This window comes from Micromonospora sp. 050-3 (genome assembly GCF_046549335.1).
In the GTDB taxonomy this organism is placed as follows: domain Bacteria; phylum Actinomycetota; class Actinomycetes; order Mycobacteriales; family Micromonosporaceae; genus Micromonospora; species Micromonospora trifolii.
In genome coordinates, this window is the sequence record NZ_JAJPVX010000001.1 from 1 (window position 1) to 56,670 (window position 56,670).

The following is a 56,670-nucleotide window of genomic DNA, read 5'->3' on the forward strand; positions in this document are numbered from 1 at the left end:
GAGTTACGGCGGTCATGGCGGAGGGGAAACGCCCGGTTACATTCCGAACCCGGAAGCTAAGCCCTCCAGCGCCGATGGTACTGCACTCGTGAGGGTGTGGGAGAGTAGGACGCCGCCGGACAATCTTTCAGATAAGGCCACCCCCATTCGGGGGTGGCCTTATCTGCGTTTCCCTATGAAGCCGGCAATGTCGTGCTCAATCCTGGTGTAGTGGTCTGTCCGAGGGGTTGAGACCACTACAACCAGGATGTTGCGGGGTCAGTCTCGGGTCTGCATGCCGTTGCGAAGGTTGCGCAGCAGGCCGCCGGCGTCGGTGACGGACCGGCCGGGGAACATCGCCATCACCACGCTGCCGTGGTCGGCCCAGCCGCACACCGCGAAGTCGCCGCCCTCACCGCTGGTGCTGCCACACTTCAGCACCCCTCCGAGATCGCCCGCGGGGAGCTCCCGGAGGCCGTTCACCGCACCGGTCTCGTCCGACATCAGGCGGAAGAGGCTGTCCAGGTCCCGTTCCGGCTGCCAGAGCAGGGTGGTGCCCCCGAAGATGAGCACCGAGCGCTTGTCGTCGGCCGGGTCGCGGTAGACCGTGCCGAAACTGCGGTCCAGTTCGATGTTCGCCGCCAGGCCGCTGCGCAGATAGTCGGCAGTGCTCTTCGCCCGCTCGCTGTCGTCGCGAGTCAGACCCGCCACCCGATCGGGTGAGGCCAGTTGGGTGTCCTTCTGCTGCGCCACCCGCCACCCACCGACACCGAGGACCCCGGCGCCGGCGAGACCGACCACCAGCGCGACCGTCCAACCGATCTTGCGGCGGCGGGACCAGCCGCTGGACCGCTCGTCGGGGTCGCCTCCGGAATCGCGGGTGCTCAGCTGGATCGGCTCTTCGGTCAGCTCGACCGGCTCGCGGCCGCCGTCGCGCGACCGCTCGGTGAGATGTGCGTCGGACATAGCCGACACCGTACGCGAACGGTAGGTGGCGCACGCCGGGTCTGCGAAAGCCCTCCGTAGACTTGTCCGGTGACCGAGAGACTGGATGCCCGACGCCCCGACGCCCCGACCCTTGCCGGCCAGTACCAGCCCGGTGAGGTAGAGCAGCGACGGTACGAGCAGTGGGTGGCCGGCGGGCACTTCCGGGCCTCCGCCGACAGCGACAAGCCCCCCTTCACCATCGTCATCCCGCCGCCGAACGTCACCGGCTCGCTGCACATGGGCCACGCGTTCGAGCACACGCTGATGGACGCGTTGACCCGGCGCAAGCGGATGCAGGGCTTCGAGGCGCTGTGGCTGCCGGGCATGGACCATGCCGGCATCGCCACCCAGAACCTGGTCGAGCGTCAGCTCGCCGCCGAGGGGCTTTCCCGGCACGATCTCGGCCGGGAGAAGTTCGTCGAGCGGGTCTGGCAGTGGAAGGCCGAGTCCGGTGGCGCCATCCTCGGCCAAATGCGCCGCCTCGGCGACTCCGTCGACTGGGACCGCGAGCGCTTCACCATGGACGCGGGGCTGACCCGCGCCGTCCAGACGATCTTCAAGAAGCTCTTCGACGACGGCCTGATCTACCGGGCCAACCGGATCATCAACTGGTGTCCGCGCTGCCTCACGGCGCTCTCCGACATCGAGGTCGAGCACACCGACGACGACGGCGAGCTGATCTCGATCCGCTACAGCGACGAGGTCGTGGTGGCCACCACCCGGGCCGAGACGATGCTCGGCGACACCGCCGTGGCGGTGCACCCCGACGACGAGCGCTACCAGCACCTGATCGGCACCGAGGTCGAGCTGCCGCTGACCGGCCGCCGGATCCCGATCGTCGCCGACGCGCACGTCGACCCGTCCTTCGGCACCGGCATGGTCAAGGTGACGCCGGCCCACGACCCGAACGACTTCGAGATCGGCCAGCGGCACGACCTGCCCGCGCTGACCGTGATGGACGAGCGCGGCGTGATCACCGTGCCCGGCCCGTTCGAGGGGTTGGACCGGTTCGAGGCGCGGCCCGCGATCGTGGCTGCGCTGCGGGAGCAGGGCCGGATCGTCGCCGAGAAGCGCCCGTACGTGCACGCGGTCGGGCACTGCTCGCGGTGCAAGACCACCGTCGAGCCGCGGCTGTCGTTGCAGTGGTTCGTCAACACCGCCCCGCTGGCCCACGCCGCGGGTGACGCGGTGCGCGACGGCCGGGTCCGCATCGAGCCGGCCGAGCTGGCCAAGCGCTACTTCGCCTGGGTCGACAACATGCACGACTGGTGCATCTCCCGCCAGCTGTGGTGGGGGCACCGCATCCCGGTCTGGTACGGCCCGGCGGGCGAGATCGTCTGCGTCGGCCCCGACGAGGCGCCGCCGACCGGCGAGGGCTGGCACCAGGACGAGGACGTCCTGGACACCTGGTTCTCCAGCGGCCTGTGGCCGTTCTCCACCCTGGGCTGGCCCGAGCAGACCCCGGACCTGGCGAAGTTCTACCCGACCAGCGTGCTGGTCACCGGGTACGACATCCTGTTCTTCTGGGTCGCCCGGATGATGATGTTCGGCCTCTACGCGATGGACGGCCGGCCGCCCTTCGACGTGGTCGCGCTGCACGGCATGGTGCGCGACCAGTTCGGCAAGAAGATGTCGAAGTCGTTCGGCAACGTGGTCGACCCGTTGGACTGGATCGACCGGTACGGCGCCGACGCCACCCGGTTCACCCTGGCGCGGGGCGCGAACCCCGGCCAGGACGTCCCGGTCAGCGAGGAGTGGTGCCAGGGCTCCCGCAACTTCTGCAACAAGCTCTGGAACGCCACCCGGTTCGCCCTGATGAACGGCGCGCACACCACGGGTGACCTGCCCCCCACCGAGCAGCTCTCCACCGTCGACCGGTGGATCCTGTCCCGGTTGGCGCACGTCACCGCCGAGGTCGACGAGCAGTTCGAGGCGTACGAGTTCGCCAAGGTGTGCGACCTGCTCTACCACTTCGCCTGGGACGACGTCTGTGACTGGTACGTCGAGCTGAGCAAGCCGGTGCTCGCCGAGGGCGGTGAGCGCGCCGAGGCCAGCCGCCGGGTGCTCGGGCACGTGCTCGACCAGCTGCTGCGGCTGCTGCACCCGGTCATCCCGTTCGTCACCGAGGAGCTGTGGCTCGCGCTGACCGGCGGCGAGACGGTGCAGGCCGCCGCCTGGCCGGTGGCCGACCGGACGCTGGTCGACGACGCCGCCGAGGCCGAGCTGGTCGGCGTGCAGCGGGTGGTCACCGAGATCCGCCGGTTCCGTTCCGACCAGGGGCTGCGCCCCACGCAGCGGGTGGCTGCCCGCTTGGACGGGCTGTCCGGCGCGGGTATCGCCGCCCACGAGCCGCTGATCCGTTCGCTGGTCCGGTTGGATCCGGCCGGTGACGACTTCCAGGCCAGCGCCACGCTGGCCATGCCCGGCGCGGTCGGTGTCGCGTTGGACACCCGGGGGTCGATCGACGTGGCCGCCGAGCGGGCCCGGCTGACGAAGGACCGCGCGGCAGCCGAGAAGGAGGTCGCGCAGGCCCGGGCGAAGCTCGACAACCCGGCCTTCATCGGCAAGGCCCCCGAGCCGGTGGTCGCGAAGATCCGCGACCGGCTCGCCACCGCCGAGGCCGACCTGGTCCGGATCAACGCTGCTCTGGAGACACTGCCCTCGTGACCGACCGTAACGAATTTGCCGCCGTCGAGGCCGAGCTGAACGCCCGCGGCTTCACCCGCATGGTCTTCGAGCTGGACCGGATCGAGTCGCTGCTCGACCTGCTCGGCAGCCCGCAGCGGGCGTACCCGGCGATCCACCTGACCGGCACCAACGGCAAGACCTCCACCGCGCGGATGATCGACTCGCTGTTGCGGGCGCACGGGCTGCACACCGGGCGGTACACCAGCCCGCACCTGGAGACCGTCCGGGAGCGGATCAGCCTGGACGGGGAGCCGGTCAGCGAGGAACGGTTCGCGTCGGTGTACCGGGAGATCAAGCCACTGGCCGAGCTGGTCGACGCGCGATCCGACGAGCCGCTGACGTACTTCGACATGACCACAGCGCTGGCGTTCGCCACGTTCGCCGACGCGCCGGTCGACATCGCTGTGGTCGAGGTTGGCCTCGGCGGCGCCGAGGACGCCACGAACGTCCTCCAGGCGGGGGTCTGCGTGATCACCCCGATCGGCCTGGACCACACCGAGTGGCTCGGTGACACGCTCCAGGACATCGCGCTGGCCAAGGCCGGCATCATCCACCCGGGGGCCACAGTGATCTCGGCGGCCCAGGAGGAGGAGGCCGCTGGTCCCCTCCTCGAACGCTGCGCCGAGGTCGGGGCCACGCTCGCCCGGGAGGGCGGCGAGTTCGGCGTGCTGGGTCGGGCGGTCGCGGTCGGCGGTCAGGTGCTCACCCTTCAAGGCCTGGGTGGCGTGTACGACGACGTGTTCATTCCGCTGCACGGTGCTCACCAGGCGCAGAACGCGGCGGTGGCGCTCGCCGCCGTCGAGGCGTTCCTGGGTGCGGGGGCTCGACGTCAGCTGGACATCGAGGCGGTCCGGGAGGGCTTCGCCTCGACCAGCTCCCCGGGTCGGTTGGAGCGGGTCCGTAACGCCCCGACCATCCTGCTGGACGGCGCGCACAACCCGCACGGCATGAAGGCCACCGTCACCGCGCTCCAGGAGGAGTTTGCGTTCAGCAAGCTGGTGGCCGTGATCGGCGTACTGGCCGACAAGGACGCGGACGCGCTGCTGGAGTTGCTGGAGCCGGTGGTCGACCAGGTGGTGGTCACCCGTAACAGCTCGCCACGGGCGATGCCGACGGAGGAACTCACCGCGCTGGCCGCCGAGATCTTCGGCGAGGAGCGGGTGGCCTCGGCCGAGGACATGCCGGATGCGATCGAGCTGGCGGTGGCGATGGCCGAGGAGGACGTCCCCGGTGAGCTGAGCGGGGTCGGGGTGTTGGTCACCGGTTCGGTGGTGACGGTCGCCGACGCCCGTCGGCTGCTGAAGCGATGACCAGCCCGGAGCGGGACCCGCACCCCACCGAGGACCCGACCGGCCCGCCGGTCGAGCAGCCGGCGGGGGAGGAGCCCACGGCCGGGCAACCGCGACGCTCCGGGTTACGCAACCCGGAGCGGGCGGTGCGCGGTCTCGGCGCTGGCACGCTCAGCCTGGAGGCGCTGGTGCTCCTGCTGGCGATCCAGCCGATCCGGGTGGTCGGCGGTGACCTCGGCGGCGCCGCGATCGGCGCGGTCGTGGCACTCGCGGTGGCCGCCGTGGTGCTCGCCGGCATGATGCGTCGCCAGTGGGCCTGGAACGCCGGCACGGTGCTCCAGGGCCTGCTGTTGCTGGGCGGACTGCTGCACTGGTCGCTGCTCGGGCTGGGCGTCATCTTCGCCCTTGTCTGGGCGTACGCGTTGCACGTTCGCCGCGTCATTCTCGGCTGACGCCGGACCCGGCCGGCGCCGTTCGAAGGCGGGCCGGGTCAGGCGTCGGCGCGTTCGCGCCACTGGGTGAGCGCGACGCCGTGGCCGTCCGGGTCGCGGAAGGCCGCCGCCCACCCCTCCAGCTTGGTGCCGCGGTTGACCACCCGGGGCGCGTACGTGAAGCGGACGCCCGACTCGCGCAACCGCTCGTACGCCGCCTCGATGTCGTTCACCTCGAGGTTGACGTGTACGAGTCGGCGGCTGATGGGCGCCGCCCCCGTCACCTCGCGCAGGACGATGCGGGTCGTCCCGGAGGCGAGGACGGCGTTGTGGGCACCCTGGTCGACCTCGCTGAAGCCGAGCACGTCACGGTAGAAGCCGAGTGACCGGGGCAGGTCGGTGACGAGCAGGGTGAGGCCCACCCCGCTGATCGGCCCGGTCGGGTCCGCGGCCGAGTCGGCGTCGAACCCGAAGATCGCCTGGTCCAGTTCCTCGTCGGTCACTGTCGCGCGTGCGGCCCCGGCCGGGGAGGGATCGTCCAGTGGAAGATCGAGTGGGTCCAGCGGGTCGAACGCACCCGGGCCGGACCGCTGGGCGGGTGGAGGGTCGAAGCGCTGCGCGCTGGGCTGCTCGAAGCGCTGCGCTCTGGGCTGGTCGGCGGGGTCCTCGGCGGGTGGGGCGGTCGTGCCGCCCGCCTCCGACGCGTCGAACCGGTCGGCCGCGGGCTCGTCGAAGCGCTCCTCGGCGGGTGGGCGCGGCGCGGGAGTAGTTGCCCGTCGGGGCAGCCCACCGGCCTGCGGCTCGACGACGACGCCCTCCAACACCACGGGGCCACCCGGGCTCTGGTGCATCACCACGGGCTCGCGCTCCTCGGGCATGACGCCCGGGTCGTCGCGCCGGCTGTCGTCACGCCGCAGGTCGTCGCGCCGAGGGTCGTCGCGCCGGGGGTCGGTGCGCAGCGGGTCACCGAGCGGGTCCCGGAACGGGTCGCCGACCGGATCGCGGAAGTCGTCGCGGAAGTCGTCATCGGGTGCCCGGTCGGCCCACGGCGGCGCGTCCTGCTGGATCAGCAGGTCGTCCATCGCCTCCGCTTCGGCGAACTCCGGCGGGAGATCGGCGACGGCGGCGGCGGTCTCGGCGTGGGTGGGCACCTCGTCCCAGAGGACCTTGACGTGCCGCTGGTCGTCCAACGCGACCCGGATCGGCAGGGTCTGGCCCAGCGACGGCCACTTGGAAACCGGCACCCTCGGCTCGATGATCTTCTTGGACCGCGGTGGCAGACCAGGGGCGTCGATCACCAGTTGCAGTTCGCAGCGGCCGAACGCGTACTGGGTTGGTGGTTCGGAGGCGCTGTGCACGTGGCCGACGCCGACGACCCAGGTGCGACCGCCGCCGCGTACGGTCGCCAGCGCGATCGCCAGCACCAGCAGGGCGACCCCGAGAGCCACGATGGCCCAACTGGTCATGCCCAGCCCGAACAGGACGACGAACGTGGCCACGGTGCCCAGCACCGTGCCGATCAGCTTGCGTACCGGCGCGATGGGTCGGTTCCCGCCATTCGCCACAGTGGACCTCCCGGGGGTCAGGGCCAGGCTAGGCCGGATCGGCCACCGGGGGAAAGACCGGCCGCCGCGCCGGCGCCGGGACCGGGTCGCTAGGCTGACCGTACCGACCCCAAGCGTTCAGCGCGTACAGGAGGAACCCAGCGTGTCCAGCAACAGCCCGGATGAGCGCAGCCTCGTTCTGATCAAGCCCGACGCGGTCCGCCGCGGCCTGGTCGGCGAGGTCCTCTCCCGCTTCGAGCGCAAGGGGCTGCGGATCGACGCGATGGCGCACCGGACGATGGACGCCGCGCTCGCCGACGAGCACTACGCCGAGCACGTCGACAAGGCGTTCTACCCGCCGCTGAAGGACTTCATGACCGGCGGTCCGCTGGTCGCCCTGGTGCTCTCCGGCGACCAGGTCATCGACGTGGTCCGCGGGTTGGTCGGCGCCACCGACGGGCGCAAGGCCGTCGCCGGCACCATCCGGGGTGACCTGTCTCTGTCCAACCGGGAGAACCTGGTGCACGCCTCCGACTCGACGGACAGCGCCAAGCGCGAGATCGCGCTCTGGTTCCCCGACCTGGGCTGACGCCCACCGGCCCGGGCCGACCGACGACGACGCCCGGGTTCAGCCGACCGCCGGCACCTTCGCCGGGTTGCCGACCACGTAGATCCCGGTTATCCGTCCGTCGGCCGCGGCGATTGTCAGCGTGTAGCGACTGCCGTCCGCACGGGTGATCAGCATGGCCGGCTCTCCGTTGAGCTCCACCGGATCCATTGTCACTCGGTGACGCGGGCCGTAGACCCCGGCGTAGAACCGGGCGATCCGGTCCGCGCCGGTGACCGGGTTGAGGGCGGCCCGCACCCGACCGCCACCGTCGTTCCACGCGGTGGCGTCGGCGGCCACCAGGTCGGTGAGCCTCGCCAGGTCGCCGTCGCGGGCGGCGGCGAGGAACGCGTCCAGCAGCCGCTCCCGCTCCGGGCGGCTGGCGGTGAACCGACGCTGCTCCTGCCGTACCCGCGCGGTCGCCCGGTGGTACAGCTGCCGGCAGTCGGCGACGGACCGGTCCAGGATCTCGGCGATCTCCGCGTACGGCAGGTCGAAGGCCGTGTGCAGGACGTACACCGCCCGCTCCGGCGGGGTGAGCCGCTCCAGGACGTGCAGCAACGCCGTGGAGAGCGAATCGCGCAGCTCCACCCGGTCCAACGGCCCGAACGGCGAGGGCGCGGTCGGCACCGGCTCGGGCAGCCACGTCCCGACGTACGTCTCGCGGGCCGCCTGCCGGGCGCGCAGCCGGTCCAGGGCAAGCCGGGTGACCACCCGGGACAGGTACCGGCGCGGCTCCTCCACCCGGGCCCGGTCCACACCCAGCCAGCGCAGGTACGCCTCCTGGAGCACGTCCTCCGCGTCGTGCCGGCTGCCGAGCAGGCGGTACGCGAGCCCAAGCAGCATCGGCCGGTGCGCCTCGAGCGCACCGGCCGCCTCCGCTGCCGCCTCGGTGGTCACGCCTGGGCTGGAGGCTCCAGCCGCATCGTCACCCCGATCCGATTCCACACGTTGATTGTGGCAATCGCGATGACGAGGTCGGCCAGTTCCTTCTCCGACCAGACCTTCGCGGCGTCATCCCACACCTCGTCCGGCACCCCGTGCTCGCCGAGCCGGGTGACCGCGTCGGTGAGGGCCAGCGCGGCCCGCTCCCGCTCGTCGAAGAAGGGCGCCTCCCGCCAGGTGGCGACAGCGAACAGCCGCCGGCTCGACTCGCCGCCGGCGAGCGCGTCCCGGCTGTGCATGTCCACGCAGTACGCGCACCCGTTGATCATCGACGCCCGCAGCTTCACCAGCTCCAGCACTGTGTGGTCGACGTTCGTCTGGACGTACTTCTCCAACCCCATGACGGCCTTGTACGCCTGCGGTGCGACCTCGGCCGGGTTCATCCGTTGCACGACTACCTCCTGATCGGTCCGACGCCGGTACGACGGTTGGGCCGGGCCGGGTCGTGACAACCGGGGGCTGTGACCCCGCTCATGCCGCCACGTTCGGGCCGCAGGCGGCCTTCGTGCACGCGCCGCCGCACCTCATGATCAGCGGCTGTCGCCACCGGGGGTGAGGACCGGCATGGCGGGCACCGTGCGCTCGGACGGGTCGTCGGCCGTGGCGGACGTCGGGGCGGCGGGTGCTGGTGCGGCAGCCGGTGCGGCGGTCGGGGTGCCGGGGGCCTCCTTTCCCCGTCCGGAGAACCGGCGTCCCACCCCGATCATCGGCTGCTCCACCCAGCGGTAGAGCAGGTCGGCCGCGAGCAGGCCGACAACGGTGGTGGCCACGAACAACCGGGTGCTGTGCCCGGCGTACGACGGGACCAGCGCGATCACCGTCGTCATGGCGAGGTACTGCACCAGGTAGAGCGAGTAGGAGCGTTCGCCCACCCACACCAGCGGTCGCCAGGAGAGCAGTTTCGTCGGCAGGCCAGGGGCCAGCATGGCGGGGAGCAGTAGCGCCACGGCCACCGCGTACACGCCGATCATCGACTCCGCGTGGCCGTCCGCGGCGGGCGGCCAGTACGGCAGCGCCAGGTGCACGGCGACGAACCCGACCGCTACGGCGAGGGACGCCACGGGACTGGTCAACGGCCGGAACAGCGCATACCCCCGGGGGTGGTGCAGGACGACCGCCAGCAGGCAGCCCACCAGGATCGACACGTAGTGGATCGGCCAGTAGGGCCAGTCATTCTCGAACGGGATCAGCGCGACCAGGGCGGCGATGGCCAGCACCGTCACCGCCATCCGGCGCAGAAACGCGGCCCGGACGAACACGAAGGCGAGCAGCGGCCACACCAGGTAGAACTTCCACTCGATCGCGATCGTCCAGGAGTGCGGGAACGCCTGGTTCGGCGCGAACTCGTTGACCATGAGCAGGTAGTGCGGCATCGATTCGCGGAGCCTCGTGCTGGCGCCGTTGAGGTGCGCGAGGGCGTACGTCGCGGCGAGCACCACCAGGTAGACCGGCAGGATCCGGAAGATGCGCCGGACGTAGAAGGAGCGCAACGACACCCGCCCCCGCGACTCCTCCTCGCGCAACATCAGCGTGGTGATCAGGAAGCCGGAGAGCACGAAGAACAGTTGAACGCCGACCCAGCCGGAGAGCCAGGTCCATCGCGGCCCCCCGAAGTGGAAGGCGACGACGATCACCGCGGCGATCGCACGGAGCCCGTCGAGGGCAGGGAACCGGCGCATCGCGCGGTATTCGGCGTAACTTATCGTGGACACGCGCTGAATTCTGGGGAGCGGCACACAACGCGTCAAGGCGGCTCTCCCGCCCCTGGTCGGGTTCGTCGTCACTCGAAGGCGCGGCGGTGGGCGCGTCGAGTATCGTTGGACACCGTAAGGCGATGACCCGGCCATCACCGGTGAGCCTCCGGAAGAACAGCCGGGCAACCGGCCCAGTAGAACCGGACGGGTGCGGCCCGTCACAGCCGGTAATGAGCGGGCGGTCGATCCTGACCGCCAAGCGGGGTGGTACCGCGGGCCACCCGGGAGCGCCGTTTCAGGCGTACCCGGAGGTTCGTCCTCGCAGACCCACGTTGAGTGAGCTGCATGAGGAGAGCGACCCCCGATGGCCTATCCATTGCACGACCCGACCGCCGCCGGTGTCCCGGCGAGCCCGGACCTGCCCGCGGTCGAGCGCCGGGTGCTGGAGCACTGGACGGCCGACAAGACCTTCGAGGCCAGCATCGAGGCCCGCCCCGCCGGCACGGACGGCAAGAACGAGTACGTCTTCTACGACGGCCCGCCGTTCGCCAACGGCCTGCCGCACTACGGTCACCTCTTCACCGGCTACGTCAAGGACGTGGTGCCGCGCTACCAGACCATGCGCGGCCGGCACGTCGAGCGGCGCTTCGGCTGGGACTGCCACGGCCTGCCCGCCGAGGTGGTGGCCGAGAAGCAACTCGGCATCACCAGCAAGGCGGAGATCATCGACCTGGGCGTGGACCGGTTCAACGAGGCCTGCCGCACCTCGGTGCTGGAGTTCACCCAGGACTGGGAGCGGTACATCAACCGGCAGGCCCGCTGGGTCGACTTCACCAACGACTACAAGACCCTCGACCTGGACTACATGGAAAGCGTCATGTGGGCCTTCAAGACCCTGCACGACAAGGGTCTGATCTACGAGGGCTTCCGGGTGCTGGCGTACTGCTGGCGTTGTGAGACGCCGCTGTCGAACACCGAGACCCGGATGGACGACGTCTACCGGGACCGGCACGACCCCACCCTGTCGGTGTGGTTCGAGCTGACCGCCGACGAGTCCGCGCCGGAGCTGGTGCGCGGGCCGGTCAAGCTGGGCGTCTGGACCACCACGCCGTGGACCCTGCCGTCGAACCTGGCGCTCGCCGTCGGGCCCGACATCGAGTACGCGGTGCTCGAACGCGACGGCGACCGCTACCTGGTGGGGGCGGCGCGGCTGGCCGCGTACGCCAAGGAGCTGGAGGGCTACGAGCAGGTCGGCACTGTGTACGGCCGGGACCTGGTCGGACGCCGCTACACGCCGCTGTTCGACTTCCTCGTCGAGCAGGCCGGGGAGAACGCCTACCAGGTGCTCGGCGCGGAGTTCGTCACCACCGAGGACGGCACCGGGATCGTGCACCTGGCCCCGGCCTTCGGTGAGGACGACCAGAACGTCTGCAATGCCGCCGGCATCCCCACCATCGTCACTGTCGACGACCACACCCGGTTCACCGCGCTGGTCCCGCCGTACCAGGGTGAGCAGGTCTTCGACGTCAACAAGCCGGTGATCCGGGAGCTGAAGGACCGGGGGGTGGTGCTCAAGCAGGACACCTACACCCACTCGTACCCGCACTGCTGGCGCTGCGACACCCCGCTGGTCTACAAGGCGGTGTCGTCGTGGTTCGTCGCGGTGACCCAGTTCCGGGACCGGATGGTCGAGCTGAACCAGGAGATCAACTGGACGCCCGGCCACATCAAGGACGGCTCGTTCGGCAAGTGGCTGGCCAACGCCCGGGACTGGTCGATCAGCCGGAACCGGTTCTGGGGATCGCCGATCCCGGCGTGGAAGTCCGACGACCCGAACTACCCGCGCCTGGACGTCTACGGCTCGCTGGCCGACATCGAGCGGGACTTCGGCGTACGCCTGACCGACCTGCACCGGCCGGCGGTGGACGACCTGGTCCGCCCCAACCCGGACGACCCGACCGGGCAGTCGATGATGCGCCGGGTGCCGGAGGTGCTGGACTGCTGGTTCGAGTCCGGGTCGATGCCGTTCGCCCAGGTGCACTACCCGTTCGAGAACGCGGACTGGTTCGAGCACCACTACCCGGGTGACTTCATCGTCGAGTACATCGGGCAGACCCGCGGCTGGTTCTACACGATGCACGTGCTGGCCACCGCGCTGTTCGACCGGCCGGCGTTCCGCAACTGCCTGAGCCACGGCATCCTGCTCGGCTCGGACGGACGCAAGATGTCCAAGAGCCTGCGCAACTACCCTGACGTCTACCACGCCTTCGACTCGTACGGCTCGGACGCGATGCGCTGGATGCTGATGTCCTCGCCGGTGCTGCGCGGTGGGGACATGGCGGTCACCGAGGCGGGCATCCGCGACGCCGTCCGGCAGGTGCTGCTGCCGCTGTGGAACGTGTGGTACTTCTTCACGCTCTACGCCAACGCCGACGGGTACCAGGCGCGGCGGCGCACCGACTCCACCCACCTGCTCGACCGGTACGTGCTGGCGAAGACCAACGAGTTGGTGTCCACCGTCGGCGCGCAGATGGACGCGTACGACATCTCCGGTGCCTGCGCCACCGTCCGGTCCTACCTGGACGCGCTGACCAACTGGTACGTGCGCCGGTCCCGGGACCGGTTCTGGTCCGGTGACGTCAACGCCTTCGACACCCTGTCGACGGTGCTGGAGACCCTCTGCCGGGTGGTGGCGCCGCTCGCGCCGCTGACCGCCGAGGAGATCTGGCGTGGCCTGACCGGGGAGCGTTCGGTGCACCTGACCGACTGGCCGGAGGCGAGCGAGTTCCCGGCCGACCACGACCTGGTCGCCGCGATGGACAACGTGCGGGCGGTCGCTTCCGCGGCGCTGTCGCTGCGCAAGGCCAAGGGGCTGCGGGTGCGGCTGCCGCTGTCCACGCTGACAGTGGCCTCGCCGGTCGCGGAGCAGCTGCGGCCGTTCGCCGACCTGGTCGCCGACGAGGTCAACGTGAAGACTGTGGAGTTCAGCGCGGAGCTGTCCGCGTACTGCGAGCAGGTGTTGACTGTGGTGCCCCGGGCGCTCGGCCCGCGGGTCGGCAAGCAGGTGCAGCAGGTGATCAAGGCGGTCAAGGCGGGCGAGTGGGAGCTGGTCGACGGCGCCCCGGTTGCCGCCGGCGTCACCCTCGCCGAGGGTGAGTACGAGCTGCGCCTGGTCGCCGCCGACGCCGAGCACTCCGCGCCGCTGCCCGGCGGCGAGGGCGTGGTGGTGCTGGACACCGAGGTCACAGCGGAGTTGGCCGCCGAGGGGCTGGCCCGTGACGTGGTGCGGGTCGTGCAGCAGGCCCGCCGGGACGCCGACCTGGACGTCTCGGACCGGATCGTGGTGTCGGTGTCGGCGTCCGACGAGGTACGCGCGGCGGTGGCCGCGTACGTCGACTTCGTCTCGGCGGAGGTGCTGGCCGACTCGGTGGACTTCGTCGAGGGTCTTGAGGGCTTCGCTGGCGAGGTCGGCGATGGTGAGCGGGTAACTGCAGTCGTCCGCCGGGTATAACGGACCATCGCCAGGGTGCGGGCGCCTCACCACCTCCGTCTGGGAGGTGTGGAGGCGTCCGCTACCGTGACACCGCCTGTTCGCACCTGATCTGCCGGAGGACCAGTGCCCCTGCTCTACACCATCGGCAAGCTCACCGTGGCGCCCACGCTGCGGTTGGCGTTCCGCCCGACCGTGGAGGGGCTGGAACACGTGCCGGAGATCGGTGGCGCGGTCTTCGCCGGCAACCACCTCTCGGTGGCCGACGAGCTGTTCCTCGGCACCGTCGTGCCCCGGCACCTGGCGTTCTGGGCAAAGTCGGAATATTTCAAGGGCACCGGCGTGAAGGGTGCGATCTCCAAGTTCGTCCTCACCGGCCTGGGCGCGATCCCGGTCGAGCGGGCCGGTGGTCGGGCGGCGCTGTCCGCGTTCGACGCGGCGATCCCGGCGCTCAAGGGCGGTGACCTGGTGGTTGTCTACCCGGAGGGCACCCGCTCGCCGGACGGCAAGCTCTACCGGGGGCGTACCGGCGCGGCCCGGCTGGCGATCTCGGCCGGCGTGCCGATCATCCCGGTCGGCATGATCGGCACGGACAAGGCCCAGCCGATCGGTGCCCGGGTGCCCCGGCCGGGCACTGCCAAGATCACGGTGCGATTCGGCAAGCCGCTGGACTTCAGCGGCCGACCGGACGACCGCACGTCGCTGCGGCAGATGACCGACGAGCTGATGAGTGAGATCCAGAAGCTCACCGGCCAGGAGTACGTGCCCCGCTACGCCCCGCCGCGCGCCCACCCGGACCCGACCCGCAACGCCTGACCCCGGCCGCGGTCCCTCGGCCCTGGGCTCCCGCCTTTCGCTGCTCAGCCCCGCTCGGGTTGGACGATCTGGGCGCGCAGGGTGGCCAGCAGGTCGGCACTGTCGGCGACGGAGAGTCGGGTGAACACGCCGGTGGCGATGCTGCCGTGGTCGACAGATGTGCAGACCACCACGGCGCTGCCGTCGGCGCTACCCACCGCGCACCGTTCGTGCCTGCCCCGCACACCGGTGTCCACGCTCTCGGGGGCATCCAGCGCGTACCGCTTGGTGAGCCGGCTGATCTCGGCCTCCGCGTCCGACTCCGGGCTCAGCCGGAAGCCGGTGCCGCCGAAGACCGTCACCCGCTTGCCGCTCGTCGTGGCGTAGACGCCGGCGAACGTGTCCTCGGCCAGCCAGTGCTCCTTGCGTACCTCGTTCTCCAACTGTTTGGCGGTCTCCGTGCTGCGGCCGTCCTGCCGCAGGCTGAGGTCGTCCACCTGGACGGGCAGTGCGGCGCGCGCCGGGTACTGGGCCGAGATCGGGAACCCGTAGTAGGCGGGGCAGCCACAGCAGCACGCCAGGGTGAGCAGCAGCAGCCACGGCCAGCGGCGTCGTCGACGGACCGGTACCGGCACGTACCCCTTGGGGGCCTGCCAGCCCGGCGGCGTCGGCGGTGGCGGCGCGGTGGATCGCCGGCCCCGGCGCTGCTTCGGCACCTTCGGCGGCGCGGGTGGCGCGGGTGGCGACATCGGTCGGGCCGGCACCATGGGTCCGATGGCCTGCGGTGCGCGCGGGGCAGCCGGCGGTGGCACCGGGTGCGGCACCGGCGGCGGCCCGGCCGGGGGAGCGGGCGGCCCGGACCACTGCCGGGTCTCCGGCGGCGTCGGATACGACATCGTCGGTGGCAGCGGGGGCAGTTCGGCGGAGGGCAGGTCCCAGCCGCCGGTGTCCACGCCGGCCCACGGGTCGACCGGCGTCTGGTGCTCCGGCGGCCCGAAGGAGACCGGCGGGGGAGGGGTCGGCTCGGCCGACTCGCCCCAGCTGGACCGGCGTGGCAGCGGCGGCGGCACCGGGGCCGAACCGCTCCACCTGGGCGCCGGGACCTCCGCGGTGGCGGCAGGTTCCGGCTGGTCCGGGGGTTCCGGCTGGTCCGGGGGTTCCGGCTGGTCCGGGGGTTCCGGCTGGTCCGAGGGTTCCGGCTGGTCCGAGGGTTCCGGCTGGTCCGAGGGTACGGGTGGGGAGGTCGGCTCGTCGGCGACCGCCGGGTCCCGCTCCGACTCCGCGCCCGGGGTGCTCCCGTCGGCCGGCCGTGCTCCCGGCTGGGGCTCCGGCATCGCGGCAATCTCCTCTCGCGCCGATCCGAGGTTAGTACCGCGCCGCCACCACCGCCGATCGGGCGTGCGCGCGATCGCCGCCGGACGAACGCGTACCCTTGGGCATCATGAGTGCCCCGTCCACGACGCCGCGCGCGGCCGCGACCAACTCCGTGTGGTCCCAGCTCGAGCCGCTGCTACCCCAGATCTCCAAGCCCATCCAGTACGTCGGGGGCGAGTTGGGTGCGGTGACGAAGGACTGGGACTCGGCCACCGTGCGTTGGGCGCTGATGTATCCCGACGCCTACGAGGTGGGCCTGCCCAACCAGGGCGTGCAGATCCTCTACGAGGTGCTCAACGAGCTGCCCGACACCCTCGCCGAGCGGACGTACGCGGTCTGGCCGGACCTGGAGACGCTGATGCGCACGCACGGCGTGCCGCAGTTCACAGTCGACGCGCACCGCGCGGTGCGCGGGTTCGACGTGTTCGGCATCTCCTTCTCCACCGAGCTGGGTTACACCAACATGCTCACCGCGATCGACCTGGCCGGCATCCCGATGCTGGCCGCCGACCGCACCGACGCCGACCCGGTGATCGTGGCTGGCGGGCACGCCGCGTTCAACCCGGAGCCGATCGCCGACTTCATCGACGCCGCGGTGCTCGGTGACGGCGAGGAGGCGGTCCTGGAGATCACCGCGATCGTCCGGGAGTGGAAGGCCGAGGGCTCGCCGGGCGGCCGCGACGAGCTGCTGCTGCGGCTGGCCCGCACCGAGAGCGTCTACGTGCCGCGCTTCTACGACGTCGACTACCTGCCGGACGGCCGGATCCAGCGGGTCGTGCCGAACCGGGCGGACGTGCCGTTCCGGGTGCACAAGCGCACGACGATGGATCTGGACGCCTGGCCGTACCCGAAGAAGCCCCTCGTTCCGCTGGCCGAGACGGTGCACGAGCGGTACGCGGTGGAGATCTTCCGGGGCTGCACCCGAGGCTGCCGGTTCTGCCAGGCCGGGATGATCACCCGGCCGGTGCGGGAGCGGTCGATCACCACTGTCGCGCAGATGGTCCGCGAGGGTCTGGAGTTCTCCGGCTTCTCCGAGGTCGGCCTGCTGTCGCTCTCCTCGGCGGACCACTCCGAGATCGGCGACATGTGCTCGGGCCTCGCCCAGCAGTACGAGGGCACGAACGTCTCGCTGTCGCTGCCCTCGACCCGGGTGGACGCCTTCAACATCGACCTCGCGCAGGAGCTGTCCCGCAACGGGCGGCGTACCGGCCTGACCTTCGCCCCGGAGGGCGGGTCGGAGCGGATCCGCAAGGTCATCAACAAGATGGTGTCGAAGGAAGACCTGATCCGCACTGTCGTCACCGCGTACACCAACGGCTGGCGGCAGGTGAAGCTCTACTTCATGTGCGGCCTGCCCACCGAGACCGACGAGGACGTCCTCGAGATCGCCGAGATGGCGCACGAGGTGATCAGGGCCGGCCGGGCCGCGACCGGCTCCAAGGACATCCGCTGCACGGTCTCCATCGGCGGGTTCGTGCCGAAGCCGCACACCCCGTTCCAGTGGGCCGCGATGGACCGTCCGGAGGTCATCGACCACCGGCTCAAGATCCTCAAGCAGGCCATCAACGCGGACCGCTCGCTGGGCCGTGCCATCGGCTACCGCTACCACGACGGCGAGCCGTCGCTCATCGAAGGGCTGCTCTCCAGGGGTGACCGCCGGGTCGGCTCCGTGATCCGCAAGGTCTGGGAGAACGGCGGCCGGTTCGACGGGTGGAGCGAGCACTTCTCCTACCAGCGCTGGGTGGACGCGGCGGCCGAGACGCTGCCGGCGTTCGGGGTGGACCTCGACTGGTACACCACCCGTCAGCGCGACGAGCTCGAGGTCCTGCCCTGGGACCACCTCGACTCGGGCCTGGACAAGGACTGGCTCTGGCAGGACTGGCAGGACTCGTTCAGCGAGTTCGAGCAGGACGACTGCCGGTGGACGCCCTGCTTCGACTGCGGCGTCTGCCCATCCATGGACACCGAGATCCAGATCGGCCCCACCGGCAAGAAGCTGCTGCCGCTCACCCCGCTGGGTGGCAACGGCATGAAGGTCCCGTCGGGCCACTCGCACTCGCACCCCTGACCGGGCTGCCTTCGGGCAGCGCCGGCTGGCGGTGACCTCACCACTTTCCACATCCGACATGTCGCCCAACGGGTCCGCGTCTCGCGGGCCCGTTGGTGCTGTTCGGGCTCGACCCGCGTGGTGGCCCGCACCGGACGATCCCGGAGATCGGCCGCCATCTGTACCACGTGCTGGTGGCTGGGGCTGCCTCGACTAGGTCAGACTCGATACGCTGCGTCTGACATGGACCGACCCGGTGGGTCGGGGACGGGGGAGGAATCGCATGGGCAGCATCCCGCCGCCGAGCATCGGCGATCTGCAGGTCAGCGTCGAGGACCTGGACGCCGCCGCCACGTACGTCGAGCGGCTCAGGCAGTACATCGACGACACCATCAAGACCGAGATGGAACGCATCAAGATTCGGATGAAGGGCGACAGCAACAACGCCCAGACCGTTCCGAACGGCACCCCGTTCGGCGCGTACGAGGACGCCGTCATGCAGTGGCGGGCCCTGGAGGCGTCAACGGTGAACATGGAAGCGCACCTCACCACGCTCTCCCAGAAGCTCACCGCGCTCAAGGAGGGCACCGAGGAGATCGCCAAGGCGTTCCGCGACACCGAGGCGCGCAACGGCGCCAACGGCAAGGAGATCGAGCGGCTGCTGGAGTCGGCGGCGCCGCCGCCCACTGCCAGCGGCGCACCCACCTACCCGTACACGGCCTGAGGGGGACGTCATGGCTGGAGGAACCTGGGAGCGGTGCGTCCGTGAGGTGACGCTCTCCGCCGACCCGGAAACGGTCGGATCGGTCGGAGCGGGCTGGAGCAACCTCTCCAGCGGCCTGCAACAACTGCGGGACGCGCTCGTCGGTCGATCGTTCGTCGGCCCGATCGCGACGGGCCAGGAACGCCCGCACGTCGGCGGTCTGCCCGGGATGCTCGCCGGTTGGAAGGGCGGCGGTGGTGACGCGTACCGCGAGCACCTGGGCAAGATTGGCAAACAGATCGAGGATCTGATTACCGACGCGACAAACGTCAGCGGCGCGTTGACGCGGATCGAGGGCGACATCCGCAAGTCGGTCTCCACGATCCCGGTCCCACTGATGGACGACTTCGGCTTCAACGAGTGGAGCCTGCCCAACGGCACCGAGCTCGACGACGCCCGCGACGGCGAGAGCTCGTCGGGGTTCCTCGCCGCGCTGCGCAAGGACTACCAGAGCAACCCCGGCTCGTACGCCGACGGCGCGTTCCGCGACAAGGCCGACGACCTGGAGGCGACCATGAAGGTCGACGGCCAGGCCGGCGACCAGAAACGGGGCGGCTGGTGGGACACCGGGGCCCACCTGGACAACTGGTACCGGGACAACCAGCAGGCGGCGACCGCGGCGATGGCGCCGCTGCCCCAGGCGGTCTACACCGAGCGTCCCAAGCTCACCGTGAACCGGCCGGAGGGCTACGGCGGCTCGGACGAGGTGGAGCGGGACCCGCGGGTTCCGCCGACGGGGCGGCCCGACATCGGTGGTGGCGATTTCGGCGGGAAGCCCGACATCGGTGGTGGCGGCCCCACCATCGGTAGTAGGCCACCGGGCATCGGCGACACGGGCGGTCCGACGTCCACCGTCGACCCGTTCTCCCCGACCAAGCCCGGTGGGATCGGCGATGGCTCGCCCACCGGCGGCACCGGTCAGTTCACACCCCCGTCCACGGGCTCCGGCTACCCGGGCTACGCGGACGGCGACGCCGGCTACAGCAGCGGCCTGGCCGGCGCCAGCCCGAGTGGCGTCGGTGGCCTTGGTGGTGGCATCGGCGGAGGCGGGGTCGGCAGCGCCGGTCTTGGTGGCGCCGGCGGTGGTTTCGGAGGCGGCGCCGGCGTCGGGTCGGCCGGCGGAATCGGCTCTGGCGGTGGCCTGGGCGGCGGCGCGGGCGGTGGCATCGGCGTGGGCGGCATTCCCGGCATGGTGGGCGGCGGCAACGGAAAGCTGCCGCCGTTGACGAGCGCCGCGAACGCGCTGCGCACCGCCGCCGGCGCCGGCGCCGGCGGGGCCGGTGCCGGGATGGCGGGCGGCGCGCGTGGTGCCGGCGTCGGCGGTGCCGGAATGATGGGGGGCGGCATGATGGGCGGCGCGGGCGGCGCCGGACACGGCGGTGGTGGCAGCGGCTCCGAGCACTCGTCGTGGTTGACTGAGGATGACGATCCGTGGGGCCCTGGTGACGGGGCGTCCCCGGGTGTCCTTCGATGAGGATGGGCGGATGAGCGTGAACGTCGGAAGCCTCCGGCCGGTGGTCGCCTGCCTGCTGGCGGGGCTCCTGGTGGTGGGGGCCGCTCAACCGGCGGCCGCCGCGCCCCGGCGGGCCGAGCAGTGGTATGTGGACGAGCTCCGGATCGAGCAGGCACACAAGATTTCGACCGGGCGGGGCGTGGTCGTGGCCGTGATCGACAGTGGCGTCGAGGCCAGCCATCCGGACCTGCGCGGTCAGGTGCTCGCCGGTGGTCGCAGTTACGGCGCCTCCGGTGACGGCCGGTCCGACGATGACGGGCACGGCACGCACATGGCCGGCATCATCGCGGCGAAACCCAGCAGCGACGGGGTGGTAGGCGTCGCCCCCGGTGTGAAGATCCTGCCCATCAAGATGCGCAAGGACGACGGGTCCTACCGTGACACCGGGGTTGCCCGGGGCGTCCGGATGGCCGTCGACGGCGGCGCCAAGGTGATCAACATGTCATTTGGTGGCCCGGGCGTTGCCAACCCGGTGGAGCAGGACGCGATCAAGTACGCGTTGGACCGTGACGTCGTCGTGGTCGCCGCTGCCGGCAACACCGCCAGGGGCAGCGTCGCCGTGGACGGTCCTGCCAACACCCCGGGTGTGATCGCGGTGACCGGGACGACCCGGGGTGGCGCGTTCTGGTCCGGCTCCGTCCAGGGGCCGGAGGCGGTGGTCGCCGCTCCGGGCGACGGCATCTACAACGTCCTCAACGAGGCGGGCTACGGCTGGGGCGACGGAACCTCCGACTCTTCAGCGATCGTCTCCGGTCTCGCCGCGCTGATCCGATCGAAATATCCGGACCTCAGCGCTCCCAACGTGATCAACCGGATCATCCGGACCGCCCGGGACGCGGGTCCATCCGGACGAGACCCGCAGTACGGCTTCGGCGTGATCGACCCGATGAGGGCGCTGACCGCGAGCGTGCCGTCGGTCGCCGCCAACCCGTTGCTCGACCCGGCGGCGGCGGCGACCGACCCGGACCCGGCCCGCACCGGGGGCGCGGACGAGGAGTTCGACGTCACCCAGCACGGCGATCGCGGTGGTCCGACCGACCAGCAGGTCATGGTCATCGGCATCGGCATCGCCGTGGCGCTGGTGTTGCTGCTGGGGCTGGCGGTGTTCCTCATCTGGAACCGCCGTCGGTACCGACGGGAGGCGGCCCGGGCCGCCGACATCCCGGATGAGGTGCTCGACCGGGAGGCCCCCGGCGGATACCCGGGGTCGGACGCGGACTACGCCCCGCCGCCCGGCTACCCGCCACCTCCCGGTCACGGCCCGCCCTCCGGTCACGGCCCGCCCTCCGGTTACGGCCCGCCCTCCGGCTACGGCCAGCCGTCCGGTTATGCCCCGCCCTCCGGTTACGGCCCGCCGGGCGGGCCGCCGCCCGCCCCGCCGAGGGAGCGGTAACCGGTCCCGATCATGGTGGCCGGCTGGTGACCTCCGCGTCACCGGCCGGCCATCGGCTTTCGCCGCGGGCGGTCACGACCCCGTCGACCGGTTTGTACCCGTCTGCCGGGGCGATCCGACCGCCCCGGCTGCGTACCGTCACGAGCCCTGCGCCAGGATGGGCGGACACGCAGGTACACCCGAGGAGCCCACGATCGCCAGAAAGCCTCAACCCGAGGGCGGCCAGGCACCGGTCGTCCAGCGCGTCCGTATCCGGTACGCCAAACGCGGGCCGCTGCGATTCACCTCGCACCGGGACTTCGCCCGGGCGTTCGAGCGCGCGCTACGCCGGGCCGCCGTGCCGGTCGCCTTCTCCCAGGGTTTCCACCCGCACCCGAAGATCTCCTACGCCAGCGCCGCGCCGACCGGGGTGGCGAGCGAGGCGGAGTACCTGGAAATCGCCCTTCAGGCGACCGTCGACCCGGATGCGTTGCGCGCCGCGTTGGACGCCGCGCTCTCGCCGGGGCTGGACGTCCTCGACGCCGTGATCGCCGAAGGGGGCAACCTGCCGGACCGGATCGAGGCGTCGCACTGGCACATCGAGTTGCCTGAGGTCGACACGGCGGTGCTGCGCGCCGCTGTGGACGCCTTCGTAGCGGCCGAGGAGGTGCTGGTCGAGCGGATGACCAAGCAGGGTCGACGCACTTTCGACGCCCGAGCCGCTGTGATGTCGATCGATGTCCAGCCGCCTACGCCGACGCCTTCCGGGGCGCCGGTCGTACCGTGTGCGATACTCGAACTGGTCGTGCGGCAGGTCACCCCGTCCGTACGGCCCGATGACGTCCTTTCCGGCCTCCGCGTGGTGGCCGACCTGGAGCCGCCGGTTTCGCCGAGGGTGACACGGCTGGCTCAGGGCACGTTGACCGCGCAGGGTGCGATCGTGGATCCGTTGGATGCGGACCGCGACGGGGCAGCCATCGTTGGGCACTGACCGACGGTCGGTGTTCTGGCAGGCAGACTTCGGCGGTCGCGCACCACGCGCGCCCGGCGGAAACACTTTTGCGGCGACCCTGCGTGGCAGCGCTCACCCGCGCCCGGGCTAGCCAGAACTGGAGAACGTCCATGCTCGAGAACGAGCCCGAGGGCGGCGAACGGACCGGTTCACAGCCGGCCGGTGAGCCCGCCGACCAGAGCACCACGGCCGATGGCGCCGCCGTCGAGACCTCCACCACTGCCGTCGGTTCCGCCTCGGTGGAACCGGGCGGCGCGGAGAGCGCTCCCGCTGGGGCCGAGCCGGCCGCGCCGGTGCGGCGCACCCGGGCGACCCGTCGTCGGGCCGCCCCGCTCAACCAGCCGGAGCAGACCGACGCCCCGATCGAGGCGCCCACCGGTGGCGCCGGCAACGTCGAGTCGCCGCAGGCGGAGGTCTTCGCCCCGATCTCCGGCGACCTGGACGTCGCCCCGAAGACTCCCCGGCGCCGCCGCAAGGCCACCCCCGTCGAGACGACCGCTGAGGAGCCGCTGGTCGCCGCCACCGCGGAGGCGGCCTCGGCCGAGGTGGTCCCGCCGGTCAAGGTGACCCGTACCCGGCGCAAGAAGGCCACACCGGCTGCCGTCGAGGAGCCGCCCGCCACCGAGCAGCCGACCGCCGCCGACGAGGCGCCCGCGGTCGAGGAGCCGGTCGTCGAGGAGCCGGACGTCGTCGAGGAGCCGGCGGAGTCCGACCTGCGCGAGGCCGAGGCCGAGTTGAACGACTCCCCGGCCCTCCCGAGCACGTCCGCCGCCGAGCTGGCCTGGAGCAGCGGTGCACAGGAGCGCTCCGGTGAGGTGCCACCGGGTGTGGCCGTCTCCGGTGTGACGGATGAGCCGAACGAGCCGGCCGAGATCGAGCCGGAGCAGCCGCGTACCCGTCGTCGCCGTGCTGCGCTCTCCGCGCCCACGGTGCTGTTCATGGCACCGCAGCCGGACGCCGTGCCGGTGACCCGACCGGTGGAGCCCGCCGCGGCGACCGAGGAGCCGGCCGTCGAGGAAGCCGCCGAGCCGTCCCGCCGCCGTCGGCGTGGTCGCCGCGAGGTCGAGCCGGTGGAGCCGATCGAGGCGATCGAGGCCGAGGAGGAGCCGACCGAGGAGGCCGACGAGGCCGCCGAGGCGGATGAGGACGACGAGGACAGCGCCGCCGCGCGCCGCCGCCGCCGGCGTGGTCGCCGGGGCCGGGGCCGGGGCAAGGGCGGGGCCGACGACGCCGAGGACGAGGAGTCCGAGGAGGCGGCGCAGGCCGACGAGGAAGAGACCGCCGAGGCCGAAGCCGAGGGCGACGAGGACGAGGAGTCCGAGGGCGGGGACGGCCTGACCCGCCGTCGCCGTCGCCGTCGCCGCCGTGGCGCGGGTGACACCGAGGGCGCGGCCGACGACGGCGTGCCGACCGTGGTGAAGATCCGCGAGCCGCGCCGGACCGTCGACGAGGTGCAGGGTGTCTCCGGCTCGACCCGGCTGGAGGCCAAGCGCCAGCGTCGCCGGGACGGTCGGGAGCAGCGCCGTACCCGCCCGCCGATCCTCAGTGAGTCGGAGTTCCTGGCGCGCAGGGAGGCCGTCGACCGGGTGATGGCGGTCCGCCAGCGCGGTGACCGTACCCAGATCGCCGTCCTGGAGGACGGCGTGCTGGTCGAGCACTACGTCACCCGCAACTCCTCCGGGACGATGGCCGGCAACGTGTACCTGGGCAAGGTGCAGAACGTGCTGCCGAGCATGGAGGCCGCGTTCGTCGACGTCGGTCGGGGCCGCAACGCCGTGCTGTACGCCGGTGAGGTCAACTGGGACACCTCCGGGCTGGAGGGGCGGGCCCGCTCGATCGAGCAGGCGCTGCGCTCCGGCGACTCGGTGCTGGTCCAGGTCACCAAGGACCCGATCGGGCACAAGGGCGCCCGACTGACCAGCCACATCGCGCTCTCGGGCCGACACCTGGTCTACGTACCCAACGGCAACGCCTCCGGGATCAGCCGCAAGCTGCCGGACAACGAGCGCAAGCGGCTGCGCGACGTGCTCAAGAAGCTGGTCCCGGACGGCGCGGGCGTGATCGTCCGGACGGCTGCCGAGGGCGCCACCGAGGACGAGCTGGCCCGCGACGTCAAGCGGCTCCAGGCGCAGTGGGAGGACATCCAGGCCAAGGCTGCCGAGGGCGGCGCCCCGGCGCTGCTCTACGGGGAGCCCGACCTGGTCATCCGGGTGGTCCGGGACCTGTTCAACGAAGACTTCCGCGAGCTGGTGATCGAGGGCGAGCAGTCGTACGACATCGTCGAGTCGTACCTGTCGCACGTCTCGCCGGACCTGGTCGACCGGGTGCGTCGGCACGTCGGCACGAGCGACGTCTTCGCCGAGTACCGGATCGACGAGCAGATCATCAAGGGCCTGGACCGCAAGGTCTTCCTGCCCTCCGGTGGCTCGCTGGTGATCGACCGCACCGAGGCGATGACTGTCGTCGACGTCAACACCGGCAAGTACACCGGCTCCGGGGGCAACCTGGAGGAGACCGTCACCCGCAACAACCTGGAGGCGGCGGAGGAGATCGTGCGTCAGCTCCGGCTGCGCGACATCGGCGGCATCCTGGTGATCGACTTTATCGACATGGTGTTGGAGTCGAACCGTGAGCTGGTGCTGCGCCGACTCACCGAGTGCCTGGGTCGGGACCGCACCAAGCACCAGGTCACCGAGATCACGTCGCTCGGCCTGGTGCAGATGACCCGTAAGCGGATCGGCGCGGGCCTGCTGGAGGCGTTCAGCGAGACCTGCGAGTGCTGCAAGGGCCGGGGCGTCATCATGCACACCGAGCCGGTGCCGGAGAAGCCACGCCCCGCCGGTGCGGGGGAGAAGGTCAAGGCGGTCGCCTCGGCGGTCGCTCCCGCTCCGGCGACCGAGCAGGCTGCCACCACCTCGTCCCGCCGCCGGGCGCGCAAGAACGCCCCGGCCGCGGCCGAGCGGACCGCCGTCGAGGTCGTCGACACCGACACCGACCCCAGGGCCGAGCCGGACGCCGACTACCAGGACACCATGGGCTACGACCTGTCCCGCTACGAGTCGGACACCGCCGCCGCCCCGGCGATCTCCGACGCTCAGCAGGGTGAGTCGGCTCGGCTGGCCGCGGCGGACGACCCGGACGCGCTCGCCGACGGGGAGGGCGACGAGGAGACCACCGAGGGTGGTGGCGGCCGTCGCCGGTCGCGTCGCGGTGGCGCCCGTCGGCGGACCCGCCCCTGAGCGCCTGACCGGCCACGTGTTTGACGAGGTCCCTCTCCCGGCAAAGTGACGGGGGAGGGACCTCGTCGTTGTGGCCACCCGGTCCTCGATCGGCCGTCCCAGGTCAGGAGAAGAAGATGCGCCGTCTGCTCGCGGTCACCGCGCTGCTCACCATGCTCACCGTCGCGGCCGGCTGCTCCACCGGTGGGACCGCCGAGGGCGCTGGCTCGGCGGCCGCTGGCACCCCTCCCGGCCCGACCGGCATGCCGGCCAGCGGTGGTGCGGCGGGCGGCAACGCCACCCAGGTCTGCGCCGCCGCGCAGGAGGCCAGCACCACTGCCGTTCGGACGTACGTGGCGGAGTTGGGTCAGATGCTGGTGGCGGTGGGTGCGGGGGACAGCCGTACGGCCGAGGCCGCCCGGGTAAGGGCCGAGGCGGCGCTGGCGAACTGGCGGACCGTACTTCGGGAGCAGTCGGAGCGGACCGACGATCCGCAGCTCAAGACTCTGCTCACCGACCTCGGCAGCGAGGTTTCCGCGCTCGGCGCCGACGTCGAGTCGATCGACGAGACCGAACTCGACCGGCTCCAGCAGCGCCTCGACCAGCTCTGCGCGCGCTGAGCAGGGCGGGCCGGTTTGGGGTCCGGGCCAGCGATGGCGTACTCTTGCCTGCGGCCCACCTTTGGTGTGCCGAGTTCCCGTGTGCCCGCGCCGCCGTGCACTGCTACCCGGCGAGCCGCTGCGGGAACGACCGCCAGCAGCCTCAACGACAGGGAGTCCGCCTCCGATGTACGCGATCGTCAAGACCGGCGGCAAGCAGTACAAGGTCGCCGAGGGCGACGTGATCGAGGTCGAGAAGCTCACCGGTGCCCCCGGTGACGCGGTGAAGCTCACCGCGGTGCTCCTCGTCGACGGTGACGACCTGGTGACCGACGCGGCGAAGCTTGCCGAGGTCGCGGTGTCCGGCGAAATCGCCGCGCACACCAAGGGCCCGAAGATCCGGATCCACAAGTTCAAGAACAAGACTGGCTACCACAAGCGCCAGGGTCACCGCCAGCCGTTGACCCAGGTCAAGGTGACCGGCATCTCCAGCGGGAAGTAGGTCGTCCTCCAATGGCTCACAAAAAGGGTGCGTCCAGCTCGCGTAACGGTCGTGACTCCGCGGCCCAGCGACTCGGCGTGAAGCGCTTCGGTGGTCAGGTCGTCAGCGCCGGTGAGATCATCATCCGGCAGCGTGGCACCAAGTTCCACCCCGGTGACCTGGTCGGCCGTGGCGGCGACGACACGCTGTTCGCGCTGTCCGCCGGTGCGGTCCTGTTCGGCACCAAGCGCGGTCGCAAGACCGTCAGCATCGTTCCGCAGCAGTAGTTCTCGGGCTAAGCGGGCCGCGGACCTCCGGGTCCCGGCCCGCTTGGCCTTTTTAGCGAAGTGCGAGGTCGAGCCTCGCTGGAAGGATTGACGCCGTGGCAACGTTCGTTGACCGGGTCGTTCTGCATCTGCAGGCCGGCGATGGCGGGCACGGTTGTGCCTCGATCCACCGCGAGAAGTTCAAGCCCTTCGGTGGGCCGGACGGCGGCAACGGTGGGCACGGGGGCAGCGTGTCCCTGGTGGTCGACCCGCAGGTGACCACGCTGCTCGACTTCCACTTCCACCCGCACGTCAAGGCCGACAACGGCAAGGGTGGCGCCGGCTCGAACCGGGACGGGGGCAACGGCCACAACCTGGTGCTGAAGGTGCCCAACGGCACAGTGGTGCAGACCTCCGATGGCACAGTGCTGGCCGACATGGTCGGCGCCGGCACCACCTTCGAGGTCGCCCGCGGCGGGCGCGGCGGGCGGGGCAACGCCTCGCTGGCCAACGCCAAGCGCAAGGCGCCCGGCTTCGCCGAGCTGGGGGAGCCCGGCGACCAACTGGACATCGTGCTGGAGCTGAAGAGCGTTGCCGATGTGGGCCTGGTGGGCTTCCCGTCCGCCGGCAAGTCGTCGCTGATCTCGGTGATCTCCGCCGCGAAGCCGAAGATCGCCGACTACCCGTTCACCACACTGGTGCCCAACCTCGGCGTGGTCCGGATGGACAACCACACCTTCACCGTCGCGGACGTGCCGGGCCTGATCCCCGGCGCGGCCACCGGTAAGGGCCTGGGCCTGGAGTTCCTGCGGCACATCGAGCGCTGCGCCGTGCTGGTGCACGTCATCGACTCCGCGACCCTGGAGCCCGGCCGTGACCCGGTGGCCGACATCGACGCCATCGAGGCCGAGCTGAGCCAGTACGGCGGCCTGACCGACCGCCCACGGCTGGTCGCCATCAACAAGATCGACGTGCCGGATGGCCGCGACCTCGCCGAGATCGTGCGACCCGACCTGGAGGAGCGCGGTTACCAGGTGTACGAGGTCTCCGCGGCCACCCGGGAGGGGCTCAAGGAGCTGACCTACGCGATGGCCGATCTGGTCGACGCAGAGCGTAAGGCCGCCCCGCCCGCCGAGCCGACCCGGATCGTCATCCGCCCGATGGCCGTGGACGACGACGGTTTCACCATCACGGCCGAGGCGGACGGCTCGTTCACAGTGCGCGGTGTCCGGCCGGAGCGCTGGGTCAAGCAGACCAACTTCGACAACGACGAGGCGGTCGGCTACCTGGCTGACCGGCTGGCCCGGCTCGGGGTGGAGGACAAGCTGGCCAAGGCCGGCGCGCAGCCCGGTGACCTGGTCCGGATCGGCGTGCGCGAGTTCGACTGGCAGCCGACCCTCTTCGCCGGTGTGGACTTCGTACCCGGCAACCGGGGCACCGACGTCCGCCTGGAGGAGAAGTCGAACCGGGCCTCCGCCGCGGATCGGCTCGCCGCCCGGAAGGCTCGCCGGGTGCGGTCGGCGGACGAGGTGGGTGCGGACGCGTCCGACGACGCCATCGACGACGAGGACGACGCCGAGTAGTTCGTTGCGCTCCGTGGTGGGGTTGATTTCCGGAAACCTCCCCGAAATCCACGCGTCCTAGCGTGGGGTGATGCTGATCGAGTCCCGTCCTGCCATCGATCCGGAGATCGCCGCCATGGTCACCGCGCAGCAGCGTGAGCTGCGCGAGGCCGATGGTGGGTTGGACGGGCAGGTCTTCTTCCCCCACGACGACGTCCGCTACCTTGCGGTGGTGGTGAACGGTCGGGCGGTCGCCTGCGGTGGGCTCCAGGCGCTCGATGCCGAGACCGGCGAGGTCAAGCGGATGTACGTCCGGCCGGCGTACCGGGGGCGGGGGATCGGTCGTCAGTTGCTCGCCGCGCTGGAGGAGTGCGCGTTCCGGCAGGGGCACTCGGTGGTCTGCCTGGAGACCGGCACCTACCTGCCGGCCGCTATCGCCCTGTACACCTCGTGTGGCTACGAGCGGATCCCGGTCTACGGCGAGTACGTGGGCAACCCGTACAGCGTCTGTTTTGCCAAGCGGTTGCCGGTAGCGGCCTGACGGCCGCGCCGCCGTTCAACCGGCGCGAGCACGACACCCAGGCGCGACCACGAAACCCAGGTCAGTGCCGGTCGGCGGGGTTGTCCAGGCGCCCGCCGGTGCCGGCCTGGTTCGACAGCAGCAGCCCCAGCGCGAGCATCCCGAAGCCGAGCGCGAGGTGCAGCCAGTTGTCGGCGTCGTTGACTGGCAGGATGTTCGCCCCGCCCTCCGGGTTGACGGCCTCGATCACCAGCCCGTACAGCCAGAGAGCTAGGTAGATCGCGCCACCGGCGGCGAGGAACACGCGGGCGCCGGCGACGCTGCGGGCCAGCACCAGGCCGGCCAGCCCGAAGAGCAGGTGCACCACGTTGTGCAGGATCGACACCTGGAACAGCCCGAGCAGGTGGGCGTCCGAGTGGTGCCCGGCGAACCGCAGGTCGCCGTAGTCGGTGGTGATGCCGGGGATGAAGCCGAGGACGCCGATCAGCAGGAAGACCCCGGCCACGACCAGCGCGGCGAGCTGGACCCGGGGTCGGGGGCCGGCCGCTCGGCCGCCTCGTGCGTCTCGTGCCATCGCTGCCCCCTCCATGGATCTACCGGCCTCGCGAACCTCACTGTCCGCAGCGGCGACGTGACGCAGCCCGACGATCCTCCATTTTGAAGACCAACCGGTGGGCCGCGCAGATAAATGCACGAAGAGGTATGGAAGCCAAAACGCAGGGTAGGTGAATGGTCAGCGGCGGCGGCAACGCGCCGCATCCCCCCAGCACAACCGCTACGACTTTCTGAGCGGAAGGGAAATCATGACCCACGATCTTTCACCTACGTCTTCCACGTACGGGCAGCAGTCGACCAACGGCGGTGGCGTCCGCGACCAGGCGCGCCAGGTCGGGTCGGAGGCCGCGCAGGCTGGTGGCGCGGTCGCCCAGACCGCCAAGGAGCAGGGCGCCGAGGTCGGCCGTGAGGCGGCCCGGCAGGCCCGCAACCTGTACGGCGAGGCCCGCAGCCAGCTCGCCAGCCAGACCGGTGAGCAGCAGCGTCGAGCCGCCGGTGGGCTGCGTTCGCTGGCCGACGAGATGCGCTCGATGGCCGAGCAGGGTGGCCAGGCCGGCCCGGTGACCGAGCTGGCCCGCCAGGCCGCCGACCGGGTGCAGGGTGTCGCCGGCTGGCTTGAGCAGCGCGAGCCCGGCGACCTGATCACCGAGGTACGCGACTACGCGCGGCGTAACCCGGGCACCTTCCTGGTCGGCGCTGCGGTGCTCGGTGTGTTGGCCGGCCGGCTGACCCGTGGCATCTCGGCCGCTGGCGACGACTCCGGCAACGGTTCCTCGGCCTTCCGGGGCGCGGGGGCGTACGACCCGGAGGAGACCGCCGTGATCCCGACGCAGCCGCCGGCGCCCCGCGCGGTGCCGGACGCCGTTCCGCCGGGCGGCTACCTCGACCCGACCCCCGGTACGCACACCCCGCCGACGTCCGGTGGCTACACCGACCAGACGCCCGGTACCTACGCCGACCCGACGCCCGGTGGCTCCGCCGAGCCCGGCCGGGCCGACCACCCGGAGCACTCCGGCACCGGCCAGCCGCTGCCGCCGGTGACCCAGACCGACCCGCTGCCGGGCGTGCCGTCCAGCGGCAGCCCTCGCCCGTGACCCGCCGAGCCATCCGAAGGGAGACGACGGCATGAGCATGCCGACGCAGGGGTCCGGACTGGACTCCGGTTACCACCCCGACGCGGGTGCCCCGCACACCGCGGAGGAGGTGAAGGGCAGCTCGCTCGGTGACCTGATGCGTCAGGTCACCACCGACCTGTCGACGCTGATGCGTCAGGAGGTCGAGCTGGCCAAGGCTGAGATCCGGCAGGAGGGCAAGAAGGCCGGCAAGGCCGCGGGCCTCTTCGGCGGTGCCGGCTTCGGCGGCTACATGGTGGCCCTCTTCGTGTCCATCGCCATCTGGCAGTTCCTGGACAACGTCATGGACTCCGGCCTGGCCGCGCTGATCGTGGCCGTGATCTGGGCCGCGGTCGCCGCGGTCCTCTACTCGATGGCCAAGAAGAACGCCCAGCACGTACGCGGGCTCAAGCAGACAAACGACAGCGTGCAGCGGATCCCCGACGCGCTCAAGCCGCACCCGGAGGGAGTCACCCGATGAGCACCGATCCCGATCAGATCCGCCGGGAGATCGAAGCCACCCGTAACAGCCTCAGCTCCGATGTGGATGCGTTGGCGTACAAGGTCAGCCCCAGCCGCATCGTCGACGACCGCAAGCAGCGGGCCCGTTCCGCTCTGCAGAATGTGAGGGACAAGGTCATGGGAACCGCGTCTGACCTCGGCCACGGCACCGGCCAGGCCGCTCACTCGGTGGGTGACCGCGCCTCGTCGGCGGCCTCCAGCGTCAGCGACGCCGCGCACTCCGCGGCGGCCACTGTCAGCGACGCCGCGCACAGCGCTCCGCGCGTGATCCGGCAGAAGTCCCAGGGCAACCCCCTCGCCGCCGGCCTTGTCGCGTTCGGGGTCGGCTGGCTGGCCTCGTCGCTGATCCCGGCCTCCCGCCGGGAGCAGCAGGCGGCCAGCCAGGTCAAGGCCAAGGTCAGCGAGCAGAGCGGGGCGGTAAAGGAGAAGCTGAGCGAGGTCGCCAGCGAGCTGCGCGAGCCGGCCCAGCAGGCCGCCGAGTCGGTGAAGTCCACAGCTCAGGACGCCGTGCACGCGGTCAAGGACGACACGAAGTCCGCCGCCCACCACGTCAAGGACCACGCCACCCCCTGACCCCACCCCAGAGCAGCACGGCAGCTCGCGGTCACCCTCGGGTGCCCGCGAGCTGTCGCGTTGACGTGAGCGCCGATCTTGCGGTTTCGGCTGACGTTCTGTGGGCCTACCGGCGGTTGTGTCCCAACCAGAAGTGCAAGACCGCGGGGAGTTGCGGGTTGCGCGGGGCGGGGTTGGCGGCTCGGCGGATCCGGGTGTCGCCGTAGCGGACACCGCCGAGCAGGAGGCGTTGGGTGACCGCCAGCCAGCCGCACACACCGCGTTCCAACAGCCAGAGTGGGGCCGCCAACGCCGTGGTCGGCGGGAACACCCGGGTGCCGCCGGCGCGGCGGCGACCCGTCTCGGCCAGGGCGACGACCCCGGCCACCGCGCCGAGCAGCAGCCTGGGTCGGCGCGACGCGACCGCCGCCGCCAGTGTCGGCAGCACCGCGAGCGCGGTCAGCAGGCGAGCCGGCTGAGCCAGATCGTCATACGCCTGACGGACCCGTTGACCGCGGAAATGCGCCGCGTCCGGAGGTAGTCGGCGGACGTACAGCCAGGCCGGGGCGGCTTCGGTGCCGCCGTACCCGCGCACCGTGCGGATCAGCTCCAGGTTCTCGAAGAGCACGTCCGGGTCGTACCCGCCCATGGCGAGGAAGGTGCTGCGCCGCACGGCGAGGGTGCCCGGGTAGTCCGCGCCGAGCGCCCGGTTGAGCAGCGTGCGACCGGTGTCCCACCAGGCGTGCCAGGGCAGCGGGTCGAAGTAGTTCTGCGGCCGCACCAGGTCGGCCCGGCCCAGCAGCCGGTGTACCGCGCTCAGCGCGGCCTCGTCGTACCGGACGTCGTCGTCGGCGATCACCACGTGCTCGTGGCCGGCCGCGCGGACCCCGGTGTGTACGCCGAGCACCTTGCCGTTGAGCCCACGCTCGCTCGGGTCCGGCGGGAGGTGCCGGACCAGCCCCCGCCACGCCTCGGCGTGCCGGGCGAAGAGGTGCGGAGGCGAGCCGTCGACCACGAGCACCTCCACCCGGTCACCCAGCCAGCGCAGGTGGTCGGTCAGCTCGGCCAGGCCGGTGTCGGTGTGCCAGCGCAGCGGCAGCACGTACGTCATCGGTAGGCGGGTCGGCGGGTCGTCGGTCCGCCGTGTCGCTTCGTCACCTCGAGCAGCCACGATCATCGTCCGCTCAGGAGGTGTGTCGAACGTTGGTGAGGGTCAGCCCGAGGGGCGGCAGCGCGGGCATCCGGTGCAGATCCAGGGCGAGGTTCTGGACCGGCACCTCGTAGCGCATTGTGGTGGCCAGGTTGGTGACCGCCCGCTTCATCAGGTCGATCGTGATCCACTCGCCGGCGCAGCGGTGCCCGCCCCAGTGATCGCCGCCGCCCTGTGGGATCAGTTCGAACGGGTCCACCCGACGGCCGGCGAACCGCTCCGGGCGAAACAGCTCCGGTTGTGGCCAGAGCGTCGGGTGGTGGTTGGTGCCGTAGAGGTCGAGCAGCACCCGCCGGCCGCGGGGAAAGTGGTGGCCCTGCCAGTCGAAGGACCGCCGGACCCGGGCGGCCGCGATCGGAAAGAACGGGTAGTAGCGGCGTACTTCCTGGACGAACTGCTCGGTGGTCTCGTCGTCGTCACGGACCCGTTCCCGCCAGGCCGGATGGTCGTGCAGGGCGAGCGCGGCGAAGGTCATGTACTGGTCGACGGCGACCACCGGGCGCAGCACGTTGAGCAGCTCCATCGCCGCGATCCGCCGGGGCAGGAGGTCACCGCGCCCGTCCCGGTGTTCGGCGATAACGGCCAGGGCGCTGCCGGCCGGTGCCGGGGCGGAACCGACCCGGGTCCGTTCGATGAGGTCGGCGAGCCAGCGTTCGGCGCGGTACCGGGCGACCCGTCCCCGCCAGTGCCGGGGTCCCAGCACGGCCGGAGCCTCGATCATGGCGTGCAGCTCGACGGTGCGGCGCTCGACCTGCGACGCGGGCAGCGGCACCCCGGCCCACGCGCAGACCACCCGGGTCAGCAGCCGACCCAGCTCGTCGTAGAGCGACACCGGGCCGGCGCCCTCCCAGGCGGTGACCCGGTTCCGCCACTCGTCGTCGAAGAGCTGACCGAGCCGCTGGATCGCCGCCGGCGTCATGATCGACATGAACATGGCCTTGCGGTCGGAGTGCTCCGGCCCGTCCAGCCCCTGCACCCCGCCCCGACCGGTCAGGGTCCGCTGCACCCGCAGCGGCATCGCTGTGGCGCGTTGGAAGCGCTCGGTGTCGTAGAACAGCTCCGCCGCCGGCCGGCCGCGCAGGCAGATGGTCGGGGCGAGCAGGATCCGGGTCTTGAAGACGTCGCTGCCGTACCGCTCGCAGCGCTTGCCGATGAACCGGTAACCGGCGCGGAGCAGCGCGAGGGTGCTGTCCGGGCTGCGGTCGGCCGGCATGGTCGCCATCGGGTCTCCTCACGCGCAGGTGCGGCTGGTCGCCGTTTGTCAGCGCGCTTACCCCCGTCGACGACGCTGAACCCCGCCCGGCTGGCCCCTCCCAGGGGCGGCGGAACCTGGTTTGCTGCTGGTGGGACGAGCACGGGGAGGGCGGATGAGCGACAACAGATCGCCGCACTGGCGGCAGCGGCGAGCGACCGGGGCACTCGGCGGAGGCCGCGACGGGCGGTCACTGATCGGGCCGCCGCGGCGGCCCACCCGTCCGCACCGGTTCTTCACAGTGCACCTGGGCTTCACCGCGCCCGGGCCGGCCGAGGCCCGCGAGCTGGCCGTGGCATACGCGGAGGCGCTGAGCCTGCTCCGCTCGGAGGTGGCACTCGGTGCGGCCGCCCTGTCACCGGCTGACGCCTGGCAGCGGGCCGAGCGGCTGTTCTGCGGCGCGGTCGGCCCGGACGGAGAGCGTTGCGTCGACGTGGCCGACCATCCGGGCTTCCACCACGCCTCGGGCCCGGGTGGCCTCGGCTGGGGCGACGGCGACGCTCCCGGCGATGGTTGACAATCAGCCCCGGGTGGTCGGTCCGGTAGTGCGCCGGCCAGCCCGCCAGCGTGGCCGTGCCGGTGTCCCGACCACGGGCACCGGCACGGCGATCCACCGCCGACGGGTCGGCGGGCACTGTCAGTCCAGGTCGAACTCGCCGTCCTGCGCGCCGGCCACGAAGGCGTCCCACTCGGCCTGGGTGAAGACCAGCACCGGCCCGTTCGGCTCGGCCGAGTTGCGCATCCCGATCAGGTCGTCGACGAAGGCAACCTCAACGGCGCTGTCGGAGGTGTCCCCCTCGGCCCGCTGCCAGACCGCCCGAGAGAGGTCGAAGTCGCCCTTGGGGTGCTGCGCCATGGTTCTTTCCTCCAGTGCCGAGGGTCGTGTGGTGACCGGGTGCCGATCCCCATCGGGCAGGATAAGCGGATGCCGAGCCTGACCCGTGTAGAGGCGACCGCGCGTGGCGCGGCGATTACTGTCGAGTCCTATCAGGTGGACCTCGACCTGACCGGTGACGGCGACCTTTTCCGCTCCCGCGTCGAGATCCGGTTCCGGGCCACCGCCGGCGCCGCGACCTTCGTCGAGGTCAAGCCCGCCAAACTGCGCGGTGTACGCCTCAACGACCGCGACCTGGATCCCGGCCTGCTCGCCGACAACCGGCTGCCGCTCGACGACCTGGCCGAGGGGAACACGCTCGTCGTCGAGGCCGAGATGGCGTACTCCAAGACGGGGGAGGGGATGCACCGCTTCGTCGACCCGGCCGACGGCGAGACCTACCTCTACGCCGAGTCCTTCCTCGACAACGCGTCGCGCATCTTCGCCGCCTTCGACCAGCCCGACCTCAAGGCCCCGTTCACCCTCTCGGTCACCGCGCCGCCGCAGTGGATCGTCGCCGGCAACGCCGAGCTGGCCGCCAACCCGGCCCCCGGGCGTTGGGAGTTCGCTCCGAGCGCGCCCCTGGCCACGTACTTCTTCTCGCTGATCGCCGGGCCGTACCACGTCCGGCGGGCCGAGCACGACGGCATACCGCTAGGCATCTACTGCCGCCGGTCGCTCGCCGAGCACCTGGACGCCGACGCCGAGGAGATCTTCACCATCACCCGGCAGTGCCTGGACCGGTTCCACCAGCTCTTCACCGAACGCTATCCGTTCGGCAAGTACGACCAGGCGTTCGTGCCCGAGTTCAACTCCGGCGCGATGGAAAATCCGGGCCTGGTCACCTTCCGCGACGACTACGTGTTCCGTTCGGCAGTCACCGACACGCAGCGCGAGCAGCGGGCCGGGACCATCGCCCACGAGATGGCCCACATGTGGTTCGGCGACCTGGTCACCATGCGCTGGTGGGACGACCTGTGGTTGAACGAGTCCTTCGCCGAGTACCTCGGCACCCGGGTCACCGCCGAGGCGACCCGCTTCGACCAGGCCTGGACCACCTTCGCCATGCGGCGCAAGGCCTGGGGCTACGCCGCCGACCAGCGGCCCTCCACCCACCCGATCGCCCCGCAGGAGGTCGTCGACGCCGAGGCGGGCCTGCTCAACTTCGACGGCATCTCGTACGCCAAGGGCGCCAGCGTGCTGCGGCAGATGGTCGCCTGGCTCGGCGACGAGGCATTCCTCGCCGGCCTGAACGCCCACTTCGCCGCACACCGTTTCGGCAACGCCACCCTCGCCGACCTGCTGGCCAGCCTCTCCACCAGCAGCGGGCGGGACCTGTCCGACTGGGCCGAGCTGTGGTTGCGCCGGCCGCAGGTCAACACACTGCGTGCCGAGGTCGCCGTGGACGCCGACGGCCGCTACACCGAGGTGGCAGTGGTGCAGACCGCGCCCGAGTCGTACCCGGTGCTGCGCCCACACCGGATCGGCGTGGGCCGCTATTCGACGGACGGCACCGGGCGGCGCGACGAGGTGGACATCGACCCGAACGCCGACGGGGGCCGCACCGTGCTCGGTGCGCTGACCGGCGAGCCGGCGGCCCGGCTGTTGCTGCTCAACGACGGTGACCTCACCTTCGCGAAGGTGCGCCTCGACCCGGCGTCGGCGGACGCCGTCCCGCAGGTGCTGCCCGGTCTGACCGACCCGCTGGCCCGGGCGGTGCTCTGGCGCGAGGCACTGGACGCGGCGACCGACGGCGAGCGGCCGGTCACCGGCCTGGTCGATCTGATGGCTGCCGCGCTGCCCGTGGAGACGGAGGTGATCATCGCGGAGGACGTGCTGACGCTCAGCCGGTCCCTGGTCGACCGCTACCTCGACCCGCTGACCCGCTCGACGGCGCTGGCCAGGGTCGCCGGGACGTGCCAGCGGCTGCTCGACGGCGCGCCGGCCGGGGAGTCGTTGCAGCTCGCCGCCGCACGGGGTTGGATCGCCGCGACCACCGACGCTGACCTGCTCGTCGGTTGGCTCGCCGGCCGGGACGTGCCGGCCGGTCTGAAGGTCGACGCGGAGCTGCGCTGGGCGGTGCTGCGTCGCCTGGTGGTGCTGGGCGCCGCCGGCGAGGCGGAGATCGCCCTCGAGGCCGCCGCCGACAACAGCTCGACGGGCGCGGAACGGGCCGCCCACTGCCGGGCGGCACTGCCCGACCCGGTGGCGAAGCAGGCCACCTGGGAGATCATCGTGCGGGACACCGAGCTGTCCGGTCGGCTGCTGGAGGCGATCACCGAGGGGTTCTGGCAACCCGAACAGGCCGACCTGACCGCCGCGTACGTCGATCGGTACTTCGCGGAGATGCCGGCCGCCGCGCACCGGCGTACCCCCTGGACGGCCGACCGGGTGGCCGCCCTGGCGTTCCCCCGTTACGCCGTGGCACAGCCCACCCGGGAGGCGGCCGCGGCGCTGCTGGCCCGCGACGACCTGACCCCTGGCCTGCGCCGGGTGGTGACCGACGCCGCCGACGATCTGCGTCGCGCGCTGGTCGCCCGGACGGCGGTGGCAGCCGCCTCGGCCTGACCGCTGAGCAGCGCGGCCTGACGCCGCAGGCTGGCCCGGCGCGGGTGGCCCGTGCCGTCCTGGCCCGACGCGAGCTGGCCGCTGCGGGGTGGCTGGTCGGCCACCCCGCAGCCACAGCTCAGCGCAGGGCGGGCTCCGCCGTGACCGGCGCGTCCCAGTCGATGACGTAGCGCTGTTCGTCGGCGACGGTCTTCTCCGGGTCCAGCACCGTGCGCACCATCAGCGGCATCAGCAACGGCATCAGCGTCCGCGCGACCGCACCGGGGGCCTTCGCGTGGTTGATCCGGGCCGCACGGGCCGCGACTTTCTCCACCCGGGTACGACGCAGTCGCACGTACGCGGCGAACGCCGCCTGAACGTCCGGCAGGTCGCGCAGGCAACGGGCGAGTTGTACAGCGCTCTCGATGGCCAGTGACGCGCCCTGCCCGGAACTGTTCGACGGCGCGTGCGCCGCGTCGCCGACCAGCACCATCCGGCCCCGATGCCAGTGCGGCACGGGCGGCATGATCTGCAACGACCCGACCACCTGGAGGTCGTCGGCGTTGCTGGTGGCGATCAGCTCCCGGCCCGGGTCGTCGTCGCCGTAGGTGGCGCGTAGCGTGTCCAGCCACTGCTCCGCCGGCACCGCCCGGGCCTCGACGAGGCTCATCGGCCGCTGCTGCGGCAGGTTGGCCCCCCACCGGGTGCCGCCGCCGGGCTCCGGCCAGTACAGGTAGTAGCCGCGTCGGCCGAACGCGAACGTCATGGTGCCCGGCTCGGCGTCCACCTCGTGCCGGGCGACCGCCTCGAAGCCGAGCAACCCGGTGAACCGGGGGCCGGGCGCGGCAGGGTCGATGAGCCCCCGGACCGTGGAGCGGATCCCGTCCGCGCCGACGAGGATGTCGGCGGTCGCGGTGCTGCCGTCCTCGAAACGTGCGGTCACGCCGTCGCCGGTCTGCTCGGCGTCGACCAGCCGCTTGCCGTACGCGAACGGCACGCCCTCAGCGAACGCCTGGTCGTGCAGCACCTGGTACAGCTCGGCCCGGTGCACCACGTGCAGCGGTGGCACCCCGGTCAGCGTGGGCATGTCGATGCGGCGGCGGCCGACGGCCAGAGCGCTGCGTTCGATCGGTGTGGCGATCGCCGTCACCGCCTCGTGCGCGCCGACCGTACCCAGAGCCGCCACGCCGTTGGGCGCGAGGGCGAGGGTGCCGCCGATGCCGCTGGCCGTGGTCGGGTACGCCTCGTAGACGGTTGCGGTGATGCCCGCGCGGCGCAGCGCGAGCGCTGTCACCGGCCCGGCGATGCCGCCGCCGATGACGATCGCGGTTCGTACAGTGGTCATGGTCTCTCCCTGGGTGGTCGTTGGCGCGCTGGCGCACGGACCTGGTGTGGTCGGTGCGCGGGCGCGCGGACCTGGGAGGGAGCCCGGTTATCCTCGTGGTTGCCGCTTCGGGCCGGGTGCCTTCCCAGGCGTCGGTTCGGGGTCAGGGCCCCGGTGAGGTGTTGGCGCACCTCGCCGGGGCCGCTTTTCAGCCGGTGCTGTCGGTGCTGGCCTCCGGGGTGTTGGTCGTTGGGGTGTCGGGGCTGGCCTCCGGTGTGAGCGTCTTCTCGGCCAACTCGGTCAGCTCGGCCGGCATCTCGCCGGTCTCGTGGAAAGCCCGCCAGGCGCCCAACCCGGGGTAGCTGCCCGAGGTCAGCTCCGCGAGCAGTGCCCGCAGCCAGGCCACCTCCGCGTCCCGCATGGCGAGGTCGTACTCCGACTCGACCAGGAACAGCCGTGGAATCTCCCGCAGGTGCGCGTCGAGCGTCTCGCGGTCCTGACGGATCGCGGCCTCCAGCAGGTCGAGCCGTTGCCGCAGCAGGCCGGTGGCCTCGTCGGGGTGCAGCGCGGCGAGCACTGACAGACCGGCCCGGAAGCGGGGATGCTCCGCCATGGGGGTGGAGACCAGCTCGCGGGCCCAGTCGACCAGCTCCGCCCGCCCCGCGCCGGTGATCCGGTAGACGGTGCGTTCCGGGCGTCGGCCCTCGCGCACGCTCTCCACCGCCTCGATCAGGTGGTGTTTGTCCAGGTTGCCGATCACCGTGTAGAAGGACCCCCACTTGAACTCCATGTCCTGGTCCTTGCCCCAGGCGCGCAGTGCGGTGGCGATCTCGTACGGGTGCATCGGTCGCTGGGCCAGGGCGGACAACACGGCCAGCGCCAGCAGGTTGCCGACCTTGCGGCGCTTCGGCACGATGAACCCCCTTCACTCGTCGACGGTTACTCGCCAACGAATATACGCCGACGCGTGGGATGCTGCGACCCCCCTGTCGAGCGGATCACCGCCGGGCTCGAGTGGGGTGACGTACGGCGGGTGCCGGGCCGGGACGGTCGGCCACGACGTTCGGCCTACGATCATTGGGTGGAGGAAGATATCCGGCGGATCGGGATCATGGGTGGCACCTTCGATCCCATCCACCACGGGCACCTCGTTGCGGCCAGCGAGGTGGCGGACCGGTTTGGCCTGGACGAGGTGGTTTTCGTACCCACCGGGCAGCCGTGGCAGAAGGCCGACGAGCCGGTCAGCCCGGCCGAGGACCGGTACCTGATGACCGTGATCGCCACCGCCTCCAACCCTCGCTTCCAGGTCAGCCGGGTCGACATCGACCGCGGTGGGCCCACCTACACGGTCGACACGCTGCGTGACCTTCAGGCCGAGTACGGCCCGAAGGTGCAGTTGTTCTTCATCACCGGCGCGGACGCTCTGCAACGCATCCTGTCCTGGAAGGATCTGGACGAGATCTTCGAGTTGGCCCATTTCATCGGCGTGACCCGGCCCGGTTTCCCGCTGAGTGACAAGCACCTCCCGGCGGACACCGTCAGCCTGATCCAGGTGCCCGCGATGTCCATCTCGTCGACCGACTGTCGCGCTCGCGTCGCCCGAGGTGAGCCGGTTTGGTACCTGGTCCCCGACGGTGTGGTGCAGTACATCGCCAAGCGGAGCCTCTATCAGCGCTGAGCGCATCCGTTATGCCCAGGTTCGTGGCGCTAACCGACCAGAACTGGACGATCGGGGTGCCGCCGGGTATGAGACGCTTGGAGGATCGCACGCTTGATCGAAGGAGAACGGTGACGATTTCCGAACGCGCTCACGAGCTGGCTATCGCGGCCGCCCAGGCCGCCGCCGACAAGAAGGCGCAGGACATCACGATCATCGACGTCGGCGACCAGCTCGCCATCACCGACGCGTTCGTGCTCGCCGCTGCCCCCAACGAGCGTCAGGTGCTGGCCATCGTCGACGCCATCGAGGAGAGCCTGCTGGAGCTGCCGGACAAGGCGAAGCCGGTGCGGCGCGAGGGCGAGCGTGGTGGCCGTTGGGTGCTGCTCGACTACGTCGACATCGTGGTGCACGTCCAGCACACCGAGGAGCGCGAGTTCTACGGGCTCGACCGCCTCTGGAAGGACTGCCCCACCATCCCGTTCGTCGACCGCGACCTGGTCGAGGCCGACGCCAGCGGGTCCGCCGCAGCCGAATGACCCGACTGATCGTCTGGCGGCACGGCAACACCGACTGGAATGCCGCCAACCGCGTTCAGGGGCAGACCGACGTACCCCTCAACGAGATTGGTCGCGACCAGGCTCGCGCCGCCGCGCCGCTGCTCGCGGCGCTGCGGCCCGACGCGATCGTGGCCAGCGACCTGAGCCGCGCCGCGGAGACCGCCGCCGCGCTCGCCGCGCTGACGGGTCTTCCGGTACGCACCGACGCGAGGCTGCGCGAGCGGCACTTCGGTCAGTGGCAGGGTCTGCACCTCACCGAGGTCGCCGAGCGCTTCCCCGAGGAGTACGCGCGCTGGCGGGCCGGCGACCCCGACCCGGGCGCGGATCTGGAGCCCCTGCACGACCTCGGCGAGCGGGTCGGTGCCGCGCTGCGGGAAGCAGCCGACGCGGCCCCGGGTGGCACCGTGGTGATCGCCACCCACGGTGGCGGCTCCCGACAGGGCATCGGTCACCTGCTCGGCTGGGACACTGCCGTGCTGCGCACCATCGGCTCCCTGGCCAACTGCCACTGGAGCGAGCTACGGCACGACGACCGCGCGCCGGTGGTCGGCCGTCCGCAGGACGTCAGTGGCTGGCAGTTACGGGCGCACAACGTCGGCCTGGTCACCGCTCCGGTAGCCGCCGACGCGATCTGATCGCTCGCGCTTCGGCGTTGGGGGTCTCGATCGGCTAGCGTGCCGGGCATGCCCGTCGCGGTTGTCATCGACTCCACCGCCTACCTTCCGCCCGAGCTGGTGCAGGCGCACCGGCTGACCGTCGTGCCGTTGACCGTCGTACTCAACGGCGCGGAAGGGCTGGAGGGGGTGGAGACCCAGCCGGCCGACGCGACCCTGGCGCTGAGCGCCCGCCGGGTCACGGCGACCACCTCCCGCCCGGCACCCGAGCAGTTCGCCCGGACGTACCGCCGACTGCTCGACGCCGGCGCCGACGGGATCGTCTCGGTGCACATCTCCGCAGCGCTGTCCGGCACGGTGGAGGCTGCCCGGCTCGCCGCCGCCGACCTGGACGGCCGGGTCGAGGTCGTGGACAGCCGCTCGACGGGCATGGGGCTGGGCTTTCCGGCCATCGCCGCCGCCACCGCCGCCGAGGCCGGCGCCGACCTTGCCGCTGTACGCGACGCGGCGCTCGCCGCCATCGCCCGCACCACCGTCTGGTTCTACGTCGACACGCTGGAGTTCCTTCGCCGGGGCGGCCGGATCAACGCAGCCGAGGCGTTGGTCGGCACGGCTCTGTCCGTCAAGCCGATCATGCACATGCCGGATGGGGCGATCGTGCTGCGGGAGAAGGTCCGCACCGCCAGCCGGGGAGTGGCCCGTCTCGTGGACCTGGCAGTCGAGGCGGCCGACGGCGACGACGTGGATCTCGGGGTGCACCATCTCGCCGCGCCCCAACGGGCCGAGGCGTTGCGCGCCGCGCTGACCGAGCGGTTCGGTGACCGGCTGCACGACACGTACGTCTCCGAGGCGGGTGCCGTCGTCGCCGCGCACGCCGGGCCGGGCCTGGCCTGCGTGGTCGTCCACCGCCGACCGGAGACCTGAGCCGGTGCACACGTCGTGCGTGGTGACCGGCGGCGGTCGCGGTGTCGGCCGGGCTGTGGTGGAACGGCTGGTGGCGACCGGCGCCACCATCGTCGTCCTGGAGCGCGACGCCGACGCGCTCGACTGGCTGGCCGACCATCCGGCCGCCGATCGGCTCGTCGCGGTGGTCGGCGACGCCGCCGACGAGCAGGTCGCGGAGCGCGCCGCCGAGCTGGCGGACCACGCCGCGCCGCTGACCGGCTGGGTGAACAACGCGGCGGTGTTCCGCGACGCCACACTGCACTCCGCGTCGGCCGACACGGTGCTGGACCTGATCGGGCTGAACCTGCGCCCAGCCGTGGTCGGCGCCGCGGTCGCCGTCCGCCGCTTCCTGGCCCGCGCCGCCGGCGGCGCGATCGTCAACGTCTCGTCGCACCAGGCCGGTCGACCGGTGTCCGGTGCCCTGCCGTACGCCACGGCGAAGGCCGCCGTGGAAGGGCTGACCCGGGCGCTGGCCGTCGAGTACGGGCGGCACGGAATCCGCGCCAACGCGGTCGCGCTCGGCTCGATCGCCACCGAGCGGCACGCCGAATTCCTCGCCACCCAGGAGCCCACCCAGGCGCAGTGGATCGACGCCGAGCTGACCCGGCTGCACCCGGTGGGTCGCATCGGGCGGGCCGAGGAGGTGGCCGAGGCGGTCGCTTACCTGCTGTCGCCCGCGGCGAGCTTCGTCAACGGGGTGACGCTGCCGGTGGACGGCGGACGGGCCGTACTCGGCCTCGACCCAGAGGCCCGCTGAGCGCCTAGATCGCTCGGCTTCTAGCTGTCGGCGACGAAGACACCCTGGCCCTGCTGGCCGTAGATCAGGTTCCGTTCGTGCAGCTCTTTGACGGCTCGATAGGCCGTTGAGCGTGCCACGTTGTACAGCTCACCAATCTCGGAAACCGATGGCAGTTGTTGGCCAGGCGAGTATTCGCCCGAGCGGATCTTCTGCTCGATGTCATCCGCCACGCGGCGGTAGTGCGGTGGTCTCGTCGGCATGGGCGGCTCTCCCGGACTTCAGCGGAGATCATGTTTCCAGCCCGGGCGTGATCGGGACAAGGCGGCAACGCAGCAAAGTGGAGATAGTGAGAACTTGACTACACTGAGACAGTGGATACAGTGAGACAGTGACCGGGTGCTCCTGGACTTCAGCACTCCTGAGGTATCCGGTCTGCCCGCCCTGAGGGAGCGCATCGCAAGGCCTCGGCCCCCAGGGCGGGCTACTTCGGACCGGGTGGAGGCGCCGAACATGCCAATCGATGAACCGGTGTCCACGGCGACCGAACTGTTCATTGCCAAGCGGGTGCTGGATGCTCACTGGACCCGGGCGCTCGACCGGCCGTGGCGGGCGGGCGGGTGCCTGGAGTGCCGAGGACACAGCGACTGTCGACAACTCGACTGGGCGTTGGCGCTCATGGCGGAAGTCGCTTCGGTCATGCTCCAGAAACGGTGAATGAGATCTCCCGCGCCACTGTGTTAGCCTCCGTGCGCGCCCCAGATGGGCCTACCCCCGGAGGTTCTGGCTACTTCAGCCACCACGCCGAGATCGATGCGATGTACGCGTCACTCGTGCGGGATCCGGGGCGTCGGTGCCCTCGGGGCTTCGTCATCTGCGTGGCTGGGTGAACGCTGTGGGCCTCCGGTCGGGTCTTCGGATCGACCGGGAAGAAGACGGTACGGATGACAGTCACGTTCAACCACACCATCATCGCCAGCAAGGACAAGAGCGCCTCGGCCGCGTTCTACCGAGAGCTGTTCGAGCTGCCGGAGGCGCCGTCGTGGGGGCCGTTCGCCAACGTCCAGCTGGACGAGGGTGTGCTGCTCCAGTTCGCCGAGCCGCCGGTGGACATCCAGATGCAGCACTACGCGTTCCTCGTCGACGACGAGTTGTTCGTGCGGTGCCTGGCGTTCGTCGAGGGACGTGGCATCACGTACTGGGCCGACCCGCAGCTGAAGCGGGAGGGGGAGACCAACACCGAGCACGGTGGGCGGGGCTTCTACTTCTTCGACCCGGCCGGCCACGCCATCGAGATCATCACCCGGCCGTACCTTTAGCAGGCCCGTCGGCCGACAACCTCGCTGCTGAGCCTCGTGGGTCGTGGGGTAGCCGTTGTCGACAACGTACGGCCCCGAGGGCCGACAACAGCGGACGGTCAGGCGTGCGCGGGCAGGTCGAGGAGGTCACGGGCGCCCTGCCGGAGCAGGGCGGCGGCGACGGAGGTCCCGAGGGTGATCGGATCCGCCGCCCATTCGTGTACGTCGAGCACAGTCTTACCGTCGAGGCTGATCACCCTTGCCCGTAGGCCGAGGCGGCCGTCGGGTTCGGTGCGGGCGAGCGCAGCGATGGGGGAGTGACAGTTCCCCTGCAGGATGTGCAGCATGGTCCGCTCCGCCACGGTCTCCCGCCAGGCCCGTGGGTCGCCGAGACTGGCTGCCAGGTCACGGGTGCTGGTGTCGTCTTCCCGGCATTGCAGGACCAGGGTGCCGGACCCGACGGCCGGGACCATCGTGTCGACGTCGATCGGGTGGGTGATGCGGGCGGCCTGCCCGATCCGCTCCAGCCCGGAGAACGCGAGCAGCAGCGCGTCGTACCTGTCCCCGGCGTCGAGTTTGGCGAGCCTGCTGTTCGCGTTGCCCCGGATGGCCACCGGCACCAGGTTCGGCCAGTGCAGCGCCAACTGGGCGACCCGCCGGACGGCGGAGGTGCCGATCCGGGTACCGGGGGGCAGTTGGTCGATCCGTAGCCCGTCCGCGTGCACGAGGCAGTCCCGGACGTCGTCGCGGGCCAGGTAGGCGGCCATCACGGTGCCGGCTGGCGCCGGCCGGTCTCCGGGTACGTCCTTGACGCAGTGCACCACCAGGTCCACATCCCCGGCGATCAGGGCGGCGTCCACCTCCTTGGTGAACGCCCCCTTGCCGCCCAGGGCGGCCAGGTCACCGTGCCAGCGGTCCCCGCTTGTCGACATCGACAGCACGTCCACAGTGACCTCGGGGTGCCGATCGGCGAGCATCGCGCGGACCCGCTCGACCTGGGCGAGAGCCATCGGAGAGTTGCGGGTGCCGATGCGCAGCAGGCGGGAGTCGGGCATACCGCCGAGGGTAGTCCGCTCGCTGCGGGCGTCCGCGACCAGAACGGCCGCCCAGGCCACGCGCCGTAGTTCGAGTCCTCACATAGCAGATCGGGGCATGATCAGGGCATTGTCCACAGTGGTGGTGGTTGTCCACAGGATGACGCCGTCACTCTCCACCGTCCCGGCCGCCGCCATAGCGTCGCGCTGTGTCGGACGACGAGGAGACAGAGGTACGCCAGCGCCTGCGCCGGCTGACGGAAGCGGCTGTCGCGCCGCCGCCCCGGCCGGAGGCGCCGCTCACGGGCGTACCCCCGTCGTGCCTGGACGTGCTGTCCTCGCAGCCCGCGGGGCTGGTCGCGGAGCCGACATCGGACGGTCTTGCGGTCCCGCCCGAGCCGCGGCTACCCGGCCCCGGGGCGTTCGACCCTGGGCGGCGCGGCGTGCGGGCGTTGGCGGTGGTCGCCGTGGTGGTGGTAGTGGGTGCGGCAGGTTGGGCCTGGCAGGCCCGGCCGCAGTCGGAGCCGGTCGCCCCGCTGGTCACCGAAACCGCGTCGGCCGCGCCCTCGGGTGACCCCAGCGTGTCCAGCTCCGGCGAGGTGGTGGTGGCGGTCGCGGGCAAGGTCCGAAAACCCGGCTTGGTACGCCTGCCGGCCGGATCCCGGCTCGCCGACGCGGTGCAGGCGGCCGGCGGCGCGCTGCCCGGGGTCGACGTGGCGCTGCTCAACCCCGCCCGCAAGGTCACCGATGGCGAGCTGATCGTGGTTGGGGTGACGCCACCGCCGGTGCCGGGCGGTGCGGCCGGGCCCGCAGCGGGCGGCGCGGCACCCGCCACCGGGCCGCTGAACCTCAACACCGCGACGCTGGCGCAGCTCGACGCGCTGCCCGGGGTGGGGCCGGTGCTCGCCCAACGGATCCTCACCTATCGAGACGAGCACGGCGGGTTCAAGTCCGTTGGCGACCTACGCCAGGTCGACGGGATCGGCGATGCACGTTACGAGCAGCTCAAGGACCTGGTGACGGTGTGAGCGAGTCGGCCGTCGCCGCTGCTCCTTCGCCGGCCGGTAGGGCTCAGCCCGAGCCGCTGGCTGGGCCGGCGCAGGGCACGCCACTGGTTGGCCGGGCCCGGTCTGAGCCGCCGGATCTGCGACTGGCTGGGCTCGCGGTGGCGGCCTGGCTCACGGCGCTCTCCGGCCTGCACCTCGGCAGCCGCACCACGCTGCTGGTGGCCGGCGCAGCGGCCGGTCTGACGGCAATTGGTGCCGTGCATCTGCTCGGCCGCCTCGGCAGTCCCCGAGCCGTGGTGCGGCGCTACGGGTGGGTCGCCGTGGCGGTGGGCCTCGGTGTGGTCTGTGGTGGTGCGGCCACCGCCGCCCGGCTCGCCGTTCGCGACGCGCCGGTGATCCGTGCCCTCGCCGAGCACCGGGCTCCGATCACCGCCGACCTGGTCGTCCGGGACGATCCGCGCCCGATCCGGAGCGCCGGGCGGCCGGGAATGCTGCTGGTGTCGACCGAGTTGGTCCGGCTCATCGGCCCGGACGGTCGACGCATCCACGCGTCGGTGCGGCTGCTCGTCCTGGCGACCGACCCGGCCTGGCGGGGCCTGCTGCCCGGGCAGCGCCTCACCGTCGACGGCCGGCTCGGCGTTCCGCGCGGCGGCGACCTCACCGCGGCGGTGCTCAGCACCAACGATCCGCCGGAGCGGCACGGCGCGCCGTCCTGGGCGCAGCGCGCCGCCGGGACGCTGCGTGCCGGTCTGCAACGGGCCTGCGCGCCGCTGCCCGACGACCCCGGTGGGCTGCTGCCCGGTCTGGTGGTGGGTGACACCAGCCGCCTTCCACCCGCCGTCGAGGCGGACTTCCAGGCCACCGGGATGACCCATCTCAACGCGGTATCCGGTTCCAACGTCGCGATCGTGGTGGGTGCGGTGCTGTTGCTGGCCCGGTGGTCGCGTGCCGGTCCGTGGCTCGCCGCCGCGCTGTGTGGGGTGGCGCTGGTGGGGTTCGTCATCCTGGTCCGCCCGTCGCCGAGCGTCGTACGGGCAGCCACGATGGGAGCGATCGGGCTGGCCGCGCTCGCCGCCGGTCGACCTCGGGCGGCGCTGCCCGCGCTGGCCGCCGCTGTGACCGTGCTGGTGCTCGTCGACCCCGAGTTGGCCGGGGACCCCGGGTTCGCCCTCTCCGTGCTGGCCACCGGTGGCCTGTTGCTGCTCGCGCCGCGCTGGCGGGACGGGTTGCGTCGGCGAGGTGTCCCGCCTGGGCTGGCCGAGGCGTTGGCCGTGCCGGCGGCCGCCCAACTTGCCTGCGGCCCGGTCGTCGCCGGGATCTCCGGCACTGTGAGCCTGGTGGCGGTGCCGGCGAACCTGTTGGCGGTGCCGGCCATCGCGCCAGCGACAGTGCTGGGTGTGCTGGCGGCCGTGGTGTCGCCGATCTGGCCGGCCGGTGCCGAGTTCGTCGCGTGGCTGGCGAGTTGGCCGGCCTGGTGGCTGGTGGTCATCGCCCGTCACGGTGCTCGACTGCCAGGTGGCACTCTGCCCTGGCCGGGCGGGGTGCCCGGCGCCCTGCTGCTGACCGGGCTGACCGTCGCGCTGCTGATCGCGGTTCGCCGGCCCCTCGTACGCCGGCTGGTGGCGGTGGTGGGGGTTGCCGCCGTGCTGGGTGCCCTGCCGGTTCGGCTGGTGGCCGCCGGCTGGCCGCCCGCCGGGTGGGTGGTGGTGGCCTGCGCGGTGGGGCAGGGCGACGCGCTGGTGCTGCCGGTCGACCCCGGCCGGGCCGTGGTGGTGGACGCCGGGCCGGAACCGGGTGCGGTGGACGGTTGCCTGCGTCGGCTCGGCGTACGGGAGGTGCCTCTGCTGGTGATCAGCCACTTCCACGCGGACCACGTGGGCGGGGTGGCCGGGGTGTTCCGGGGGCGGCGGGTGGGTGCCGTGCTGACGCCGTCGTCCACCGACCCGGAGAGCGGTCGGGACCTGGTTCGGGCGGCGGCCACCGGCGGGCGGGCCGCGCTGCTGACCACCGTGGCGGGCGCTCGCCATCCCGTGGGCGGGGTAGACCTGCTGGTGCTCGGCCCGCCGTACCCGCTGGCCGGGACCAGGTCCGACCCGAACAACAACTCGCTGGTGCTGCGCGCCACGGTGGCCGGGGTGCGGATCCTGTTGGCCGGCGACGCGGAGACCGAGGAGCAGCACGCGATGGTGGCGCGGGCGGCACCCGGCCAGTTACGGGCGGACGTGTTGAAGGTCGCGCACCACGGGTCGGCGTACCAGGACCAGGGCTTCCTCGACGCGGTGCGGCCGACGGTGGCGCTCGTGCCGGTGGGCACGGGCAACACCTACGGGCACCCGAGTCCGGGGCTGCTCGCCCAACTGGGCAGGGGCGGCGTGCGGGTGCTGCGTACGGACACGGACGGCGACGTGGCGGCGGTCCGGACGGGCAACGGTCTGGCGGTAGCCCGGCGAGGTGTGCCCGCAGGCCGGCGGCCCTGAGCGCAGGCCGGCATCCCTGTGCGCAGGTCGACAGCCTGGACCCGCGATGGCCCCACGGTCGCTGATCGACTCGGGATCATTGAACCCGGGGTATCACCGGCGGTCCGATACCGCAGTTTCCTTGATCCCGTGTGGATCAAGGTGGACGGCTTCCTATTGGACGGGCGACTTGCGGATTAAGCGGAGGATTGAGTTGGATGTCTGGATTTGCGCTGTGTGCGGGCTGCGCCGATCAAGCAGCGAATGAGCAGGCACGATCCCGCCGCAGGCCGTGCGAATATGGGCGGCGTGACCCCCGCCAGCCTCGCTCCCATTCTGCTCGTCCTCGGTGACGAGGAACTGCTCGCCACGCGCGCGGTCACCGAAGCTGTCGCGAAGGTTCGCGGTGTGGACCCCGAGGTTGACGTCCGCGAGTACCAGGCCAGCGCGCTCGCCGTCGGCGAGATCGCCGAAATGCTCAGCCCCTCGCTGTTCGGCGGGCGGCGGCTGCTGATCCTGCGTTCCGGCCAGGACGCCCGCAAGGACCTGGTCGCCGCGCTGCTGGCGTACGCGAAGAATCCCGACCCCGAGGTCCAGCTGCTGGTGCTGCACCTGGGCGGTGCCAAGGGCAAGGCGTTCGCCGACGGTCTGCGGGCGGCCGGCGCGACGGTGGTTCCGGCGGCCAAGCTCAAGGGGCACCGCGACCGGGTGGCCTTCGTCCGCGACGAGATCCGCCGGGCCGGCGGAAAGTGCACCGACGACGCCGCCGAGGCGCTCATCGCGGCGGTCGGCAACGACCTGCGTGAGCTGGCCGCCGCCTGCTCCCAACTGGTCGCCGACACCGATGGCCGGATCAGCGCCGAGACGGTCTCCCGTTACTACCGGGGCCGGGTCGAGGTGACCGGCTTCACGGTGGCGGACGCCACAATGGTCGGCGACGTGCCGGCGGCGCTCGAGGCACTGCGCTGGGCCCTGCACGTCGGGGTCGACCCGGTGCCCATCGCCGACGCCCTGGCCGACGGGGTGCGCACTGTGGCCCGGGTGGCATCGGCCGGGCGAGGTAACGCGTACCAGCTCGCCAGCAGCCTCGGAATGCCCGCCTGGAAGATCGAACGGGCGCAGCGGCAGGGGCGGGGCTGGACGCCGGAGGGCCTGGTCCGGGCCATGCAGGTCGCCGCCGAGTGCAACGCGGCCGTCAAGGGCGGCTCCGACGACCGGGCGTACGCCCTGGAGCGCGCGGTCTTCTCGGTCGCGGCGGCCCGGCAGGGCAGCGCCAGGTGACGGGGGCGAACCGCCCAGCGTGGGCCACCATTCCCGTGGACGAGGAGCGTTACCGGCCGCTCTACGCCCGGCTCCTCGGCCTGCGGTTCGTCAACCCCGGTGGTGTGCTGTGCTTCCTCTTCTTCGAGGGTGCCATCGCCCTGGCGGTGCTGCTCGCCCTCGCCGAGCTGGTCAGCTGGTGGGCGGTGCTGGTGCTGCCGGTCGTGGTGGCCGCCATGGTCAAGCTCAACGACATGGTGGCCGCGATCGTGATCCGCTCCGCCGCGCTCGTGCCCGAACAGGAACGGGACCGGTTTCGCCGACAGATGGAACCGGTGGTCGGCCGAGCCCGGGTGGAGTGGGTCTCGCACAGCGTTCCCGGCGTGGTGATCACCGCCGACCCGGTGCCGCCGCCCCGGCGGGCCAACCCGTCAGACTGAGCGCCGACCCCGTCGGCATTCACGCACAGAACGGCCGGCCCGGATAGAACCGGCCGGCCTGTGGACACACGGAAACCCCGGGCCGGGGCCCGGGGTTTTCCGAATCAGTCTGACGGTGAAAACGTCAGGCGGACAGCGACACCACGCGCTTCGCGATCGCGGACTTGCGGTTCGCGGCCTGGTTGGAGTGGATCACGCCCTTGCTGACGGCCTTGTCCAGCTTGCGCGAGGCGTCCAGCATGAGCGCGGTCGCCTTCTCGACGTCACCGGCCTCGGCAGCCTCGTGGAACTTCCGGACGGCGGTCTTCAGCGACGACTTGACCGACTTGTTGCGCAGCCGGGCCTTCTCGTTCTGCCGGTTGCGCTTGATCTGGGACTTGATGTTCGCCACGCGACAGCCTCGTCTTGATAGCTCGGGTTGGTCAGCTTATTGCGCGTGATGACGAACATGCGTCATCGCTGCGCGAAGAGCCAGGTTACCAGGTCGCCGGGGACGAGCCAAAACGGCTCGGCCTTCGCGCGGACGGACCCGGCCCGTCGGGGACCAGGTTACGCCCTCGACCAGTACGGCGGCTCACCGCCAGCCCTGGCGGCGGGCCAGCCAGTCGAGCGACTGCTCGCCGCTCCATCGCTGGTGGGCGGGCAGGTGCGGTGAGGCCGTCGGGGGTGCCGCCGCAGCGCCGGTGAGGTAGTAGCCGGCCAGCGCGGCCAGTGTCGCGTCCAACGCGTCCGGGGGCGCGTCGGCGGTGGCCGGGTGCGCGGCGAAGAGCCGGTCCGCGTCCAGCCCGCTGGCGTACGCGGTGAGCAGCAGGCCGGCCAGGTCGAACCAGGCCGGCCCGGAGCAGACCCAGGTCCAGTCGCAGAACCAGGCTCGGCCGTCCGAGTCGATCAGCACGTTGTCGACCCGCAGGTCACCGTGGATCAGGCCGGTCGCCCCGGCGGCGTAGCGGGGGAGGAGAGACTCCAACTCCACCAGCTCGGGCAGCCGGCCCAGCAGCGGCGCGGGCAGTTGTGGGGTCGGCTCGCGACCGGCGGCGACCTCCTCCCACCAGAGGATGTCCGACCGGGCCAGGTCGGACAGGTACGGCAGGCCGAGCGCTGTCAGCTCGGCCGGCGGGTCGGCCAGGGCGGCGGCGATTCGCGCGTACCCGGCGAGGGTGGCGTCCAACTCGGCGGGCACCCAGGGCAGGTGCGGGGTGTGCCCGTCGACCGCGTCGGTGCAGAGCACGAACCAGCCGGCCGCGGAGAGGGTCCAGCGGGGGCGGGGCGCCGGCAGGTCGGTCGGCAGCCGATCCAGGATCGCGGCCTCCCGGGCGTACCAGTGGACCAGATGCGGTTGCTCGGCGGCGGGTGCGGCCTTGACGAAGGCCCGACCACCGTCGGCGGTGTCGAGCACGGCGGCGAACCCCCGGGTGAAGCCCGCGGCAGCGACCCGGGCGGTGACCACCGGCGCGCCGAGCCGTTCGGCGACCGCGGCCCGCAGCGCCGCCGGCAACGCGGGCCACGACGGGCGCAGGGCGCTCGCGTGGTACGGAATCGGCGGCAGCAGGGGAGAGGACATCCCACCATGCTGCCCCGGGGTACGTGCGCGACGCACGGCGACACTGCCAGACTGCCAAGCCATGAGGACCGAGGACTTCTGGAAGCTGATCGACGAGGCGCGGGCCGGCGGCGGGGGTGAACCCGGCCCGGTCGCCGCGCGGGCCGTGGCGCTGCTCGCCGAGCGCGACCCGGAGGACATCATCGGGTACGCGCGGCACCAGACGCGGGTGCTGGCCGCCTCGCACAAGGCGGATCTGTGGGGCGCGGCGTACCTGATCAACGGTGGTGCCTCGGCCGACGGCTTCGAACACTTCCGGGGCTGGCTGATGACCCAGGGGCGGGCCGTGTTCGCCCGTGCGGTCGCCGAACCGGACTCGCTGGCCGAACTGCCCCAGGTGCGGGCGGCCTCGCTCAGCGGCGAGGAGTTCTCCGCCGAGCGGATGCTCTCGGTGCCCTGGGACGCGTACCGCAAGGCCACAGCTACCGAACTGCCGGCGGACCGCGACCCGGTGCGGACACCGGACCTCAACGACTTCTGGGACTTCGACGACGAGGACGAGGCACGTCGACGGCTGCCCCGGCTGGCCGCGCTCTTCGTCGAGCCGCCGATGGAGTGAGGGGTCCTCGGGCCGTTCCATCGCCCGCGCAGTGGGCGCACCCCGGCGGCGTGGGAACATAGAGGGGGTCGGCGGCGCGCCGGCCTGTTCACGTCAGCCGACCAGAACGGACCGCTGTGCCACCGAAGCTCGATCCCGGCGCGAACGCCCCTGGTGCCACCGACCCCGGTCGCATCCGGAACTTCGGCATCATCGCCCACATCGACCACGGGAAGTCGACCCTGGCCGACCGGATGTTGCAGCTCACCGGCGTGGTCGACCCGCGGCAGATGCGCGCGCAGTACCTGGACCGGATGGACATCGAGCGCGAGCGCGGCATCACCATCAAGAGCCAGGCCGTCCGCATGCCGTGGACCATCCGCGAGGGTGAGCGGGCCGGTGAGCAGGCGGTGCTCAACATGATCGACACCCCGGGGCACGTGGACTTCACCTACGAGGTGTCCCGGTCGCTGGCCGCCTGCGAGGGTGCCGTGCTGCTGGTCGACGCCGCGCAGGGCATCGAGGCGCAGACCCTGGCCAACCTCTACCTCGCTCTCGAGAACGACCTGCGCATCATCCCGGTGCTCAACAAGATCGACTTGCCGGCCGCGCAGCCGGAGAAGTACGCGGAGGAGCTGGCCCACCTGATCGGCGGCGACCCCGCCGACTGCATCCGCGTCTCCGGCAAGACCGGCGAGGGCGTTCCGTACCTGCTCGACGAAATCGTCCGGCAGTTCATTCCGCCGGTCGGTGACGCCGTGGCGCCCGCCCGGGCGATGATCTTCGATTCGGTGTACGACGTCTACCGCGGCGTCGTCACGTACGTCCGGGTCATCGACGGGCGGATCAGCGCCCGCGATCGGATCAAGATGATGTCCACCGGTGCAGTGCACGAGCTGCTGGAGATCGGTGTCATCTCACCCGAGATGGTCAAGGCCGAGGCGCTCGGCGTCGGCGAGGTCGGCTACCTGATCACCGGTGTGAAGGACGTCCGGCAGTCTCGGGTCGGTGACACGGTCACCATCAACAGCCGGCCGGCGGCCGAGGCGTTGGGTGGCTACAAGGACCCGAAGCCGATGGTCTACTCCGGCCTCTATCCGATCGACGGGTCCGACTACCCCAACCTGCGCGAGGCGTTGGACAAGCTCAAGCTCAACGACGCCGCCCTGGACTACGAGCCGGAGACCTCCGGCGCGCTCGGCTTCGGCTTCCGCTGTGGCTTCCTCGGCCTGCTCCACCTGGAGATCATCCGGGAGCGGCTGGAGCGCGAGTACAACCTCGACCTGATCTCCACCGCGCCCAACGTCGTCTACCGGGCGATCACGGACGACGGCGAGGAGATCGTCGTCACCAACCCGAGCGAGTACCCCACCGGCAAGATCGCCGAGGTGTACGAACCGGTCGTGCGGGCGACCGTACTGACGCCCAACGACTACGTGGGCGCGGTCATGGAGCTCTGCCAGGGCCGGCGCGGCAACCTGCTCGGCATGGACTACCTCTCCGCCGACCGGGTGGAGCTGCGCTACACGCTGCCGCTCGCGGAGATCATCTACGACTTCTTCGACCAGCTGAAGAGCCGTACCAAGGGCTACGCCTCACTCGACTACGAGCCCACCACCGAGCAGGCGTCCGAGCTGGTGAAGGTGGACATCCTCCTGCACGGCGAGCCGGTGGACGCGTTCAGCGCCATCGTGCACAAGGACAAGGCGTACAACTACGGCGTCACCATCGCCGCCAAGCTGCGCACCCTGATCCCGCGCCAGCAGTTCGAGGTACCGATCCAGGCGGCCATCGGCAGCCGGGTCATCGCCCGGGAAACCATCCGGGCGATCCGCAAGGACGTGCTCGCCAAGTGCTACGGCGGCGACATCAGCCGTAAGCGCAAGCTGCTGGAGAAGCAGAAGGAAGGCAAGAAGCGGATGAAGATGGTCGGCCGGGTCGAGGTGCCGCAGGAGGCCTTCATCGCCGCCCTCTCCTCCGACTCCGGCGACGGCAAGGCCGCCGGCAAGAAGTAGTTGGCGTCGCCGTACGTGCCCGGGTGCCATCCGCACCCGGGCGCGTCGCGTTTCCGGGTGTGCGCGGCGGGTGTGACCACCCGGTGCGGAAATTTTTTCGGTAGCTGTCGTGGGGTCGGAGAGTCGATGAGATGGGCTTCTACCTGTGTGGACGCACTCTCACGCGAACCGACGCACCGCCACAGCATTGACAACTGACGTTGTCCTTTGAGGTGAGTCGGTTTGGGCTTTCGGTGGGTCGGGCACTTAGCCGTCACGACAGGAAGCACACACCTCGTGTGTCACACATTCTTTGAAGGAGGGCGACCGTGGAGTTCACCGTGTGGGGCATCATCACTGCGATCGTTGTCGGTCTCATCGTCGGCGCGCTCGGCCGGCTGGTCGTCCCGGGCCGGCAGAACATGCCGATCTGGCTGCACATGCTGATCGGCATCGGCGCCGCGCTGCTGGGTACCGTCCTGGCGCGGGCCATCGGCATCGCGACCGAGACGAACGGTATCGACTGGGGCGAGCTGCTGGTGCAGGTAGTGGTGGCCGCGATCGCTGTCGCGCTGGTGGCCGGTGTGGGTGGCCGCCGCCGCGTGACCCGGTAACACCACAGCACCAACTCGTACCACCGCGACACCTCCGATGGGCGCCCGACCGACAGGTCGGGCGCCCATCGGCGTTCTGCCCGCCGGGAGGGCCGTCGCCGCGTCCTGCTCGACGTCTCCGGCGGGCTGGATCGCGGTGATCGACTCGGTTCTGGTGATGTCGCGGTGTCCCGGTGGGTCCAATGCCGCGGATTCAATGACCTCGTGTTGATCATGGCGCGGTGGCGCGGTGGCCCGGGGAGATGGTGGGACCGCTGTGGATCGTGTCCTTGTTGGCCAAGTCGTGATCGTTTGGTGAGTGAAGTCGGTTTGGATTTTAGGTGCGTCGGGCAATTAACGGTCACGACAGGAAGCACACGCACCGTGTGTCAGACATTCTTTGAAGGAGGGTGGCCGTGGAGCTCACCGTGTGGGGCATCATCACTGCGATCGTTGTTGGTCTCATCGTCGGCGCGCTCGGCCGCCTGGTCGTCCCGGGCCGGCAGAACATGCCGATCTGGCTACACCTGCTGATCGGCATCGGCGCGGCCCTGCTGGGCACCGTTCTGGCGCGGGCCATCGGCATCGCGACCGAGACGAACGGTATCGACTGGACCGAGCTGCTGGTGCAGGTAGTGGTGGCCGCGATCGCTGTCGCGCTGGTGGCCGGTGTGGGTCGCCGCCGCAGCGTCACCCGATAACGACCAGGCATCATCTGGCGACACAGCACCACTGCTAGGAAAGCACGACTGGAAAGGGCGCCCGGCCGAGAGCCGGGCGCCCTTTCGTGCTGAAAGGCCCGACTTTGGCCGGA

Annotated in this window: 53 protein-coding genes and 1 rRNA gene; 38 read left to right on the forward strand and 16 right to left on the reverse strand. The window is 71.4% G+C overall.

Features of this window, described 5'->3' with window-relative positions; all coding sequences use genetic code 11:
* Positions 1-4: 4 nt before the first annotated feature.
* Positions 5-121, forward strand: a 5S ribosomal RNA gene (rrf, locus tag ACLJOK_RS00005).
* A gap of 137 nt (positions 122-258) precedes the next feature.
* On the opposite strand, the gene ACLJOK_RS00010 is transcribed toward rrf, so the two are convergent.
* Complete coding sequence (locus tag ACLJOK_RS00010) at positions 259-945, reverse strand: hypothetical protein (protein ID WP_410815336.1); 687 nt, start codon at positions 943-945, stop codon at positions 259-261.
* A 69-nt stretch (positions 946-1,014) separates the two neighbouring features.
* Between ACLJOK_RS00010 and ACLJOK_RS00015 the strand changes: the two genes are divergently transcribed.
* Genes ACLJOK_RS00015 through ACLJOK_RS00025 form a run of 3 tightly spaced genes read left to right on the forward strand, consistent with a single transcriptional unit; the run spans position 1,015 to position 5,395 of the window.
* Positions 1,015-3,633: a valine--tRNA ligase gene (locus ACLJOK_RS00015; protein WP_410815338.1), complete on the forward strand. Its 2,619-nt coding sequence runs from the start codon at positions 1,015-1,017 to the stop codon at positions 3,631-3,633.
* Positions 3,630-4,964 carry a bifunctional folylpolyglutamate synthase/dihydrofolate synthase gene (locus tag ACLJOK_RS00020; protein WP_410815340.1) on the forward strand — a complete coding sequence of 445 codons (1,335 nt, stop codon included), beginning with the start codon at positions 3,630-3,632 and terminating at the stop codon, positions 4,962-4,964. The genes ACLJOK_RS00015 and ACLJOK_RS00020 overlap by 4 nt, the downstream gene beginning before the upstream one ends.
* Positions 4,961-5,395 carry a DUF4233 domain-containing protein gene (locus ACLJOK_RS00025; RefSeq protein WP_410815341.1) on the forward strand — a complete coding sequence of 145 codons (435 nt, stop codon included), beginning with the start codon at positions 4,961-4,963 and terminating at the stop codon, positions 5,393-5,395. Before ACLJOK_RS00020 ends, ACLJOK_RS00025 begins: the two co-directional genes overlap by 4 nt.
* A 38-nt stretch (positions 5,396-5,433) precedes the next feature.
* On the opposite strand, the gene ACLJOK_RS00030 is transcribed toward ACLJOK_RS00025, so the two are convergent.
* Complete coding sequence (locus tag ACLJOK_RS00030) at positions 5,434-6,939, reverse strand: VOC family protein (protein WP_410815342.1); 1,506 nt, start codon at positions 6,937-6,939, stop codon at positions 5,434-5,436.
* Between the two features lie 142 nt (positions 6,940-7,081).
* On the opposite strand from ACLJOK_RS00030, the gene ndk reads away from it, so the two are divergent.
* On the forward strand, positions 7,082-7,507 hold the full coding sequence (gene ndk, locus ACLJOK_RS00035; RefSeq protein WP_410815343.1) for a nucleoside-diphosphate kinase: 426 nt from the start codon (positions 7,082-7,084) through the stop codon (positions 7,505-7,507).
* Between the two features lie 39 nt (positions 7,508-7,546).
* On the opposite strand, the gene sigJ is transcribed toward ndk, so the two are convergent.
* The 3 genes from sigJ to ACLJOK_RS00050 form a co-directional block, all read right to left on the reverse strand.
* The gene (gene sigJ / locus ACLJOK_RS00040; protein ID WP_410815344.1) at positions 7,547-8,425 is read right to left on the reverse strand and encodes an RNA polymerase sigma factor SigJ; all 879 of its coding nucleotides are present in this window, start codon (positions 8,423-8,425) and stop codon (positions 7,547-7,549) included.
* Positions 8,422-8,853 (reverse strand): carboxymuconolactone decarboxylase family protein, encoded by a 432-nt coding sequence (locus tag ACLJOK_RS00045; RefSeq protein WP_410819177.1) that lies wholly within the window; start codon positions 8,851-8,853, stop codon positions 8,422-8,424. Before ACLJOK_RS00045 ends, sigJ begins: the two co-directional genes overlap by 4 nt.
* A gap of 147 nt (positions 8,854-9,000) precedes the next feature.
* Positions 9,001-10,182, reverse strand: a complete 1,182-nt coding sequence (locus tag ACLJOK_RS00050; protein WP_410815346.1) for an acyltransferase family protein — start codon at positions 10,180-10,182, stop codon at positions 9,001-9,003.
* 346 nt (positions 10,183-10,528) lie between these two features.
* Here ACLJOK_RS00050 and ileS point away from each other — a divergent pair, with 346 nt between their 5' ends.
* The gene (gene ileS / locus ACLJOK_RS00055; RefSeq protein WP_410815348.1) at positions 10,529-13,675 is read left to right on the forward strand and encodes an isoleucine--tRNA ligase; all 3,147 of its coding nucleotides are present in this window, start codon (positions 10,529-10,531) and stop codon (positions 13,673-13,675) included.
* A gap of 105 nt (positions 13,676-13,780) precedes the next feature.
* Positions 13,781-14,470: a lysophospholipid acyltransferase family protein gene (locus ACLJOK_RS00060; RefSeq protein WP_410815349.1), complete on the forward strand. Its 690-nt coding sequence runs from the start codon at positions 13,781-13,783 to the stop codon at positions 14,468-14,470.
* A gap of 44 nt (positions 14,471-14,514) precedes the next feature.
* Here the strand turns inward: ACLJOK_RS00060 and ACLJOK_RS00065 are convergent, their stop codons facing one another.
* Positions 14,515-15,783 (reverse strand): hypothetical protein, encoded by a 1,269-nt coding sequence (locus ACLJOK_RS00065; protein WP_410815350.1) that lies wholly within the window; start codon positions 15,781-15,783, stop codon positions 14,515-14,517.
* 107 nt (positions 15,784-15,890) lie between these two features.
* Between ACLJOK_RS00065 and ACLJOK_RS00070 the strand changes: the two genes are divergently transcribed.
* From ACLJOK_RS00070 to ACLJOK_RS00120, 11 genes are all read left to right on the forward strand, one after another.
* On the forward strand, positions 15,891-17,891 hold the full coding sequence (locus tag ACLJOK_RS00070) for a TIGR03960 family B12-binding radical SAM protein (protein WP_410815351.1): 2,001 nt from the start codon (positions 15,891-15,893) through the stop codon (positions 17,889-17,891).
* Between the two features lie 262 nt (positions 17,892-18,153).
* A complete protein-coding gene (locus tag ACLJOK_RS00075) occupies positions 18,154-18,594 on the forward strand; it encodes a hypothetical protein (protein ID WP_410815353.1) in 441 nt (146 codons plus the stop codon).
* Between the two features lie 10 nt (positions 18,595-18,604).
* Positions 18,605-20,107 carry a hypothetical protein gene (locus ACLJOK_RS00080; protein WP_410815355.1) on the forward strand — a complete coding sequence of 501 codons (1,503 nt, stop codon included), beginning with the start codon at positions 18,605-18,607 and terminating at the stop codon, positions 20,105-20,107.
* A 10-nt stretch (positions 20,108-20,117) separates the two neighbouring features.
* A complete protein-coding gene (gene mycP, locus ACLJOK_RS00085; protein WP_410815356.1) occupies positions 20,118-21,539 on the forward strand; it encodes a type VII secretion-associated serine protease mycosin in 1,422 nt (473 codons plus the stop codon).
* A gap of 157 nt (positions 21,540-21,696) precedes the next feature.
* Complete coding sequence (locus ACLJOK_RS00090; RefSeq protein WP_410815357.1) at positions 21,697-22,509, forward strand: TIGR03936 family radical SAM-associated protein; 813 nt, start codon at positions 21,697-21,699, stop codon at positions 22,507-22,509.
* 131 nt (positions 22,510-22,640) lie between these two features.
* The gene (locus tag ACLJOK_RS00095) at positions 22,641-25,769 is read left to right on the forward strand and encodes an Rne/Rng family ribonuclease (protein ID WP_410815359.1); all 3,129 of its coding nucleotides are present in this window, start codon (positions 22,641-22,643) and stop codon (positions 25,767-25,769) included.
* A 116-nt stretch (positions 25,770-25,885) separates the two neighbouring features.
* Complete coding sequence (locus ACLJOK_RS00100) at positions 25,886-26,368, forward strand: hypothetical protein (RefSeq protein WP_410815360.1); 483 nt, start codon at positions 25,886-25,888, stop codon at positions 26,366-26,368.
* Positions 26,369-26,534: 166 nt separating this feature from the next.
* Positions 26,535-26,849 (forward strand): 50S ribosomal protein L21, encoded by a 315-nt coding sequence (gene rplU / locus ACLJOK_RS00105; RefSeq protein ID WP_007464063.1) that lies wholly within the window; start codon positions 26,535-26,537, stop codon positions 26,847-26,849.
* 11 nt (positions 26,850-26,860) lie between these two features.
* Positions 26,861-27,115 (forward strand): 50S ribosomal protein L27, encoded by a 255-nt coding sequence (rpmA, locus tag ACLJOK_RS00110; protein ID WP_007464062.1) that lies wholly within the window; start codon positions 26,861-26,863, stop codon positions 27,113-27,115.
* A gap of 95 nt (positions 27,116-27,210) precedes the next feature.
* Positions 27,211-28,677, forward strand: a complete 1,467-nt coding sequence (gene obgE / locus ACLJOK_RS00115) for a GTPase ObgE (RefSeq protein ID WP_410815361.1) — start codon at positions 27,211-27,213, stop codon at positions 28,675-28,677.
* Positions 28,678-28,747: 70 nt separating this feature from the next.
* A complete protein-coding gene (locus tag ACLJOK_RS00120; RefSeq protein ID WP_410815363.1) occupies positions 28,748-29,197 on the forward strand; it encodes a GNAT family N-acetyltransferase in 450 nt (149 codons plus the stop codon).
* Between the two features lie 61 nt (positions 29,198-29,258).
* Here the strand turns inward: ACLJOK_RS00120 and ACLJOK_RS00125 are convergent, their stop codons facing one another.
* Positions 29,259-29,750: a DUF4383 domain-containing protein gene (locus ACLJOK_RS00125; protein WP_410815364.1), complete on the reverse strand. Its 492-nt coding sequence runs from the start codon at positions 29,748-29,750 to the stop codon at positions 29,259-29,261.
* Between the two features lie 229 nt (positions 29,751-29,979).
* On the opposite strand from ACLJOK_RS00125, the gene ACLJOK_RS00130 reads away from it, so the two are divergent.
* Genes ACLJOK_RS00130 through ACLJOK_RS00140 form a run of 3 tightly spaced genes read left to right on the forward strand, consistent with a single transcriptional unit; the run spans position 29,980 to position 31,938 of the window.
* Positions 29,980-30,825 (forward strand): hypothetical protein, encoded by an 846-nt coding sequence (locus tag ACLJOK_RS00130; protein ID WP_410815365.1) that lies wholly within the window; start codon positions 29,980-29,982, stop codon positions 30,823-30,825.
* A gap of 31 nt (positions 30,826-30,856) precedes the next feature.
* On the forward strand, positions 30,857-31,324 hold the full coding sequence (locus ACLJOK_RS00135; protein WP_410815366.1) for a phage holin family protein: 468 nt from the start codon (positions 30,857-30,859) through the stop codon (positions 31,322-31,324).
* Entirely contained in the window at positions 31,321-31,938 is a 618-nt protein-coding gene (locus ACLJOK_RS00140) for a DUF3618 domain-containing protein (protein ID WP_410815367.1), read from the forward strand. The genes ACLJOK_RS00135 and ACLJOK_RS00140 overlap by 4 nt, the downstream gene beginning before the upstream one ends.
* Before the next feature lie 106 nt (positions 31,939-32,044).
* On the opposite strand, the gene ACLJOK_RS00145 is transcribed toward ACLJOK_RS00140, so the two are convergent.
* Positions 32,045-33,088, reverse strand: coding sequence for a glycosyltransferase (locus ACLJOK_RS00145; protein WP_410815368.1), 1,044 nt, complete (start codon positions 33,086-33,088; stop codon positions 32,045-32,047).
* 13 nt (positions 33,089-33,101) lie between these two features.
* Positions 33,102-34,349, reverse strand: a complete 1,248-nt coding sequence (locus ACLJOK_RS00150) for a cytochrome P450 (protein ID WP_410815370.1) — start codon at positions 34,347-34,349, stop codon at positions 33,102-33,104.
* A 145-nt stretch (positions 34,350-34,494) separates the two neighbouring features.
* Here ACLJOK_RS00150 and ACLJOK_RS00155 point away from each other — a divergent pair, with 145 nt between their 5' ends.
* A complete protein-coding gene (locus tag ACLJOK_RS00155; RefSeq protein WP_410815371.1) occupies positions 34,495-34,896 on the forward strand; it encodes a hypothetical protein in 402 nt (133 codons plus the stop codon).
* Between the two features lie 120 nt (positions 34,897-35,016).
* Here the strand turns inward: ACLJOK_RS00155 and ACLJOK_RS00160 are convergent, their stop codons facing one another.
* On the reverse strand, positions 35,017-35,235 hold the full coding sequence (locus ACLJOK_RS00160) for a DUF397 domain-containing protein (protein WP_124817462.1): 219 nt from the start codon (positions 35,233-35,235) through the stop codon (positions 35,017-35,019).
* Between the two features lie 69 nt (positions 35,236-35,304).
* Here ACLJOK_RS00160 and pepN point away from each other — a divergent pair, with 69 nt between their 5' ends.
* A complete protein-coding gene (pepN, locus tag ACLJOK_RS00165) occupies positions 35,305-37,821 on the forward strand; it encodes an aminopeptidase N (protein WP_410815372.1) in 2,517 nt (838 codons plus the stop codon).
* A 118-nt stretch (positions 37,822-37,939) separates the two neighbouring features.
* On the opposite strand, the gene ACLJOK_RS00170 is transcribed toward pepN, so the two are convergent.
* Positions 37,940-39,145 carry an FAD-dependent oxidoreductase gene (locus tag ACLJOK_RS00170; protein WP_410815373.1) on the reverse strand — a complete coding sequence of 402 codons (1,206 nt, stop codon included), beginning with the start codon at positions 39,143-39,145 and terminating at the stop codon, positions 37,940-37,942.
* A gap of 187 nt (positions 39,146-39,332) precedes the next feature.
* Positions 39,333-40,037, reverse strand: a complete 705-nt coding sequence (locus ACLJOK_RS00175) for a PadR family transcriptional regulator (RefSeq protein ID WP_410815374.1) — start codon at positions 40,035-40,037, stop codon at positions 39,333-39,335.
* A 168-nt stretch (positions 40,038-40,205) separates the two neighbouring features.
* Here ACLJOK_RS00175 and nadD point away from each other — a divergent pair, with 168 nt between their 5' ends.
* From nadD to ACLJOK_RS00200, 5 genes are all read left to right on the forward strand, one after another.
* A complete protein-coding gene (gene nadD / locus ACLJOK_RS00180) occupies positions 40,206-40,802 on the forward strand; it encodes a nicotinate-nucleotide adenylyltransferase (protein ID WP_410815376.1) in 597 nt (198 codons plus the stop codon).
* A 110-nt stretch (positions 40,803-40,912) separates the two neighbouring features.
* On the forward strand, positions 40,913-41,320 hold the full coding sequence (gene rsfS / locus ACLJOK_RS00185; RefSeq protein ID WP_210785344.1) for a ribosome silencing factor: 408 nt from the start codon (positions 40,913-40,915) through the stop codon (positions 41,318-41,320).
* Positions 41,317-41,976: a histidine phosphatase family protein gene (locus ACLJOK_RS00190; protein ID WP_238678479.1), complete on the forward strand. Its 660-nt coding sequence runs from the start codon at positions 41,317-41,319 to the stop codon at positions 41,974-41,976. Before rsfS ends, ACLJOK_RS00190 begins: the two co-directional genes overlap by 4 nt.
* 48 nt (positions 41,977-42,024) lie before the next feature.
* Positions 42,025-42,879, forward strand: a complete 855-nt coding sequence (locus ACLJOK_RS00195; protein ID WP_410815377.1) for a DegV family protein — start codon at positions 42,025-42,027, stop codon at positions 42,877-42,879.
* A gap of 4 nt (positions 42,880-42,883) precedes the next feature.
* A complete protein-coding gene (locus ACLJOK_RS00200) occupies positions 42,884-43,657 on the forward strand; it encodes an SDR family NAD(P)-dependent oxidoreductase (RefSeq protein ID WP_410815378.1) in 774 nt (257 codons plus the stop codon).
* A gap of 20 nt (positions 43,658-43,677) precedes the next feature.
* On the opposite strand, the gene ACLJOK_RS00205 is transcribed toward ACLJOK_RS00200, so the two are convergent.
* A complete protein-coding gene (locus ACLJOK_RS00205; RefSeq protein ID WP_244236754.1) occupies positions 43,678-43,869 on the reverse strand; it encodes a GntR family transcriptional regulator in 192 nt (63 codons plus the stop codon).
* A 280-nt stretch (positions 43,870-44,149) separates the two neighbouring features.
* Between ACLJOK_RS00205 and ACLJOK_RS00210 the strand changes: the two genes are divergently transcribed.
* Together ACLJOK_RS00210 and ACLJOK_RS00215 are read left to right on the forward strand one after the other, a co-directional pair.
* Entirely contained in the window at positions 44,150-44,353 is a 204-nt protein-coding gene (locus ACLJOK_RS00210; RefSeq protein WP_410815379.1) for a hypothetical protein, read from the forward strand.
* A gap of 227 nt (positions 44,354-44,580) precedes the next feature.
* Entirely contained in the window at positions 44,581-44,955 is a 375-nt protein-coding gene (locus ACLJOK_RS00215; protein ID WP_112604312.1) for a VOC family protein, read from the forward strand.
* A 98-nt stretch (positions 44,956-45,053) separates the two neighbouring features.
* On the opposite strand, the gene hemC is transcribed toward ACLJOK_RS00215, so the two are convergent.
* Complete coding sequence (hemC, locus tag ACLJOK_RS00220; protein WP_410815380.1) at positions 45,054-45,989, reverse strand: hydroxymethylbilane synthase; 936 nt, start codon at positions 45,987-45,989, stop codon at positions 45,054-45,056.
* 188 nt (positions 45,990-46,177) lie between these two features.
* Between hemC and ACLJOK_RS00225 the strand changes: the two genes are divergently transcribed.
* The 4 genes from ACLJOK_RS00225 to ACLJOK_RS00240 all read left to right on the forward strand — a co-directional run bounded on the left by ACLJOK_RS00225 (position 46,178) and on the right by ACLJOK_RS00240 (position 51,131).
* Entirely contained in the window at positions 46,178-46,996 is an 819-nt protein-coding gene (locus ACLJOK_RS00225) for a helix-hairpin-helix domain-containing protein (protein ID WP_410815381.1), read from the forward strand.
* 56 nt (positions 46,997-47,052) lie between these two features.
* Positions 47,053-49,452, forward strand: a complete 2,400-nt coding sequence (locus tag ACLJOK_RS00230; RefSeq protein WP_410819179.1) for a ComEC/Rec2 family competence protein — start codon at positions 47,053-47,055, stop codon at positions 49,450-49,452.
* 279 nt (positions 49,453-49,731) lie between these two features.
* Complete coding sequence (holA, locus tag ACLJOK_RS00235) at positions 49,732-50,712, forward strand: DNA polymerase III subunit delta (protein WP_410815382.1); 981 nt, start codon at positions 49,732-49,734, stop codon at positions 50,710-50,712.
* On the forward strand, positions 50,709-51,131 hold the full coding sequence (locus tag ACLJOK_RS00240) for a hypothetical protein (RefSeq protein WP_410815384.1): 423 nt from the start codon (positions 50,709-50,711) through the stop codon (positions 51,129-51,131). Before holA ends, ACLJOK_RS00240 begins: the two co-directional genes overlap by 4 nt.
* 124 nt (positions 51,132-51,255) lie before the next feature.
* On the opposite strand, the gene rpsT is transcribed toward ACLJOK_RS00240, so the two are convergent.
* Together rpsT and ACLJOK_RS00250 are read right to left on the reverse strand one after the other, a co-directional pair.
* Positions 51,256-51,522 carry a 30S ribosomal protein S20 gene (rpsT, locus tag ACLJOK_RS00245; protein WP_030491765.1) on the reverse strand — a complete coding sequence of 89 codons (267 nt, stop codon included), beginning with the start codon at positions 51,520-51,522 and terminating at the stop codon, positions 51,256-51,258.
* A gap of 183 nt (positions 51,523-51,705) precedes the next feature.
* The gene (locus ACLJOK_RS00250; protein WP_410815385.1) at positions 51,706-52,692 is read right to left on the reverse strand and encodes a phosphotransferase family protein; all 987 of its coding nucleotides are present in this window, start codon (positions 52,690-52,692) and stop codon (positions 51,706-51,708) included.
* 61 nt (positions 52,693-52,753) lie between these two features.
* On the opposite strand from ACLJOK_RS00250, the gene ACLJOK_RS00255 reads away from it, so the two are divergent.
* From ACLJOK_RS00255 to ACLJOK_RS00270, 4 genes are all read left to right on the forward strand, one after another.
* Positions 52,754-53,290 carry a DUF4240 domain-containing protein gene (locus tag ACLJOK_RS00255; protein ID WP_410815386.1) on the forward strand — a complete coding sequence of 179 codons (537 nt, stop codon included), beginning with the start codon at positions 52,754-52,756 and terminating at the stop codon, positions 53,288-53,290.
* Between the two features lie 116 nt (positions 53,291-53,406).
* Entirely contained in the window at positions 53,407-55,284 is a 1,878-nt protein-coding gene (gene lepA / locus ACLJOK_RS00260; protein WP_410815387.1) for a translation elongation factor 4, read from the forward strand.
* Between the two features lie 308 nt (positions 55,285-55,592).
* Positions 55,593-55,877, forward strand: coding sequence for a GlsB/YeaQ/YmgE family stress response membrane protein (locus ACLJOK_RS00265; RefSeq protein WP_238660678.1), 285 nt, complete (start codon positions 55,593-55,595; stop codon positions 55,875-55,877).
* A gap of 395 nt (positions 55,878-56,272) precedes the next feature.
* Positions 56,273-56,557 carry a GlsB/YeaQ/YmgE family stress response membrane protein gene (locus ACLJOK_RS00270; protein ID WP_410815388.1) on the forward strand — a complete coding sequence of 95 codons (285 nt, stop codon included), beginning with the start codon at positions 56,273-56,275 and terminating at the stop codon, positions 56,555-56,557.
* Positions 56,558-56,670 lie beyond the last annotated feature (113 nt).

Excerpts from the sequence above, each read along its gene's own strand:
- ACLJOK_RS00010 (WP_410815336.1), bottom strand. The coding sequence starts at position 945 with ATGTCCGACGCACATCTCACCGAGCGGTCGCGCGACGGCGGCCGCGAG.
- ACLJOK_RS00025 (WP_410815341.1), top strand. The coding sequence starts at position 4,961 with ATGACCAGCCCGGAGCGGGACCCGCACCCCACCGAGGACCCGACCGGC.
- ACLJOK_RS00045 (WP_410819177.1), bottom strand. The coding sequence starts at position 8,853 with ATGAACCCGGCCGAGGTCGCACCGCAGGCGTACAAGGCCGTCATGGGG.
- ileS (WP_410815348.1), top strand. The coding sequence starts at position 10,529 with ATGGCCTATCCATTGCACGACCCGACCGCCGCCGGTGTCCCGGCGAGC.
- ACLJOK_RS00065 (WP_410815350.1), bottom strand. The coding sequence starts at position 15,783 with ATGCCGGAGCCCCAGCCGGGAGCACGGCCGGCCGACGGGAGCACCCCG.
- ACLJOK_RS00070 (WP_410815351.1), top strand. The coding sequence starts at position 15,891 with ATGAGTGCCCCGTCCACGACGCCGCGCGCGGCCGCGACCAACTCCGTG.
- ACLJOK_RS00075 (WP_410815353.1), top strand. The coding sequence starts at position 18,154 with ATGGGCAGCATCCCGCCGCCGAGCATCGGCGATCTGCAGGTCAGCGTC.
- ACLJOK_RS00080 (WP_410815355.1), top strand. The coding sequence starts at position 18,605 with ATGGCTGGAGGAACCTGGGAGCGGTGCGTCCGTGAGGTGACGCTCTCC.
- mycP (WP_410815356.1), top strand. The coding sequence starts at position 20,118 with ATGAGCGTGAACGTCGGAAGCCTCCGGCCGGTGGTCGCCTGCCTGCTG.
- ACLJOK_RS00090 (WP_410815357.1), top strand. The coding sequence starts at position 21,697 with ATGGGCGGACACGCAGGTACACCCGAGGAGCCCACGATCGCCAGAAAG.
- ACLJOK_RS00095 (WP_410815359.1), top strand. The coding sequence starts at position 22,641 with ATGCTCGAGAACGAGCCCGAGGGCGGCGAACGGACCGGTTCACAGCCG.
- ACLJOK_RS00100 (WP_410815360.1), top strand. The coding sequence starts at position 25,886 with ATGCGCCGTCTGCTCGCGGTCACCGCGCTGCTCACCATGCTCACCGTC.
- rplU (WP_007464063.1), top strand. The coding sequence starts at position 26,535 with ATGTACGCGATCGTCAAGACCGGCGGCAAGCAGTACAAGGTCGCCGAG.
- rpmA (WP_007464062.1), top strand. The coding sequence starts at position 26,861 with ATGGCTCACAAAAAGGGTGCGTCCAGCTCGCGTAACGGTCGTGACTCC.
- ACLJOK_RS00120 (WP_410815363.1), top strand. The coding sequence starts at position 28,748 with ATGCTGATCGAGTCCCGTCCTGCCATCGATCCGGAGATCGCCGCCATG.
- ACLJOK_RS00125 (WP_410815364.1), bottom strand. The coding sequence starts at position 29,750 with ATGGCACGAGACGCACGAGGCGGCCGAGCGGCCGGCCCCCGACCCCGG.
- ACLJOK_RS00130 (WP_410815365.1), top strand. The coding sequence starts at position 29,980 with ATGACCCACGATCTTTCACCTACGTCTTCCACGTACGGGCAGCAGTCG.
- ACLJOK_RS00135 (WP_410815366.1), top strand. The coding sequence starts at position 30,857 with ATGAGCATGCCGACGCAGGGGTCCGGACTGGACTCCGGTTACCACCCC.
- ACLJOK_RS00140 (WP_410815367.1), top strand. The coding sequence starts at position 31,321 with ATGAGCACCGATCCCGATCAGATCCGCCGGGAGATCGAAGCCACCCGT.
- ACLJOK_RS00150 (WP_410815370.1), bottom strand. The coding sequence starts at position 34,349 with ATGGCGACCATGCCGGCCGACCGCAGCCCGGACAGCACCCTCGCGCTG.
- ACLJOK_RS00155 (WP_410815371.1), top strand. The coding sequence starts at position 34,495 with ATGAGCGACAACAGATCGCCGCACTGGCGGCAGCGGCGAGCGACCGGG.
- ACLJOK_RS00160 (WP_124817462.1), bottom strand. The coding sequence starts at position 35,235 with ATGGCGCAGCACCCCAAGGGCGACTTCGACCTCTCTCGGGCGGTCTGG.
- pepN (WP_410815372.1), top strand. The coding sequence starts at position 35,305 with ATGCCGAGCCTGACCCGTGTAGAGGCGACCGCGCGTGGCGCGGCGATT.
- ACLJOK_RS00170 (WP_410815373.1), bottom strand. The coding sequence starts at position 39,145 with ATGACCACTGTACGAACCGCGATCGTCATCGGCGGCGGCATCGCCGGG.
- ACLJOK_RS00190 (WP_238678479.1), top strand. The coding sequence starts at position 41,317 with ATGACCCGACTGATCGTCTGGCGGCACGGCAACACCGACTGGAATGCC.
- ACLJOK_RS00195 (WP_410815377.1), top strand. The coding sequence starts at position 42,025 with ATGCCCGTCGCGGTTGTCATCGACTCCACCGCCTACCTTCCGCCCGAG.
- ACLJOK_RS00210 (WP_410815379.1), top strand. The coding sequence starts at position 44,150 with ATGCCAATCGATGAACCGGTGTCCACGGCGACCGAACTGTTCATTGCC.
- ACLJOK_RS00215 (WP_112604312.1), top strand. The coding sequence starts at position 44,581 with ATGACAGTCACGTTCAACCACACCATCATCGCCAGCAAGGACAAGAGC.
- hemC (WP_410815380.1), bottom strand. The coding sequence starts at position 45,989 with ATGCCCGACTCCCGCCTGCTGCGCATCGGCACCCGCAACTCTCCGATG.
- holA (WP_410815382.1), top strand. The coding sequence starts at position 49,732 with ATGGGCGGCGTGACCCCCGCCAGCCTCGCTCCCATTCTGCTCGTCCTC.
- ACLJOK_RS00250 (WP_410815385.1), bottom strand. The coding sequence starts at position 52,692 with ATGTCCTCTCCCCTGCTGCCGCCGATTCCGTACCACGCGAGCGCCCTG.
- ACLJOK_RS00255 (WP_410815386.1), top strand. The coding sequence starts at position 52,754 with ATGAGGACCGAGGACTTCTGGAAGCTGATCGACGAGGCGCGGGCCGGC.